The sequence below is a fragment of the Paenibacillus sp. J22P165 genome, assembly GCF_059692015.1.
The window spans coordinates 459997-517667 of record NZ_JCAUAP010000002.1 but is presented as its reverse complement, the minus strand read 5'-3'; the positions used below and the strand labels follow the sequence as shown (position 1 = coordinate 517667).

Below are 57671 nucleotides of genomic sequence, written 5' to 3'. Positions count from 1 at the left end.
GATTGTGACGAAAGCAGATGTGTTCTATACAGGGATTCATGGCATGTTTGTATATGGTTTGATTGCAACTTTAGTGGCATTTGCGGTGCCTCTAGCGATTCGTTCGGTACGTGAAGAGTCATTGTCGAGATAACACCGATTCACAGAAAGTCGTCCGATCAATTCGGGCGGCTTTTTTTACAATAATTAGACTAGCGTTGAGCCACATAAAAGAGTAACTACTCTCATTTCTAGGGTCGTCATCTGAGGTTTGTAAGGTTGTTGGCTTTGCTGTCTGGGCGCATAATGAAGAAGTAAGGAAGGAGGTCGCAATGGGGAAAATCATGACAAAGCCGCAGTCAACAGTGGGATCCAATCGGAGTCATCGGAGATCGTTAGGCCGCACGCTGTATTTGCAGAGATATTTATTAATCATGACAGTGCCCTTCATTATCTGGGCCTTGATCTTTGCTTATGGTCCGCTCTGGGGTTGGATCATGGCGTTTCAGAAGTATAAGCTGGGGTTAGGGGTTTGGCACAGTCCGTTCGTAGGGTTGGACAATTTCAAACAACTCTTTCAGGACAAGGAATTTTATTATGTACTTCGAAACACAATGGTCATGGCCATCATGAATTTGCTGACAGGTTTCGTTGGAGCTATCACCCTGGCCTTGTTATTAAATGAAGTTCGTGTAACCGCATTCAAGCGGACGATCCAAACAATTACGTACATCCCACACTTTGTTTCGTGGGTTGTCATTGCAAACATTATGCTGACCTTTTTATCACCAGATAGCGGTATGGTTAATACGTTTCTGATGAAGCTTGGGATCATCGATTCGCCGATTTATTTTATGGCGAACGAGGGACTGTTCTGGTACATTCAAACCGCAGCCAACCTGTGGAAGGAGTTAGGGTGGAGCACAATTATCTACTTAGCGGTGCTTGCGAGCTTGAACCCGGAGCATTATGAGGCTGCAGATGTCGATGGGGCTACTCGTTTTCAGAAAATGAGATATGTATCCCTGCCTGGCATTATGCCTACAGCATTCCTATTGCTGATCATCTCCCTTGGCTGGACGATTCAAGGTGGGTTTGAAGCTCAATACTTGCTCGGTAATCCGGTGGTCATCGACCGTTCAGAGGTCCTTGATTTATATGCACTACGCTATTCAACGGAAATTGGCGATTTCTCCTATGGTGTTGCCATTAGTATGTTCAAATCGGTCGTCGCCATTATTCTGGTCGTATCGGTAAACTTTCTGGCGAGGAAGACGGAGGGTAGTCGGTTGTTTTAGAAAAAAATGGTGCAAGTTGTTGATTTGTAAGGAGGTTGTTCATGCTTCGGCAACGTGCTTTCAGTGATTATGTCTTCTCGGTATGCAATTATGTATTTCTAGCAGCTCTTGGATTCTGTACGATTTTCCCTTTTATTCATCTGCTGGCGATTTCCTTTAATGAACCATTGGACTTGATAAAGGGAGGCGTGACTTGGTTTCCGCGAAAGTTCTCAACTTTTAATTACGAATACGTCTTCAGTAACAAAAATTTATACTTGGCTGTCGTTATCTCCATAACGAGGACGATAGTTGGCACCGTATTAGGCGTGGTTTGTACGGCGATGATCGCTTTCGCTCTTAGTCGTAAGGAATTCATCTTCCGCAAATCCTTTAACGTATTCTTCATCATCACTTTGTATGTGAATGGCGGATTGATTCCAACCTATTTGCTGATTAAGAATTTGGGTTTAATGAATCACTTCTGGGTGTACATTCTGCCAATTCTTGTAAGTGTCTATAATGTTATCATTATGCGAAGCTATTTCGAGCAACTGCCGGAGGGGGTTGTGGAATCTACGCGAATCGACGGGGCTAATGAATTTCAAACATTATTCCTTGTTATTATTCCGATCAGCTTACCTGTCATTGCAACGATTACACTGTTCATTGGGGTGCAGCATTGGAACTCTTGGTTTGATAATTACTTATACACGAGCCGAAATCAGGGGTTAAGTCTTTTACAATATGAACTCATGAAGGTATTATTGCAATCGGTTTCACAGTCAGCGACGACAAACGCACAGATGGGGGCTGATAACGTAGCGAAACTGAGTCCGCAATCGATTCGTGCAGCGTTAACCATTGTTGTCACTTTACCAATCCTATTCGTGTATCCCTTCCTGCAAAAGTATTTCGTTAAAGGAATAACCATCGCTGCGATTAAAGAATAACAGGGAGCAACACAAATAAAATATCAGACGGAAATGACATTCCCCAGATAGTTAACCAATTTAAAGTGAGAGGGTGTCCTATGATTAAAAAGAAAAGTGCCCGCCATTTCCTATTACTTACCGTGAGTTGTATGGCTGCAATTACATTCACTGGTTGCACGTCTTCCAATACGGATATAGAAACCGCAACGCCCAAGGCCACAACAGCGGAAAGCACAGCAGCGGCAACTGCCGCAGCCACACAGAAACCGAATGTAACCCCAGTTACCTTCTCCATGAGTACAGCGGACAACAAGATCTCATGGGATAACCCAGTTAGTAAGAAGCTTACGGAGAAAACAGGCGTTTCACTAAAATATGATTTAATCGTAGGCGATGAGAAACAGAAGTGGGACATTTGGTTGGCTGGCGGAGATTATCCGGATATTATTCCTTTGGACCCTGTGCATATCAAGAAATACAAAGATGCTGGCGCTATTATTCCATTAAACGATTTAATTGATAAATATGGCCCAAATATCAAAGCGAAGTATGGCGAGTATTATAATCTTTTGAAGTCTGAGGATGGCAAAATCGATTCGATATCCAGTGTGCTCCTGAACAAAGAAGCTTCACCCGATGCATCTCCGAACTTTATCATTCAATATGATGTGTTGAAAGAAGCAGGCTATCCGACAATTAAAACATTAGATCAGCTGTATGACATCATCAGTACGTATGTAAAAAATCATCCAAAAATTGATGGGAAAGAGACGATTGGCTATTCAGCGGCAATGGCCGATTGGATTATGGATGCACAATTCAACAACCCCATCACCTTCGCTGCTGGCTTACCAGATCATGGGAACTTCCGTATTGCTGCTGACGGTAAGGTGACGTATAATCCGCTTTCGGATGATGCCAAAACGTATGATCAATTTCTGAATAAATTGTACACGAATGGTCTGTTGGATAAGGAAACATTCTCATTGAACATGGATGGCATGCGAGCTAAAATGGCGCAAGGTCGCGTACTGGCTGCATTTGCACCGTCATGGGTGGTTGGCGATACAGAGAAATCGCTGCGAGCTGCGGGTAAACCTGAACGCGCTTACGCACATATTCCAGTTTATTTCAAAGAAGGAACGGTGGATCATAATAATACCATTACACCAACAGGCGGCGGTACTGGTCAGTGGGTAATTACCAAAAATGCTAAAAACCCTGAGCGTATCATTCAATTCATCGATTATCTGTTCTCGGATGAAGGGCAAATTTTGACACATTGGGGCATTGAGGGTTCAGATTATGAAGTAGTTAACGGCAAACGTCAAGAAACGAAGGACAAAATCGCCAAAGTGGCAGCGGATCCTGACTATGCGTATAAATCAGGACTGAAGAGTGTCAGCAGCGGTACTGCAGGAGATTGGTTCTCACTTGGCAATGGTACGAAGCTAGGAGATGGCGACTACGCGACGCCAGTTACAAGAGATTCCGTTGTTGCCAACTATGATGCGATGACGAAGGAAGTGTTAGCTAAATACGGGAAGAAAGTATGGGCTGACTTCCTGCCACCTGTTGAGAAAGTGCCAGGTTATTTATGGCAGCTTACTCCGCCAGATAGCACGAAAGTACCACAACAAAAAATCAGTGGAGATTGGCGTAAGTTAGTTCCAAAAGTTGTCATGTCCAAAGATGCGGCGGAGTTTGAAACGAACTGGCAGCTAATGAAAGATACGATTGCCAAAGATGGATTAGCTGCATATGAAGCTGATTTCACGAAATTATGGGCTGATTTTAATGCGGGCTATCAGAAGAAGTTAGGAAAATAATAAACGTAGGATCAAACGATGGAATACTCCTTATCTTGCTCTGAGATAGGGAGTTTCCTATGAGTTAAAGGGGAAGGCGGTGCCATATCGAATTATCATAGAAGGTGGGAATACCGACCTAATTGAGATACGTCGAGGGGATCAGAGACATGAAAATTCGCACCAAGCTTATCCTAACGCATTTACTTATCATGCTGGTTCTCCTGGGTTCCCTTACGTATGTACTTGTCAAACGCAGCAGTGATCTCGTATTTGACAATATTATTGAAAATGCCAACCTGTCACTGTCACAAGTCCGAGTTAACCTGGATCATAAATTAGGCTCTTACGAGGATATTGCCAATACGTTGTATTTAAATACGTCCTTACAAGCCATGCTTATGAAGCATTTTCCAGATTTACGGGATGCGTATGATGAATATTTTGCGAATTATGAGCCCTTGGATTCAGCGATGAAGATTACACAAAATGTGTCCCATCTCATCATTTATACAGATAATCCTTCGTTTGTATTTGCTAACTTTCATTTGATTGATAACGATATGAAGTCGAGCGATTGGTATAAGGCTGTTATCCAAAGTCCATTTGGTGCCTATTGGACGGCTTCTTATATGAATGAATTCCCTAAGGAACGCGTTTTCAGCCTACGCAAAAGATTGAATAAACAGGATCCGAATTCGCCGATCGTCGTATCGATTGAAGTTAATGTAAGTGTATTAAATGAGCTCATTCACGAAGAAAGTAAAGGGAAACGATTTATTTTCACGATGCCAGATGGTGTTGTTCTCATTGATAGTTCAACTACGAACCCGATAACACATCTAAATGAACTTTCTTTTGCTAAACAAATTCAAGCGTCGGCTGAGGGCAAACTTCAATATAAAGATGGCAAAGAGACTTATGAAGTTCTTTATCAAACGCTGAATACCCGTAATGTAGTCAAAGGGATGAAGGTTATTACACTTATTCCTGTTACAGAACTCATGCCGAAAATCGATCAACTGAAATCGTTATCCTTCGGGCTTTTTATAATGGCCTGCGTGATTTCGGCTGCATTAATATTCGCTTTTTCCCTTGGACTAACGCGTAGATTCACAGAGTTGTCTACCAAGATGAGACGCGTTCACAAAGATAATTTTCAAAGCTTCATTGATGTCAAAGGGAAAGATGAGGTGGCCCAGCTCGGTCAAATCTTTAACGTAATGGTCAAGCGATTAGGCCAACTCGTCAATGAACGTTACCAATCGGAAATTGATCGTCAGGAACAGGCGCTTCGCACGAAAGAAGTTGAGCTGTATGCCTTGCAGGCGCAGATAAAGCCGCATTTTCTATTTAATATTTTAAATACAATTCGCGGTAAGCTATTGATTGCAGGTGATCGAGAGAATGCGCAGGTTGTAGGAATGCTTGCGAAGTCGTTTCGGATGATGCTCAAGAGTGGCGGACAATCGATCCGATTAACCGAGGAAATTGAGTTTATTGAAATATATTTACAGCTGCAATCCTATCGCTATGTGGATAAATTTGTGTTTGATATTCAAATACCTGATGAAATGATGGGGATGATGATTCCGAAGCTATGCTTGCAGCCACTCGTAGAGAATGCGATTACGCACGGGATTGAGCTCAAAAAAGCTAGCTCCCAGCTATGGATTAAAGGCGAAATCATTCAGAGTAATATACATCTGACAGTTAGAGATGATGGTTTGGGCATATCAGCCCAGCGATTAGACGAAATCCATCGATGGTTGCAAGAAGATGGTACGCTTTCGCGTGATGCACATATCGGCTTACAGAATGTTCACCGGCGATTGCGGGATTTGTATGGGGAAGCGTATGGATTGCTTATTGAAAGTGAAGAGGGCCAGGGAACCAAGGTAACCATGATCATTCCAGAGCAGCCATTCCAAAGAGGTGATACCGATGTATGATGTATTAATTGTCGAAGATGAGCCGATTGCTCGCGCATCCTTAACGTATTTACTCGATTGGCAGTTATACGGATATGAGATCAAAGGGGAAGCCGAAGATGGCCAGCAAGCGCTAGAAATGATGAAGGCCCATTACTATTCGCTCGTCATTACGGATATTCGCATGCCGGTTATGGGCGGATTGCCGTTTATTCAAGAGCTGCGAAAGTTTTCTGATGCCGCCGTGGTTATTCTCACAGGCTATGATGACTTTGAGTACGCCAGACAAGGTTTGAAGCTTGGCGTTCAGGATTACTTGTTAAAGCCAGTGGATGAAGATGATCTAGTTGCTGTCTTGAACAAGGTTAAAGATAATTTAGATCTCAAATACAAGACGAGTAAACAATTGAATTTAGGTGTATCAGCTCTGAGGGATCAATTCTTCAAACGGTGGGTACATGGCCAAGTGAAGAGACTGGAATTCGAAGAGCAGACGAAGCTGTTGGGTATTCCTGAACAATGGCATTCTAGCTGCTGCTTGTTAGTAGAGATGGATTTCATCCATTCGCTTCATACCTACTTGACTGACCGAGAGATGGAACTGAAACGGTTCGCAATACGCAACATCATGGAAGAAATCTGCGGTGATGCTGGCTTTGTTTTTGAAGAGTCGGAGGAACGATATACGCTGTTAATCCTTCATTCTGAGGAAAGCCAGCCGGGTGAGGCTAACCCAACTTCGTTGGCGGAAAAGCTTGGCGCGTCTATCCAACAATTTGCCAAAGAAACAGTCAGTATCGGTGTTGGTCAACTCGTAACGACTTGGGAACGAGTAGCAGAGTCCTTTACATCCGCTGAATCAGCATTAGATGGGAAGTTTCTGAGCGGGCACAATACGATTTTAAGCAGTCCTGCCAAACCCATAGAAGATACGGATCAACCTCATTTGCGTCATTCCATGGAAGTTAATGTGATAGAAGCTATTAAAACTTTACAGTCGACTCAGGTGCAACAAGCTCTTGTGCAATTGAAAGAAGTGTTCAAATCTGGCCTCTTGTCAGCAAACGCTATTAAAGTAAATGTGTTAGAGATTCTTCTTCAGCTCTCTCATGTCGTCAAAGATGCCGGAGCAAACCAAACGCTCCTGTTCGATGATAAGCTAGGCGATTACGAGCTTGTCATGCGGAGTAAAACAAGTGATGATCTCTACCAATTCATTGCAGACAAGTGTATGGCTGTCCTAGAGCTCTTACATCGTATGAAAGGTCAACAGCCGAATAAAGTGTTTGATACCGTAAAAAGACTGGTTAAGGAACAGTTTCATACACAAATTAGCTTGCGAAGCGTCGCACAGCAGGTCTATATGAACCCGCATTATTTAGGGAAGCTGTTTAAAGCAAATGCGAATGTTTCTTTTAATGAATATATCTTGCAGCTACGTATGGAGAGAGCCAAAGAATTGTTACTCTTCACGGATAAAAAAGTATATGAAATTGCCCAAGAGGTTGGTTTCGGAGAGTTGGATTGGTTCTATAAACGGTTCAAAAACTATACGGGCGTCAGCGCTGGGGAATTCAGATCCTCAGTTTAGCAGATAGGAGGAGCAGGATGTATTTCGGTGTTTGTTATTATCCGGAGCATTGGCCGGAGGAGCGTTGGGAAACCGACGCGAAGATGATGCGAGAAGCGGGAATTAACATTGTTCGAATTGGTGAGTTCGCTTGGTCGCGCATGGAACGCTGGGAGGGTAGCTTCGATTTCACTTGGCTAGACCGGATAATCGGCATTTTGGCTGGGGAAGGCATTCAGGTTATTCTTGGCACGCCAACAGCAACGCCTCCGAAGTGGTTGATGGATCAACATCCCGATCTGTATATGCGTGACATGTATGGGGATATTCGTGGCTATGGGAATCGACGACATTATTGTTATAGCAATGACGATTATTTGCCTTATATCTCAACCATTGTGGGCAAAATGGCCGAGCGGTACGGCAACGATCCGCGTGTTGTCGCCTGGCAAATTGACAATGAATTCGGCTGTAATGAGACGACGCGCTGTTATTGTGATAACTGCAAAACCAAATTTCAGCAGTGGCTGAAGGACAAATATAAAAAAATTGACCATATGAATGCTTGCTGGGGGACTGTTTTTTGGAGTCAAACCTACAATGAGTGGGAACAGGTCATCGTACCAGCGTACACGGTGTTTCCGCTCCATAACCCAGGCTTGGTGCTGGATTATCGTCGATTTGCTTCAGATGCTGTCTGCCGGTTCCAGAAGTTTCAGGCGGATCTCATTCGGAAATATGCGCCGCAAGCGACAATTACGCACAATATGATGGGCGCATTTAATGAAATTGATTCATTCGATTTATCTGAGGATTTGGATATTGTTTCTTGGGATAATTATCCGAACTTAATGTTTACCAAAGAAGTCGATCCAGCGCTTGCGGCTATGCAGCATGATATGACGCGCGGTCTGAAGCGGACGAACTTCTGGGTTATGGAACACCAGAGCGGTCAACCTGGCGGAAACATCATGTTTCCAACGCCTAAACCGCAAGAATTGCGCAGATGGACGTACCAATCGATTGCTCATGGCGCAGATGGGATCTTGTACTTCCGTTGGAGAGGCTGCTTATTTGGCGCGGAGCAATATTGGCATGGTATTTTGGCACATGATGGGAAAGTGGGCAGGAAGTATCGTGAGGTGCAACAGGTCGGAGCCGAACTCACTAGAATTTGGCCAGTATTGCAAGGTTCAATGAACAAAGCTCAAGTAGCAATGATTCGCTCGTATGACAATGAGTGGGTGTTCGAGATTCAACCTCATATTATGGACTACACCTATATGGGGCATTTTACAAGTTATTATCACTATTTGTACGACAATCAGATCGCAACAGATATCCTTTCACCTGAAGCTGATTTTTTGGGATACCGAGTACTAATTCTCCCTAATTTCATCATGACGACCGATGAACTAGTGGCCAAAGTGTATGAATTTGTACATGCTGGCGGCATCGTAGTGTTGGATTATCGCGCTGGTGCCAAGGACTGGCACAATCGGATGGAAGCGCTCACACTTCCTGGGAAGTTCTCAGACTTACTCGGGATCAGCGTAGAAGAATATGGGGTTCTAGGGAAGGAAGAGTATCGTCGGATTAACCTGCAGGGCAGTGAAGAGGACTATCAAGGGGGAACTTGGTTCGATGTTATTGAACTGCATGGGGCACAAGCTCTAGCTACCTTCAGTGAAGATTATTTTGTAGGTTGTCCAGCCGTGACTATGAATGCTTATGGTAAAGGAAAGGCGTACTACATGGGTACGGAACTAGATGCCAAGCTTCGAGATGAAATTTTCAGTGCGATATGTCGAGAAGCTGAGCTGGCCATCTCAGGTGATGGCATCGTAACGGACTCACCTCGCGTTGAGATCGTATCAAGATTCAAAGGTGAGCAGGCGTATACATTTGTTATCAATCATTCGGTAGAGCATGTTCATGTACAGATCCCTACTCCCATGTATGATCTGTTATCCGAGAAGGAGCTTCACGGGAAAACGGAGCTTGGTGGAAATGGAGTCATGATTTTGTGTGGAGCTGAGTCTAATCGCAGTGCTACATTGGAGGGATAAAAGTTATGGAAATAGGAGTGGCTTATTACCCTGAGCATGAGAAATCGGAGCAATGGCCGATTGATTATAAGAAGCTTCAAGATGCAGGTATTCCAAGTATTCGGATTGCCGAATTTGCTTGGTCAACACTGGAACCCGAAGATGGCTTATATAACTGGGCTTGGCTGGACGAGTCAATAGAGCTTGCTGCTAAATTCGGAATAGGGGTTGTACTCTGTACACCCACGGCTTGTCCGCCGATTTGGTTAGTTGAAAGATATCCAGATGTGCTGCCTATGCATAAAAGTGGTAAAACGGTCGGCTTCGGTGCTAGGCAACATCGTTCGTACTATTCACCTAACTATTTGATCTATTCTGAGCGAATAGTTAAAAAAATGGCTGAACGTTATGGACAACATCCGAATGTGATAGCATGGCAGTTGGATAATGAATTTGGCGGTGAAACCAAATATGATTACGGAGATTGTGCGAAGCAAGCATTCCAGCAGTATTTGGCTGATAAATACGGGACGATCTTGCAATTAAACAAGGCTTGGGGGACGGTGTTCTGGTCCCAACACTATCAGACCTGGGCGCAAATCCCGCTGCCAGCCCCGATTCAAAGCGATGTGATGATGTGGCCACATCCCAGCCTTGAGCTGGAATTTGCGAGATTCTCATCGCAAGGGTTGGTGCAATTTGCACGCATGCAGGAGCGTGTGCTTCGCCCGTATATCGGAGATCGCCCGATTACTACGAATGGGTTCATGTTTTGTTGGGGAGATAATATCAACTGGGTCGACATGTTCGCTACGCTAGATGTTGTAGGCATGGATATATATAGTGATAAACCGCACGAAATCGCCTTCTATTCGGATGCATGCCGCAGTGTACTTAATAAGCCGTTCTGGATGATGGAGTACGGCGCGGGTGCTGCTCAGTTGGAGCGGGATATGCGAATTATTGAGGAGCGGGGGTGTGAGCGGTTTTTTCTATTCAAAATGAAGCCTTTTCCCTGGGGGCAAGAACAAGGGAGAGGCGGCAAAGAATTGCTCACCATGACAGGTGAACCTACGTACAATTACAGCGTCCTTCAACGCTATACGGAGGCAGCTACGACGAAAGTCGAAGCTGAGATTCAAACCGCGGCCACTGTCGGACTGTACTATCACTTTGACAGCTCATGGAGTTATCAGATCTCCGTTTCGGATCGGCTGCCTTTTGCCAATTATGTCGTCGACAATGTCTACCGACCGCTATACGAGCTGAATAAGCAGGTGGATGTGGTATATACGCCAAGACAGATTAAGGCCTATGATATGCTGATTCTGCCGCTTCATATTATGTACGAAGCGGAGCTGGAAGAGGCGTTGATTGCTTATGTGCACAATGGTGGCAAGTTAGTCGTTACAACCGATTTATTCCGCAAAAACGGTTCGAATGTCTTTTTAACTGAAGTACCTAAGCTGTTTAGCGTACTTTTCGATTGGCAGGCGAATAATTTTGTCACCGATGTCATGGACATTAGCCAATCGATCGTGCTTGAACATGAGACGGGGAAAGGGAAATCATGGCTTATCGCTAGAGGCAGCTCGCCGGAAGAGTGGCGTGAAGTGATTGAGCGTATTAGCGCCATTTGACCTAAGTTGACAGCCTGCACGCATTAGTAGAATATTAGAGATATACGAATATAGAAAGAAGTGAGTGTACGTGCTGTTAAATGTGAAGTCCCGTCTGCATGAGGGAGATATTCAACAATTACTTGGCTATAGTGTGTTTCCAGATCCTGAAAGTCTGCAAGAAGCCCTCAGTCAATATGAAAATAATGAAAACACATGGTTATTTGCCTATGAGTCGGAGGGTTTGCCTGTCGGCATTATCGGCTTCGAATTGAATGAGAAGCAAGAAATGACACTTCGTCATCTCGCTGTTGAACCTGAGAGCAGAGGAGAAGGCTTTGGACGCGGGATGTTGCTTGAAATTATTGATGATATGCAGCCAGTTCGGATAACGGTGGAAACCGATGAAGAGGCTGTGCAATTTTATCGCAACGTTGGATTCGTGATTCGTAGTCTAGGTGAGAAATATCCGGGTGTAGAGCGGTTTCTGTGCACGTACGAGGTTGAAGAAGACGAAGACGAGTAATAAAAGGTGAGTTAACGATAAATCCCGAGGAACTGCTACTTGCAGCTGCTCGGGATTTTTTTGCGATAAGGAAGATAAGTGCTTACATGCGGGATTTTACTGTTCTTGCATATTCAGAGGGACTCATTAGGGTTGCTTTCTTAAAAGCTTTGGAAAAATAATGCACAGAACTGAAGCCAAGTTGTCTGGAAATCTCAGTGAAGTTATAGGTCTCCTCACGTATCATAATTTTGGCTTGATCGATTTTCAATTTAGCAAAATACTCCATGAGGGTATAGTTCGTATGTTTTTTAAAAAGGCCTTTAAGCTGTGTTTTGCCGACACAGAACACTTGGCTGATTTCATTTAAGGTAAGATGAGCATCAATATGGTCTTCCATATAGCTCATGACTTTACTGGTTAAATCGTGAATCGACTTCTCCTTAGCGACTGTGGAGAGAGACGTTTCCGCTTCCGGTGAAGCTGATTTACGCAGCAAACGTAACAACAGAATTTCCAAGTAGCTTTGCATCATCTGCTCACAGCCAACAGGTGCATCTAACCTCCTCACAAGAGGATGACCGAAGGGGAACTCGAAGGCTTGTTGTCCTTCACGAACGATTTGGGCGAGTAAATTACGCTCTTCATCTTCAAGATGCAGCACCTTACGCTCAAAAAACTGCATCGCTTTCGAATGGCAATCGAATGTCATGACAATTAAATTAGGAGCTTTTCCTTTGGTTGCATAAAAACTATGAAATTCATTGGGCTTATGAAAGATGATAGAGCCCTGTTTAAGTAAATAGCGATCATCATCCGCATGTACCTCGACTTCTCCGCGATCGACATAGAGAAATTCCCAGAAATCATGCTTCTCGCCATCGAACACAAAATCCTTCCCATACTCAAAGTAGTGCATGGTAATGACTTTTTGGATAACGATACTCATCTTCAAATGCGTCCGATGATACTCGGTCGTGTTCGTTTCACTTATCGTCATGGGAGTCACTCCTGATTGGTCGTTGCAAAGCCTATGTATCTATCATAGCACAGTCGAAAAAACAAAAAAATCGGCTTTCAGGACAAAGAAAAGGGAAGTAACATCTTTTATAATCAGGATAGCGTTAAGTTCGAGGGGGAGCTAACATGAAGATAGGTGTAATTGGGTATGGCCTTAGAATTAGTAGTGTAATTAAAGAAGTAATGAAGGCAGATGCGGACTGCCAAATTGCGGCAATTGTAGACATACGGAAAGATGCGGTTAAAGCTCAACTGGATGAGAAAGGTTGGCATCACATTCATTATTATGATACGCCAGAGCAAATGTTGGCAGATGAGCAGCTTGATGGTGTCATGATTGGCACGCGCTGTAATTTGCATACAACGATGGGGTTGAAGGTACTGCAGCATGGTCTTCCGCTCTATATCGAAAAGCCGGTGTCAACTAACTACGAGAATCTTCTTCGTTTAAAACAAGGATATGAGGCATCCACGTCACCTGTCGTAGTATCTTTTCCATTACGAGTGACATCTCTTGTAGAGCTAGTTAAAGAAATCGTGCAATCAGGTAAGATCGGTACGGTTGAACATGTTCAAGCGATTAATAACGTGCCCTATGGGCGTGTCTATTTCCAAAGCTGGTATCGTAATGAGGAAGAAACCGGGGGGCTCTTTCTACAAAAAGCGACTCACGATTTCGATTATATCCAAGCGGTTCTGGGGCAAACGCCGATATCTGTGTGTGCGATGACTTCAAAGCAAATTTTCAAAGGAAACAAATCTGCTGGGCTCAAATGTGTAGATTGTGAAGACAATCGCACCTGCTTGGAGAGTACGGTTGGAACAGAGGAAGAGCTGGATCCAACTTGGCAATATTGCTGTTATGCGGAAGACACAGGCAATGAAGATTCAGGTAGTGCACTGTTCCGTTATGAAAGCGGTATGCATATGTCGTATTCGCAAAACTTTTTTATTCGCAAAGGCGCTGCTGCGCGTGGCGCGAGATTCATGGGATATAAAGGGACTGTTGACTTCGATTTCTATACAGGTCAAGTCAAGGTTTATATGCACCATACAGCGCGAGTTGAAACGTATGACCTTGCCGCTGGCAGCAACCATTTTGGCGGTGATGCGAAGCTGGCACGTAATTTTACAGAAGTTATGAAAAAGAAAGCGAACTCCCTCTCAACGCTGGATGATGGTCTGATGAGTGCCCTCATGTGTATGAAAGCGCAGGATTCTGCTCAAACGGGGACTTTCCAATCTCTAAAATGGGAATAAGGAATAGGTTCACAACGAATATTGGAGGCATGTAAACAATGGGCAAAAAGGTAACCTTTCAAACCATAAGCTTGAGTTCGTTATCCAAGGTTTTTGCAGATGAAGCTCCGAGCGAAGCAGCACTTAGACAGGCAACGGCACTGAAAGGAGAAACCTTCGCTTTTCAAATTGCATACACGTCAGATCACTTATTGAAAAACATTAGTGTTGAAGTTACTTCGACACTTGGGCTTCCTTTTACAACACGCGCTGTGGGTCTCGTGCCATCTGAAATGCCTTGTTACGCTGACCATGATTCCCATGTGATGCGGACAACACCTGGTTTGTACCCGGACCCTTTGTACCCACTTGAAGCAAAGTCTGTGACGTCCCTTCCTGGTCAGTGGAGAGCCGTTTGGATTCATGTTGATGTGGATGCAACTACACGAGCTGGAACCTATAAAGTGAATGTAAGTTTTCTGTCTCAAGAAGGGGAACAGCTTGGTGAGGAAGTGTTGGAGCTTACTATACTTGAAGCGACGCTGCCGAAACAAAAGCTGATTCATACAGAATGGTTTCACGTAGATTGCCTTGCGACACACTACAAGGTCCCAGTATTTAGTGAGGAGCATTGGCAGCTCATCGGGCAGTTCATCGAAACAGCTGTCAAGCATGGCATTAACATGATACTGACTCCGATTTTTACACCGCCATTGGATACCGTAGTAGGTGGGGAACGACCGACCGTGCAGCTGATTGGTGTGAAAGTTGTGGAGGGGAGTATCGATAGCAAGACCACGTATGCCTTTGAGTACGCCAATCTCGAGCGTTGGGTTGCCCTTTGCCAGAGCAAAGGGGTTGAATATTTCGAGTTCTCACACTTATTTACGCAGTGGGGGGCTAAGCATACGCCGAAAATTGTGGCAACACTGAACGGGGAAGAGCAGCGTATTTTCGGTTGGGAAACGGATGCCACTGGGGAAGCCTATGTGAATTTTTTAGAGCAGCTCATTCCTGATCTAGATCGCGTAATCCAAAAACTTGGCATCGCTGCCTGCAGTTACTTTCATGTATCAGATGAGCCTACGGAGGCGCATTTGGAAACATACAAGAAAGCAAGTGATCTTGTTCGGAAGCTTCTGCCTCCTGAATATCCGATTATCGATGCCTTGACGGAGATCTCTTTCTATGAGCGAGGCATCGTTCAGAAACCGATTCCCTCGAATGATCATATTGAGCCTTTCTTAAAAGCAGGGGTCCCTGATTTATGGACATATTATTGCTGTGTACAATACAAAGAAGTGTCCAATCGTTTTTTTAACATGCCTTCCGCACGTAACCGAATCATCGGTCTGCAGCTGTATAAGTTCGGTATTCAAGGATTTCTGCATTGGGGATACAATTTCTATTATTCGCAATATGCCATTAAACCGTTGAATCCCTTTCAAGTAACGGATGCTTTACATGCGTTTCCTTCGGGCGATAGCTTCCTTGTTTATCCTGGTGAAACGGGACCCATGGAGTCGATTCGGATGGAAGTATTCTTTGAAGCGCTGCAGGATTTAAGGGCGTTACAATTGCTGGAGACGTTGATTGGCAAAGAGCGCACGATTGCCCTCATAGAAGAAGGCTTGACTGAGCCGATCACGTTTTCTGTTTATCCCCGCAGTACGGCATGGATGCTCGAGGTGAGGGAGCGGATTAATCAGGCGATTATAAAGCATAGTGGAGAAGTGAATTAAAAAGGGAAGACTGTCGGAGGGGTACTTTTAGCCTGCTTTGACAGTCTTTTTTTTGCGTGGCAATGTGCTGAGCTCTTTATTTTTTCTTGGTTTAGTCAAGTTCCTCGTGCTGACGCATATACTGTGTTAGATTCTTATCTTTATGCTTGTTCATAATGTCATGTGATGCTCTGAAAGCGATTACTCATCGACATTTACGTGACAAATTTCACAATGATGACAAGCTGTGACAAGCGAGTTGTCAAAAAATGCAAGCCAGTTCCCCGTAGAAATAGGAGGGTGCAGAGATGCTGCATATTGTCGTTTGTATTAAACAAGTTCCGGATTCTAGAGAAATTCGCATTGATCCCAAAAATAATACGCTCATTCGTCAAGGTGTTCCCAGCATTGTGAATTTCTATGATATGCATGGCTTGGAAGAGGCGTTGCGTATTAAAGATGAACAAGGTGCGCGCATCACGGTAGTGACCATGGGACCGCCACCTGCTGAGAAAGGGCTTAAGGAATGCATATCGCTAGGCGCAGATGATGCGGTATTGGTAACTGACCGTGGTTTTGCCGGGGCGGACACGCTGGCTACCTCCTACGTCGTTGCACGAACCATTCGCAAAATTGCGGAAACATGGGGACCCGTGGATATCGTTTTTTGCGGCAAGCAAACCTTAGATGGCGATACAGGACAAGTCGGTCCAGGCGTAGCCTGTCGATTAGATTTGGAACAGCTAACCTATGTGAACAAAGTTGTAAAAGTAGATGAAGCCAATCGAAAAGTACGCGTACACCGACTATTGGAGGACGGCATCGAAGTGGTTGAGACAAGCATGCCTGTCCTAATTACTGCGTTGAAGGAACTAAATAAAGTGAGACGTGCTTCTCTACCTGGCATGATTCGAGCGGCTAGATATAAGCCTACCGTTTGGACAACGGCAGATTTTCCAGATCTGGAGCGGGCAAAGATTGGACTGAAAGGCTCGCCAACGATTGTTGCTAAAACTTGGGTACCGGAAATTAAAGCTGTAAAAACAAATATGATTACTTTTGATAGCCCAGAGATGGGCTCAGTTCAGCTAGCCGATCAGCTATTAACGAAGGACATGCAGACCTTGTTGGAGTGGACTTGATCGATAGGAACGGAGGATAACACGATGGCAAAAGAAACAGAACAGATAGATCCGACGATGCCGGACTGGTCGGCATATCGTGGGGTGTTGATCGTTGTTGAGCAGCGCGAGGGCATCGCGAAAAAGGTATCCTGGCAGCTGCTAGGCGAAGGCAAGAAGCTGGCAGCCAAGCTGGAAGCGCCGCTCATGGCGCTCGTCATCGGCGAGAATGTTGCCCATCTCGCCGATGAAGCCGTGGCCTACGGCGCGGATCGGGTTTACCTTTGCGAAGCCCCGGAGCTTCGCGATTACAGGACCCGGCCATACAGCCGGGTCTGCTTGAAGCTGATCGAGGATGCGAAGCCCGAGATCGTGCTGTTCGGCGCGACAGCGACGGGCCGTGACCTGGCAGGTGCGATCGCTACGCACCTGCCGACGGGGCTGACCGCCGACACGACGCAGCTCGACGTGGAGCCGCCCCCGTCACGGCTGCTGCTGGCCAGCCGCCCGGCTTTCTCCGAGAAGATGATGGCCACCATCCTCTGCAAGCAGTACCGGCCGCAAATGGCCACAGCGCGAGCCGGCGTGTTTCAGGCGCTGCCGAAGGACGCAGCGCGCCAAGGCGAAATCGTGCGCATTGAAGCCACGATGCGCGAGGAAGAGATTGACGCGCAGGTGCTCGATTTCCTGCGCGAAACAGGCAAGCTGAATCTCGAGGACTGCGAGATTATCGTAGCGGGTGGCCGCGGATTAGGCGGGCCCGATGCTTTCAAGCTGCTCGGCGAGCTTGCGGATGCGCTCGGCGGTGTCGTTGGCGCGTCCCGCGCTGCGGTTGATGCTGGCTGGATCAGCCATGAGCATCAAGTGGGGCAGACGGGCGCCACGGTGCGTCCGAAGCTCTACTTCGCCATCGGCATCTCTGGCGCCGTACAGCACACAGTCGGCATGAGCCATGCCGATGTCGTTGTCGCGATCAACAAGGATGAGAAGGCGCCAATTTTCCAATTTGCCCATTATGGCCTTGTTGGCGATCTGTTCAAAATCGTTCCAGCCATAACAGAGGAATTCAAGAAACGCCGCACACTTTTCGGCATTCACCCGTCATCCACCACCCAAACACAGACGGGGGCAAGCGAAGCACGGGAGAGGAGTGAAGCGAAATGAACGAAAAATTCGACGCCATCGTCGTTGGCGGAGGTCCTGCCGGAGCTGCTGCTGCCTTAACCATGGCCCGAGCAGGCTTATCGGTTGTGTTGCTCGAGAGGGGCGAGTTTCCTGGCGCCAAAAACATTTTCGGAGGCGTCCTCTATCGCAAACAGATCGAAGAGCTGGTACCAGAGTTTTGGACGGAAAAAAACTTTCCCATGGAACGCTACATTGTTGAACAGCGGATCTGGATGATGGGCAAAGAGTCTATGGTTACCTTCGGTCATCGTAATGAAGCCTACAAGGAGCCGTTTAACTGCTTCACTGGCTTGCGGGTTAAATTCGATCAATGGTTCGCTGAAAAAGCGGTAGCCGCGGGCGCGATTCCAATTTACGAAACCGTGGCACTGGATGTTATTCGTGAAGGCAATAAAGTTGTTGGTGTGCGAACAGACCGTGATGACGGCGATTTGTACGCGGACGTTGTCGTCATTGCAGATGGGGTAAATTCCTTGCTCGGCAAAGCGATGGGCATTCATAAGGAATGGATGCCGGATGAGGTGTCTTTAGCAGTTAAAGAGGTCATAGCGCTGCCCCGGGAAAAAATCGAGGACCGCTTTGGACTCGAGGGTGATGAGGGTGTCACTATTGAATTTATGGGTGAAACCTCGCTCGGCATGGCGGGAATGGGCTTCTTATATACGAATAAAGAAACGATCTCGTTAGGGGTCGGTGTGATGGTAAATCATTTGCGTGATAAAAAGGTAAAGCCCTACGCCGTACTCGATGCCGTCAAACAGCATCCGATGATTCGTAAGCTGATTCAAGGCGGAGAGACCAAAGAATACTCCGGTCATCTGATTCCAGAGGGTGGTTTTCACTCGATTCCAACCTTATCGGGAGATGGCTGGTGCGTGTGTGGTGATGCTGCGCAACTAATTAACTTTGTCCACCGGGAGGGGACGAATCTCGCGATGACCTCGGGGCGACTAGCTGGAGAAGCTATTATCGAAGCGAAGGCGCGTGGAGATTTTACAGCTCCAACCATGCATCTTTATGATAATAAGATCAAAGAATCCTTTGTTCACAAGGATCTGCAAAAGTACAAAGGCATGCATCAATTCCTGAAGGAACAGGATCCTGAGCTCTTATTTGATAGGTTGCCTCGTGCCGTAAATGAAGCAGCGTATAACATGTTCCTCGTGGACGGAATAACGAAAGCCGAGAAACAAAAAATGGCCATGAAGCTCATCAAAAATGCCGCAGGCGGCACAGTGAACTTGATGAAGCTAGGCTACAAGGGATGGAGGGCGATGAACGGATGAGCCAAAGCGATATCTCAGATAAACTGTTTACCATTCGTTACAAATGCGATGATAAATCCCATCTCGTGATCAAAGACAAACAAACCTGTTTAAACTGTGTTACCAAAGATTGCAACTATTTCTGTCCTTCCGATGTCTATGAGTGGGAAAAGAAACTTAAAATTACCACGGTTGCTTTTGAAAATTGCATTGAGTGCGGAACGTGCCGCATTGCGTGTCCTTCGTACAATATAGACTGGGTGTACCCGAAGGGCGGACATGGCATGACGTATAAATACGGCTAAGTTAGACGTGCGAAAATGGACCTTGACTGAGTAGAGTCAAGGTTCTATTTTTTGCGGAAAAACGACATTCCTCCATATGTAGGTGTAGTTTCTCCATAGTTTTGTTTCTCTCAGGATACGATAATAGACGGTAGGAGGGATTATTAATGACCATTTCATTTGAAGCAGCACAAGGGATATTTCATTTAAACAATTCGTATATGAGCTATGTAATTCAACTGATTAACAATTCCTATCCAGCCCATGTTTACTGGGGCCGCCCTATTCGATCGGGTCAACTTGGTAGCGTGATTCAATATAAGGAACGTGCTTCTTTCAGTCCGAATCCCGTAAAAGAGAATAGAAAAATCTCATTCGATACTTTACCTCAGGAGTATCCAGCGTATGGGACAAGCGACTTCCGCGAGCCAGCTTATCAAGTGGCGCTACCTAATGGCTCGACGATTACTGAGCTTATTTACGACAAGCATCGCATCGTGCAAGGAAAGCCAGCGTTAGAAGGGTTGCCTTCAACTTATGTAGAAGATGAACATGAAGCGGAAACGTTAGAAATTGAGCTTATTGACAAAGTAGCAGGCTTGCGCGCAATTCTGTCCTACACGATTTTTGCCAATCATGCGGCAATCACACGTTCCGTCCGTTTCGTAAACGAGGGCACAGCTGATCTCAGGTTGCTGCGTGCATTAAGTATGAGCGTGGACTATTCTCATGCTGATTGGGATCTACTGCAGCTATCAGGGAGTTGGGCACGTGAGCGTCATATCGAAAAGAGAGCTTTGGCTCCGGGTAAATTGACCGTCGAAAGCAGGCGTGGATCAAGCAGTCATTCGCATAACCCGTTTGTCGCTTTGCTTGCCAAGGATGCCAATGAAGACTATGGCGATGTGTATGGCTTTAATCTCGTCTATAGCGGTAACTTTGCGGCTTACGCGGAAGTGGACCCTTTTGCAACGGCACGTGTCTCCATTGGAATCAACCCGTTTGATTTCAGCTGGCTGCTAGAGCCAGGACAACACTTCCAAACACCTGAGGCTGTAATGGTTTACTCTGCTCAGGGGATTGGTGAGATGTCGAGATCCTATCATCGCCTGTATCGTACACGACTTTGCCGCGGTGAGTTCCGTGATCAAGTACGCCCAGTCCTGGTTAATAACTGGGAGGCGACATATTTTGATTTTAACGCGGATAAAATTGAGAGCATCGCTCGTGCAGGTAAAGACCTTGGGATTGAGCTTTTCGTACTTGATGATGGTTGGTTTGGCAAAAGAAATGATGATACGACTTCACTTGGGGATTGGGTAGTTGATAAGGCCAAGCTCCCAGGCGGTCTTGAAGATTTGGTAGAGCGAGTTAATAAGCTTGGCCTTGAATTTGGACTATGGTTTGAGCCTGAAATGGTATCGCCAGAGAGCGATTTATACCGTAAACATCCTGATTGGTGTTTACATGTACCGGATCGTCGACGCACTGAAGGTCGTGGGCAGCTCATACTTGATTTTTCACGTGAGGATGTATGTGAGGGCGTGACGTCCATGCTGCGCAACATATTAAGCAGTGCTCCGATTACGTATGTCAAATGGGATATGAATCGCAATATGACTGAAATTGGCTCAGCCGCATTACCACCTGAACGCCAACGAGAAACAGCACATCGGTATATGCTAGGTCTATATCGCGTAATGGAAGCTATCACTACCGAATATCCGCATATCTTGTTTGAGAGCTGCTCAGGCGGCGGCGGTCGTTTCGATCCTGGTATGTTGCATTACATGCCGCAAACTTGGACGAGCGATAACACCGATGCTGTGTGCCGTTTGAAAATTCAATACGGAACTAGCATCGTGTACCCGGTTAGCTCCATGGGCTCGCATGTATCTGCCGTGCCGAATCATCAAGTTCATCGCATGACGTCCCTGGAAACTCGCGGTCATGTAGCCATGTCTGGTAACTTCGGCTATGAGCTTGACCTAACGAAGTTCACTGATGAAGAGAAAGAACTTGTCAAACGACAAGTTGCCGACTACAAACAAATCCGGCCTCTTGTCCAATTTGGCGATATGTATCGCCTATTGAGCCCGTTCGAGGGGAACGACACCGCGTGGATGATTGTCTCCGAGGACAAGACACAAGCCATGGTCGTTTTCGTCCGTGTGCTTGCAGAGCCGTATGCGCCGCTGAAAACTTTGCGGCTCAAAGGACTCAACCCTGCCTTCGATTATCATATCAAAGGCTCGGAAGGGCTGTTCCCCGGCGATCATTTGCTGTATGCCGGTCTGCCTGTCGCTGGTTTACATGGCGACTTTCAAAGCAAAATCTGGCTGCTTGAGGCGAAGCAGCAGTAAACATAGTTACCCATTTTCCATGTTTGGGAAATGGGTTTTTATTTTACAAGAATGGTTGTGCGGGGGCAGGGCACATTTCAGCAAAACTAATTTTCTGTGGTATCTACAACACCTTTAAACAGAGTAGTAACTTAGTCGGTTGGGAGTTGAGAGGATTGTGTTATTAAAAGAGAGAAGTGAGTAGTGAGAATTGAGAATTGAGAATTGAGTAATTAGTGGGAGCGTTGAGTGATAGGTGATAAGTGATGAGAAGTAAGAAGTAAGAAGTAAGAAGTAAGAAGTAAGATGTAAGAAGTAAGAAGTTAGTAGTTAGTAGTTAGTAGTTATATAAGCTAAGAAGCAGGTCTTAGCGTTAATGTTTATCCTTGCAGATACCACAGAAAAATCCTTTCAACGAGATAGGCGAGTGTAACAAGTGCTTGATTCTGCTCAATTCTCAGCAAATGAGATTCTTTTTTTTGGAATTTTGCGATATGATAGAGAAATTCATACCAATATTTGTTCAAGAGAAAGGAGACGATTCAAGCATGCTGCAGAGACCGAGTCATGACGAATATTCATCCTATTATACGGGGTATATTGGATTGGTACCCGATGGTGATTATGTATCCATTTTGAACAGTCAAGAAAAAGCTCTTGTAACGCTATTTTCACAATTAACAGAGGAACAAGCCTTATCTCGGTATGCCCCTGGCAAATGGAGTTTGAAGGAGGTTCTGGCTCATATCTCGGATACGGAACGCATCATGAGTTACAGGTTATTACGCATTGCCCGCGGGGATACAACGGATTTACCAGGATTTGATCAGGATATTTTCATTGCGAATACAACTTTTGATGAAGTGGATTTAGTGGATCTTGTAAAGGAGTTCCAAGCGGTACGACAGGCTACGTTAGCCCTTTTGCCTACGATCACTGAATCAGCTTGGACTCGTCGTGGAACAGCGAATACGTTCGCTATTTCTGCCCGTGCAATCGCATATGTCATTGCAGGACATGCGCAGCATCATCTTCATGTTGTAGAGAAAAATTACTTGTAAAACAGAAAAAAGCCTGAAATCCACAACTTAGGGATTTCAGGCTTTTCGATTAGTACAGGGATAGTGCCAGCGAGTCACGTTCATTCAAGGAATGAAGGATCGCTTCGCACCCAACAATCTCGATACTGATGATTGAATCCAGACATTTCTTGAGTGTTGCTCTACCTTTGGTTACTTTGGCCTCAAGTGCTGACTTCAGTAAATTGAACTTCTTTTTATTTTTCTCATCGGAGTATACGGGCACAGGTTTGTTATGAATCGTTATAAACATTTTCATGAGTTCCACCATCCTAAGAATTGGATATAGTACTAGCATATCGGATTATTATTAATAGAACCTTAAAATAGTTTTACAATTTTAAGACAAATAAGAGATTGCTATGTATTTCGTATATAGATAATACGATTTAGCGGCTGAAATTGTTTCATACATTGGTCAGGAATATTGAATATTGTGTGAATTTAATCAAATAATCTGTATTAGGTATGTTGCATATTTTGTCGATAGGCTTTGGGGGATGTCCCGAAGCGTTGCTTAAAAGCACGATGAAAGTATGGATAGGAGCCAAAGCCGCAGCTTAGAGCAATTTGTTCTAAGGACATGGAACTATCATGCATGCGCTCCACGGCACTAGATAAGCGTACTTCTGTTGCGTACTGGATCATCGTTTTACCAAAATATTCTTTGAACAAATGAACAGCTCGGGAGATACTAAGTCCAACATGGTCTGCAACATCTTCGATTTTGAATACAGCGGTGGCATGTGCCTCAATAAATCGTTTCATGCGAGTGCCTGTAAAAGGACGTCCTTGCACAGTCTCTGTTGCAGCGCGTTCGAGATATAGGCATAAGGCTTGAAGTAAATAGCCGCTTAACTCGGGATTTTCGTCTTCCATTCTGCGCTTTTCTAGGGTTAATTGCCGCCAAAGGGAGATTAATCTGGGATCGATGTCAATGCGCATGCAGGTTGGTTTGTTATTGCGTTTCCACCAATCGTCAATCCATTTCCCTTTACAAAACAAGTAGTAGTCACCGCTGGCAATTTTATCTTCATTCGGGGTTAGTTGATTACCGATACGCAGCTCGTAGGGATCACCTGGTTTAAATAGCAGTAAGTGGCCAGCTTCTATCGTGATCATTCTGCCGTCGACAAGTGCTTCGCTGGTACCTTCTGTTTGTAATCGAAAAAGATAAGACGGAAGTCCAGATTTGGTACTCACATAAAACGGGTCCATGTGAAAAGAATACCCACAAACTAATAGTTCAGCATTCATGTAGTTTCGCCTTTCGTAGCCAAATAAGAGATGTTTTAATTATATCGTGAATGGTCATAATAGGCTAATCTCGCTATACTTAGGGCAAGGTTATTATTATCGATTTCACTATGAGAAAAGAGGAGAACAAATGGGACGTTTAGGAATTGGTCTTCAATTGTACACATTGAGAGATGATATGGCACGTGATATGGAAGGTACACTACGCCATGTTGCGAAGTTAGGATATGAAGGCGTTGAGTTTGCTGGCTATTATGATATGCCTGCTGATCAGCTTAAGGGTCTTCTTGATGAGCTTGGACTGAAAGCTTTCGGAAGCCATGTTAGCTTGCAAAGATTCCGTGATAATTTCCAAGGTGAGATCGATTATTTGAAAACAATCGGTGCGACATACGCAATCTGCCCTTATGTTGGTGCGGAAGAGCGTGAATCCGTGGAACAATGGAAAGCATTGATTGCTGAATGCCAGGCACTTGCTGTTGAGACGCAAAAACAAGGCTTGCAGTTCCTTTATCACAACCACGATTTCGAATTCCATTACAAAGTGGATAATGAGTTTGTTTTTGATGCGATGTATGCAAATAATGATGCTATTAAAGTTGAAATGGACGTATGTTGGGTTCAATTCGCAGGACAAGATCCACTTGCCTACATTGCCAAATATGCAGGACGTCTGCCTTTGGTGCATTTCAAAGATTTTACGAAAGATGCTGATGGTAAACTCGTTACTTTGGAATTGGGCTTAGGCGATGTTCCGTTAGATAAAGTTATCGTCGCAGCTGAACAAGCTGGTGTCGAGTGGCTAGTCGTTGAACAAGACAATTGCCAAAAAGCACCTTTAACTAGTATTGAAAACAGCTTTAACTGGGTTAAAGAGCATTACTTAAACGTTCATAACTAATTTATTAACCAAATTATTAACTAATTTATTCTTATAATTCGAAGGAGTTTTCATCTAATGGGTAAAATTAAAGTAGCCGTCATTGGCTGTGGTTCCATTTCCAAACACAGACACATCCCGGAATACGCATCAAATCCTAATGTTGAGCTAGTTGCTTTCGTAGATCCGATTATCGAGAGAGCGGAACACTACGCACAACTGCATGGCGGCAAAGCATATAGCAACTATGTTGAAATGTTAAAAGCAGAGAAAGTTGACGCAGTTAGCGTATGTACACCAAACTACCTTCACGCTGAAATGACCATTGCCGCGGCTAACGCAGGCGCACATGTGCTTGTCGAGAAGCCAATGGCAACAACGGCTGAAGAAGCTGAAGCGATGATTGCAGCTGCGAAGAAAAATGGCGTTTTCTTGATGGTTGGTCACAACCAACGTTTAATGCCTCCGCACGTAAAAGCGAAAGAAATTTTGGAATCAGGTAAACTTGGGAAAGTTCTTACATTCCGTACATCTTTCGGTCATCCAGGTCCTGAAGGCTGGAGCATTGACGGTCGTGAAAGCTGGTTCTTCCGCAAGGAAGAAGCAATTATGGGCGCAATGGGTGATTTAGGCGTACACAAGTCCGATCTTATCCGTTGGTTGCTTGATGATGAAGTTGCTCAAGTTGCAGCTTTCGTTGGTACGCTTCACAAAGAGGGTACAGACGTTGATGATAATGCTACTTGTTTGCTTCGTATGAAAAGCGGAGCTACGGGTTCCCTAGTAGCAAGCTGGACTTACTACAAAGGTCAAGACAACTCCACAGTTCTATGGTGTGAGAATGGTGTTATCAAAATTGATACAGACCCTAACGATCAAGTGATCGTTGAGCTTCGTAATGGTACGGTTGAACGTTACAAAGTAGGTCAAGTAGCAACGAATGAGAAACAAACATCTAGCGGAGTTGTTTCTGAGTTCATTACTAGCATTCAAGATAACAAACCACCACGTATTTCCGGTGAAGAGGGCTACCAAGCGTTGAAAGTAATTCTTGCCGCGTTTGAATCCGAAGCTACTGGTAAAATCATTAATCTATAATTGATAGGATAGATAAAGAAGCTCATCCCGAAAAGGATGGGCTTTTTTACGTGCTGCCAGACTGTCCGTAGGCAGAAAACAACCCCTTATCCTCGAGTTGAGAATAAGGGGCTGTTTACAAGTGAATTAACGTCCACCGATATCAATCGAAACGGAGTTTGACTTGCCTACAATGGTTTCTTTGGAATCTTTCACATGTACTTGAATGTCCCAAAGGCCTGTTTTGAGTAGAGTTCCTTCAACCACTGCTGTAGCAGTGTGCTCATCTTTCCAAGTCGTAGGTAATGCTTTCCCATTTAAGGTCACATATCCGAGTGGGGGAAGGTTATTTCCCGAAACCGTAAGTGTAATAGATGAACGACCAGAAATATCTTGTGAGTCAGCTTCTACTTTTTCTAAGCTAATTGGTCCGAATCCGAGCATGTACTTAGGATCAATAATCGGTGTTAAATAATTTTTGTAAGCATGACGATCCCCGAAAAGAATATCATATTGCAAGGTTTCGTAGTCTTTCAAATCATCTTCCTTAATGTTCATTTCAGCAAAATGATCTTTAGGAGGAATGACCGGATACTTTTTAGCTAATTCCGTTAAGAAGTTCGTGTAATAATTGCCTTGCTGCTTAGATAGGCCGATCAAATAAGGCCCTAAGAAGGAAGGACTAATATTTAGGTTATCTTTGCTTCCATGGTCAAAGTTATTCCATACGACAAGCGGGACACTATACATCTTTTTCAAGAAATCAGGGTCATCTTTGCCGCTGATATATTTGGTATCAATATACGTAGCATAATCATCTCCAAGCGCTGGAAGATGGTCTCCCCAGAAAGCAATAATCGTTGGCTCGCCTTTTTTCTCGTAATATTCTACTAATTCCTTCAACATATTATCAGATCCATTAATACCTTGGGCAAGCGTTTCAAGCATGCCGACTGAAGAAGCGGAGAAGTTGCCCGTTACGTTAAATTCATTTTTCGGGAATTTGCCAGGGTAGAAATGAAAATGATTTTCCATGGTATTCGCAAACACAAAATCAGATCCTGCGCTTTGCTCAGTTGCATGAATAATGTTAGCGGCTACCTCGCTATCCGCGATATATGGACCGGAATAGGTTGGTTTAAAATACTCAATCGGGATATATTTGGAGAAGCCGAAATCTTGATAAATTTTATTACTATTGAAGTACCAGTTATAAAATGGACTAATCGCTGTTGAAGTATAGCCCTGACGTGCGTAAATACTGGCTAATGAATCCACTTCATTAGAAATATATTGATTATAAGCAATGGATCCTTGCGGTAAGAAACGCATAGAGTTACCTGTGAGTACTTCGAACTCCACATTGGCTGTACCACCGCCATATTGTGGTGAAAGCATAGTTCCACTCGTTCCGGTTCTCTGAAGTTTATGGAAGAATGGAATTGGATCTCTATCGAATTTGACACCAGGAATAATGGTCGGATCCCAGAAAGCTTCACTCAAAATGACAATGACATTCGGTTTAATCGGCGGTGTATGGTCACCAGCTTTAATTGGCGGCGTGGGAGATGCATTCACGATGGCATCAACCGCTTTATCGTCATAGCCTTCTCGGCTATCTGAGAACATAGCTTTGGTGTTCAAAACAGTTGCCAATGCATAACCGTTTGTTTTGGTGTTTTGCACTTGATTCCAGACAGCAGCTTCAATGCCGAACCACTTCTGAACTGGGAGCGGCAGATCTGTGTAGACTGCCAAAAACATAAGTAAACCTATGCCAGCAAGAATTCCTCGTTCTTTTAAGGCGACTTTTTTAATAAACATGGTTGTACGGTAGAGAATGAAGTAACTACCTACAAGAAACAGGAGAATGACAGATAATACATTAAATGTCAAAATGTTGGATAAGTATTTCACCATATCGGAAGCTTCGCCTGCTACAACTAAGTCCCAAGGCGTTAAAGGTACGCCCAATATTTTGAGCTTAACCCCGCTAATGAGCGCAAGGATGATAAGAAACCCCGAAATCACCCAGTAGGCTATTTTCGTTCGCCCAATAATTGCAATGAATAACAAGAGAAGACTTACCACAATCCATTCATTGAAAAGAAGCTCGAGAACGTGTTTATAACTCCATGTCATCATTTCAATATAATTTCCGCGGCTCAAAATTTCCATAATCAGTACAGGGATTACTGCAAGCAGTAAGAGTGGCAGTCTCGGCCGAATAACCAATAGTAAACGTTCAATGTTTTGTTTCATAGATTCTCCTGTACAAATATAAGTTAAAAGTCCTTGAACATCTGATATTATATCATGCATTTCGACATTATTCGATGGTATCTCTATGAAAATTAGATAGATTGCAGGAAAAAGGTGGTTATATCAAGAATACTTATAAGGAATAAACAAGGCAGGAGGGGACTCGATTATGGCAACAAAAGAACAAATGCAACTAAAGAGAGAAGCCGTTATGCAGCTTCAACATCGTAAAATGACAAAAAGTGCGTTTTTTCGCCGTGGGTTGTTCTTATTCATTGGTGCGGTTTTAATGTCTGTTGGATTAGAAATCTTCTTAGTACCTAATCGGATTATTGATGGGGGCATTACAGGGATTTCGATCATCTTATCTTATTTGACGCAAGTGCCGATCGGTTTGTTCTTGTTATTATTAAATATTCCTTTCTTATTCGTTGGTTATAAATTGATTGGTAAAACGTTTGCTTTATCTACACTCTTCGCTATTCTAGTCATGTCAATAGGCACTGCCTTGCTGCATCCCGTAAAGGAGCTTACCAACGATCCGTTGTTAGCCGCGGTGTTCGGTGGCATTATCCTAGGTATTGGTGTGGGAATGGTTATCCGTTTTGGGGGATCGTTAGATGGCACTGAAATCGTAGCGATCCTAGTCTCGAAAAAGATTCCATTCTCGGTTGGCGAGATTGTTATGTTTTTTAACTTATTCATTCTTGGTAGTGCAGGGTTTGTCTACACGTGGGATCGTGCCATGTACTCATTGATTGCTTATTTCATTGCTTACAAAATGATTGATGTTACGATCGAAGGCTTCGACGAGTCGAAGTCCGTATGGATTATTAGCGACAGCTTTAGAGAAATTGGTGAAGCCATTTTGGATCGTTTGGGCCGTGGTGTTACCTACTTAGAAGGAGAAGGAGGTTTCTCCGGCGACAATAAGAAGGTAATCTTCTGTGTGATTACGCGATTAGAAGAAGCCAAGCTGAAATCCATTGTGGATGGACTGGATCCCAAAGCCTTTCTCGCGGTTGGCAATATCCATGATGTTAAAGGCGGAAGATTTAAGAAGCGAGATATCCACTAGAGAGAAGTGGGATTTCCATTCTTCACTTTCTATTCTTTATCTTTATTAGATGGACCACGCTCAAAAAAACCTAGATTTCTTAATTGCTGAGCGGCATCCTTGCTGCTCGGACTCCCCAGCTTTTTCAAAATATGCCCCACATGGATTTTTACCGTTCGTAATGAAATAAAAAACCGATTGGCAATCTCCGTTTGGGTATGTCCTTGGTCAATCATATCAAGCACTTGAAGCTCGGTTGGGGTAATCAGATCACGGACTTCTTTGATCTTGAATTGCTGCTCCAGCCGCTTCAGTCTGCGGAACTCCTCACGCATCTGTTCTGCTACTGCTGCATTTATTGTGGATTGGCGTGCATGTGCTGCCCGAATGATAGCTGGGAGCTCCTCGAATCGTGACTTGATTTGATAGTCGATGGCCCCGGCTTGGAAGGATCGGAAGATGAAATCTTTCTCCTCCATCGAGGTCAACATAATAACCTTTGCTCCCCAAGACAAAAAGGCTTGCTCCGCCAATCCGATACCTGCAGGTTCATTTTGAAGCATAATATCCATGAGTACGACATCTGCAGAAGGTGCGGATTGATGAAATAAGGATTGTGCTTCCGCAGCAGTAGATCGGCTCTCTACAACGGTTAAATCCCCTTGTCGATTCAAATAATCAGTAAGCCCGCGCAGCCAATCCAGATCATCCTCAACAATCAGTATACGAATCGCTTCCATTTGAAATCTTCCCCTCACTAATACTTTATCTCTGTCCAGGAAACGTTAGGTAGACACTTGTGCCTTTACCAGGTTCGCTGCTAATTTCCAAGCTTCCTCCGTGTTTTTTCATAACACTGTAGCAGTAAGCAAGCCCCAGACCAAAGTTGTTCCGTTTGCCGCTTTTGGTGGTGAAGAATGGTTCCACAGCTTGTTTGAGCACAGTTTTTTCCATACCGAACCCCGTGTCTTTGATTTCGAGAACGATATTTTTTTTATTCATAAAAGCTTTAATCGATAGTTGTCCGCCAGTCTCCATCGCTTCAATCGCATTCATCAGGATGTTCGTTAAGGTTTCTGCAACTTGTATCTGATCAAGGCGAAGTTCAAGATTATCAGGCAGATCTAGCTGAACTTGAATCTTTCCTAAGTAGCCTTCAAGAGGCTCCATGACCTCAATAATCAGTTGGCGTACATCCACTTGTGAAACGTGCAGAGGAAGCTCTTGCGTCTGTTCATGCACCCGACTAATCATATCTTGAATGTGTCTAGATGCGTTCATTACAACGTGTATATCTTGAATAAGTTCGGTTTGCCCAGTTTCAACGGCGTGATGTTTCATTTTTTCTAAAAATAGCCGCATTTTCCCTACATCATTTTTGATCGCATGATTAAGAATAGCTGTACCTGACGTGATGGCGCGGAGGGTGGAATCTAGCTTACGACGTTCAATAAGCAGTCGAATTCCGAGGAATCCGTATTTGAAAAAGGTGAATACAAAGAATGGCACAACAAACGCTAAAATCCACACGTGATAAATCCACAAACGATAGAAACCAAAGCTAGGCATGACATAGTTGAGAACGCCGACACAAAGTATTGGCGGAAGCAAGGCAAGGCAGGTGAACAAATGTGTCCTTTTCATCGCTGGCAGATGCTCTTTTTTGAGGACAATCAGCAAAGAACCAATTAGGATATAGGGGAATGCCCAAATTGCCACGACGCGGAAATCGATTGGCATTTCTTCGGTGTAACCAGGTAGTAAAATCAAACAAGCTATTGGTGGTATAAGCAATCCCAGCGGCAACCAAGTGCGCAAGAGAGGCTTTTGCCAAGTGGAGTGATACGCTAAAGCAAGCATCGCAAAAGAATAAGGCAAGCCATAATAGGAAAGCAACGAGCAGTAACTCATAACTCGATAAAAGAACGCGCTAAGTGATGGATTGGGTGCTGTATGTTGGAAATAAGGAATGATATCTGCAGAAATGACGGCAGCTAATGCACCCGATCCGCCAGTAAATGCAACTGCGCTCATCCATCGCATGGTGCGCGAAGTGGGATCCACGATCAGCAAGCCTGATGCAATGAACCAAAGAGCAAATAAGACAAAAAGCATGTGTTCCTCCGTCTTAGCTTCATTTTGATAGTCCTATTGTGGCATGGCGTAATCGTTTGCACAAGAGTTTCCTTTGAAGTAAATGGGAGGATTTGGAGGTGATTTCACGAATAGAAAATCAATGAGAGGAGTGAAGACCTATCGAAATGAAGAAGCGAAAGTCGTTTCCCATCCTTCACATTGTGGGGAAAGTTCTATTAACCCTGATTTTCATCATTGTCATAACTGTCATACTATCTATAGCTGCTGCTGTTATTGCTGTCCGCTTAAATCCGGATCTCATTATCAGTATGGAGGCTGTCACTAGCGATCCCTTTTTTATTAAGGGCTCATTATGGGCTCAGATTGGAGGTTTTGTAAGCGGGGTTTATTTTTCATTCTATCTCTTTGAGAAGAAAAAAGGATGGTCATTAGGCCTGCATACCGAGCAATTTGGCCGCCGTTTAAGTGAAGGCTTCGTTTGGGGAGTTGCTCTGATTACCATTAGCAGCATGGGGATATGGTTGTTCGGTGGCATTCGAGTCGTGAGCATGGATTGGAGCTTGACGAAGGCGTACGCGATTGGCGGAAGCTTTTTACTTTTTATTGGCGTGGCGCTTAATGAGGAGCTTTTTGCACGTGGTTATTTACAAGGGATTGTGAAACATCGCTTTGGTCCAAAAGTTGCAGTTGGGGCATCAACGATTGTATTTGCATTGCTGCATAGTTTTAATCCAGGGATGTGGAGTACCCCATTTCCATTTATCAATATCTTGTTAGCTGGTCTTTTGATGGGCTTATGCCGTGAGTTTACGGGTAGTTTATGGATGCCAATAGGACTGCATTTAGCATGGAATTTCATGCAAGGCTGCGTTTTTGGATTTGACGTTTCAGGCATTCCCATGACGTCGTTCATAACGACAGAAACCGAAGGTGCTCTGGTTGTATCTGGTGGAGCTTTTGGGGCAGAGGGAAGTCTAATAACGAGCGTTATTCTTGTACTTGGCATCATAATGATTTATAACTATTATCAAACCCATATTCGGTTTAATGAAAGAGTTCAAATCAGTAAACATCACAATATGCCATAAGGGGGATTTACCATTGAGTCAGTATGAACTTTTACATAGTGAGTGGGAAGGGGAGTCGACGCTCAAGCTCGTCGACCATCAAGCGGAGGCCGTGGCCGAGATTATTCCGGCCGTCGGCTTGCACCTGTTCCGCTTCGACGTGCGGAACGAGAGCTACATCGCGAAGCCCGACGACTTGTCGGAGCTTCGCGTCAATTCTTCGCGCTACGGCGTGCCCATTCTGTTCCCGCCGGGGCGCGTCAACAACGCGGCATTCACCTTCGGTGGCCGCGAATACCGGCTCCCGATGAACAGGGAGCCTCATCACGCCCACGGCCAGCTGCGCGAGCGGCCGTGGAAGGTCGTCGCCAGCGGCGCGGACGCGGCTGGCGGGGCTTATGCCTCCGCGGAGTTTGATATCGCGGAGACACCGGACATGCTGGCGTATTTCCCACACGCCGCATGCTTCCGCTTTACGTACCGTCTGAAGGACGGTACGCTGTCGCTCAGCGGTGAAATCGCCAACCGTGGCGGCGAGTCGATGCCGCTGTCTCTTGGCTTTCACCCGTACTTCGCGTTCGCGGAGGGCGAAGCAGACCGCGTGCGGGTAACCATTCCCGCGGCAGCAGAATGGCCGCTTACCTCGGGTGGGTTCGCGGCAGGTGTACCCGTGCCCACAGCGCTCACAGCGGCCTTGCAGAAGGGCGAGACGGTATCAGCGCTGCCTGATTATCCGGGAGGCTCGCAGATGCTTAGCATCGCGCCTGGACCTCAAGTGTGCGAGATCACTTACGAGGCACGAGGGACGAAGCTTATTTTCGAGATGGGAGATAAATTCCCGATTCACGTCCTATTCACTGCGCCGTGGACCAACGCAGTTTCACTGGAACCATATACAAGCATCATGAACGTGTTCAATGAAACATTCCCAGCTGAACTATCAGGTGCTCAAGAACTTCAGCCTGGAGCAACTTTCACTTTTAATTGGGCCATTCAAGTTCAGAAGAAATAAGTCACCAAGGCTCATAACCAAATCCCGGGGACGAATAGCCTTGATAAGCATGCTGATGCAATTGCTTAATAAGCCCTTCCATTTGAGCAGATTTCACTAGAGCACCTCTTCTGCTCGTGTTATAAAGATTTTGGTCCAACACACCTTGTAGTAAATGAATATGATTTCCGTTTGCTAATGCAATAGGTGGCCCTGTAAAGCCGTAGAATGCATGGTAATGCCCGTACTTGATGCCAGAAATACCTTGGTATTGATGAACGTGCTGATCGAAAGACGTACCGTTCACGTTGAAGGTGTACAGCCGCAAAAGATGGTGGTGACCCAAGTCTTCTGAAGTCATCGTCGTGAAGAAATGAACATGAGCAGGTGGAATGATCATCACTGCACAAAAGCCCCCTAAGCGTAGGATATCCTTCATCCTATTCATAGGGGGCTTTTGTCATGACGATGGGAGTGGATATAGATTGGATTGACCAATCTTCATCTTTTTATCATCGTATACACGTACTTCAACTTGATGTGGTTTACCTGATTCTAGAGCAGGATTCGTTGTTAGATCAACATAAAGCGTATCTTTGCCATCAAAATTTGAGTTCATTTCTGTCCCGTCAATATACACATTACAAGACGAAAAGAAGGGAGAACCTGTCACCAGAATTTTATTCTCAGCCTTCGAGACCTTTGAAATCACAGGATCACCATACCCAAGCGCATAAGCAGGCTGAACGATCGTGTCCTTGTAGCCTTTAGCTTCATAGCCATAACGACCTCCAAAGAGGTTATCATACTGCAGCTTCTGGTAACCTTCGAGATCACTTTCTTGAATATGAGATGTCGACCACATGTCTTGCGGTGGAATAACAGGGATCTTCTGGGATAGCTCATACAAATAATCTGTATAATAGCTGCCCTTTACACCTGCTAAATGCAGCAGCATCGGTCCCAAAAAAGAGGGGCTTGATTTCAAATTCAACTTCTCTTGATCAGATGGTACAAAATTATTCCAAATCACAAACGGCGTGTAATGCGTCTTCGTATACAGATCAGGATCATTAGGTAGCACGTATTTGGCATCGCGGTAAACTTTATAATCTTCCTCGAAAAATGGAAAGTGGTCTCCGAAAAATAAAATGATCGTTGGCTCTGACTTTTTCGAATAATAATCAACCAGAGATTGCAGAGCTTGATCAGTTGCAGTGATGCCTTGTGCATAAGTTTCTAGAATACTCTTCGATTCTGCCGAAATATCTCCCGTAACCTGAATCGTATTCTTGCTGAACTTTCCAGGGGGATAAGGGTGGTGATTCTCCATTGTGTTTGCAAAAATGAAATCTGGCCCAGTACTTTTTTCAGTTTCCTCAATAATTTTGTTCACAACGGCATGATCCGCATAATTCGGTCCTGAGAAATCATTAGGGAAATACTCACTCGAAATAAATCTCGAAAACCCGAAATGCTTATATACCTTTCTACTATCGAAAAAATAGCTAAAGAATGGGTTTATCGCTGTTGCTGTATAGCCTTGCCTTGTAGTAATGCTCGCCAAGGAATCTACACCGTGATTCATATATTCGATATAGGGAATGATCTTATCCGGTGATTTTCCGAAAAATCGCATTGAATTCCCCGAGAGCACCTCAAATTCGACATTAGCAGTACTCCCACCAAATTGTGGAGATAACATTTGCCCGCCAGTAAATTTTTTCTGAAGCTCATGCAAATGTGGAATCGGATCGCGGCTGAAGGATACGTTTTTCATCGTCGTTGGGTCGAAAAAAGATTCTCCCAACAAGACAATAATATTCGGTTTTTTATCACTCGCAGCTGGTTTGTCTGGGATCTGATCTAAAAGGGCAGTGACCGCTTTTTTACTGTAGCCTTCAGGCTTCTTCACATTTAGAAAGTTAAGCATCTGGACCGATGAGTACAGATAGCCATTCTCGTCATACGTAATCGTTTGATCCCAAGGTACCGTGTACACCCCATAAAGTTTTGCAAACGAAATGGGTTTATCCATATACAAACTGGTCGCCATTACAAGCGCGATTACACCGTATACACAGCGTTCAATCCAATTAAATCGAATCGTATGCTTACGTAAAACGAGATGAAACAAAATTCCGACTACCATAATAAATAGCAACGTATAGCCAATAATCCGGTTATTTAAATAACCACTCAAAAACTTCTTATACTCCATAAGCTGATTATTAAAATAAAGATCCCATGGATAATAAGGCGAACCAATTGCCTTTAACTTACTGCCGCTTATCGCACCGAGAGGCAATAAAACAGCACTCAAGAGCCAGAACGAGAGCCGAGTGCGCCCCGTCACCGCAATAAGTAACAAAAACAAAGCCCCAACAACAAAATAAGCAAGCACCATAGCAAAAGGATAAGTAGCAATCCAATGATGCAGCTCTTTGTAGGAGCCCCTTTCCAAAAATTCAACCATAATCATCAAAATGAAAGGAAGAATTACAATCATTATGCGAGTAGGCACCTGCTTAAGCACCTTAAGTAAAGTAGACATCCGTAAAACTCCTTTGATTAGCTTATAAAAACCCGACTCTCCTAATGGAGATGCCGGGCGATATGCAATCTTCGATCATGCTTCGTTCTTGCTTTCAGCACTAATTTGTTCCAAAGCTTGAAGAAACGTTGCTGCTGGTTGGGCACCGGTTAACGCATATTTACGGTTAATAACGAAGAAGGGAACACCTGTTACTCCAGCCTGACTGGCAAAATCAATGTCATCTTCAACCTCTTCCAAACCTTCCTTGGCGTTTAAACGGGCGCGTGTTTGCTCGGGATTCATCCCCAACCGACCAGCTGCTTCAATAAGAAATGACACATCACCAATATCGTTCCCATCTTCAAAATAAGCTTTGAACAAATCGTCAACAAGCTGTTTTTTAACTTCGTTTGGTGCAATTGCGATAAGCTGATGCGCTTTTAAAGTGTTCGGCATTTTTGCGACCTTCGAAAAATCAAAATGTAAACCCGATGCTTGTCCAGCTTGCGTTACTTGTTGAAGCATCGCTTGCAGTTTATCTTCATCCGCACGAAACTTAGTACGCATGAGCGTCTCAAAATCCACACCTTCTGCCGGTGTTGAAGGATCAAGTTGATAAGCACGATAATGAATTTCAACAGGTTCAGCAGTGAAGTTTTGTAGAGCATCCATCAAATTCTTCTTCCCAATGCGACACCAAGGACACACTAAGTCTTGAAATATCTCAATTCTCATCTCGAATAAACTCCTTCAATTCAAAATAAAAGTAAATAATGTCCAAATTGCTCAATTCATCTCCATTCAACATTATAACCTAAACCTGATTAATGTCACTACGAGCGGTCCTCACTTCGAATCCCACCAACCCTTGGCAGGCTTCGTTAGCTCAACGACTTGATCTATTCAAATCCTCAATATTTACCATAATATCCCACTGTGGATAATGTTCTTCTTGGAAACCTTCATTCTGTGACATCTGCAAGTCAACGAGGTTAGAAATTGTTATATATATTTTTTGATGTGTGTTGAGAAATTTTGACAATTTAGTTCTAGATAACTAGAGAACCGACTTGTATATGTCACAGATTTTGATTCAGAAAGTAATAGCGGCTCTGAAAGAATATGGATATAAATTCTAAAAATAACAACAATTAGTTTACATTAGAACCTATGTTTGGTAAAATATAAATACAGAACATAAGTTCTAATTGAGGGGTGAAGAAATGAAATTTGAATCCATCGCAAATGAGGCATCAGCTTGTCATACGGAAGTACAATGTGAAGAGCTGCTCATGAAAATACGATGGTCAGATGGATTTCACTGCCCGCGGTGCGATCACCATGAAGCTTTTCAAATCCAAACACGCAGATTATTAGAGTGCAAAGAATGCAGAATGCAAATTTCGATTACAGCAGGCACGATTATGCATAAATCTAAATTACCCTTGTTAACGTGGTTCAGAGCAATTCAGATGCTGTTTGAACTTGGAGCGGAAGTAACGGCGTATGGTCTATCAGCAACTTTACAAATTAACTATAGAAGTGCGAAGCTGTTGCTCCAGAAGATTTCTTATGCGCTCCAAGTTGAGGAAAATCGATTACTGGCTTTTCGTAAGCTAAAAGCTGCCCGATCTGAAGCGGTGAAGCCTGAGATTTCTGTTCCGAACGTTAAAGTTAATATACGGGATCAGTTTGAGTTCACAACTTATATAGCTTCTAGAATATCTGAACTAAATAGGAAGTTAGTATTGAAGACCTTGGTGTCGATTCATTTGTATACTACGTTTTTGAAGTGTTTTCAGTTATGAAGGAATAAGTGAGAGCTGCATTTGACGTGTTTCCTGTTTTCAGGCAAGATAGTAGAGAGAGTAACTATTTTACTTAAGAATTAGGAGATTACAGATGAAGCGGGTACTTCTTGCACCCATCCATTTTTATCGTAAGTTTATTTCCCCACTGAAGCCTCCTACATGTCGATTTTATCCAACGTGTTCACAATATGCGCTTGAGGCAATTGAAGTACACGGCCCAATAAAAGGTTCTTGGTTATCCGCAAAACGAATTTGCAAATGCCATCCTTTTCATCCAGGTGGTGTGGACCATGTGCCTGTGAAGAAGATAAATTAATTTAGAGAAATCTGTCCGCTTGACATGCGACTCTTTTTTTCGATATATTGTGCTTAAAGATGCTAAATATTTTTGATTTCGATGAACGGATAAGTACAATCAGATGCCTATGAACAGAGAGCCGGGTGAGGTGAAAGCCGGTATAGGAACATGTTTGGAATATGGTCCCGGAGAATAGACCTTCGAGCTACTTGGCACAGGTGTGTGTTGTACATGTCACACCAATGATGCGGAGAGTAAGCTGGTCTCGTGTCCCAGCGTTAATGGGCAAGTCGTAATAGACTTACTGAGCCCCGAGCTTGTGAAAGGCGGGGGAACCTGGGTGGTACCGCGTGAGTTCAACTCTCGTCCCAAGATGGATGAGGGTTTTTTGTGTTTTCTATTAATAGTTATGGAGGAATGAATCATGTCTGAACAATCCAAAACGTTTTACATTACCACGCCGATTTATTACCCGAGTGATAAGCTGCACATCGGGCATGCGTATTCGACGGTTGCTGGTGATGCAATGGCTCGATACAAACGCTTGCAAGGTTATGATGTTAGGTATTTGACTGGTACGGATGAGCATGGACAAAAAATTGAACGTAAAGCACAAGAAAAAGGTACAACGCCACAAGCTTTTGTTGATAATATCGTGTCCGGCATTAAAGAGCTATGGGCGAAACTTGATATTTCCTATGATGATTTTATTCGTACAACGGAAGATCGTCATAAAGATGCAGTTGCTAAGATCTTTCAAAGGTTACTGGATCAAGGGGATATTTACTTAGGGGAGTATGAAGGTTGGTATTGTATCCCGGATGAGTCTTTTTTCCTTGAGAGTAAGTTAGTCGATGGAAAATGTCCGGATTGTGGGCGTCCTGTAGAGAAGATGAAGGAGCAAACGTATTTCTTCCGGATGAGCAAGTATGCAGATAGACTCGTTCAGTATTACGAAGAAAACCCTGATTTCATTCAACCGGAATCACGGAAGAATGAAATGCTCAATAACTTTATTAAGCCAGGTTTAGAGGATTTGGCTGTTTCACGAACGACGTTTGATTGGGGGATTAAGGTTCCTGGTGATCCGAAGCATGTCATTTACGTTTGGATCGATGCACTTTCCAATTATATTACTGCACTTGGCTATGGTTCAGATGATGAGTCGATCTTTAAAACATACTGGCCGGCAGATGTTCACTTGATGAGTAAAGAAATTGTTCGTTTCCATACAATTTATTGGCCAATTATGTTGATGGCGTTAGATTTGCCATTACCTAAAAAGGTGTTTGCGCATGGGTGGCTGCTCATGAAGGATGGCAAAATGTCCAAATCCAAAGGTAATGTTGTAGATCCTGTAACACTTATTGACCGTTATGGTTTGGATGCGCTTCGCTATTACCTGATGAGAGAAGTTCCATTTGGAGCTGACGGTACGTTTACGCCAGAGAGTTTCGTGGAACGTGTGAATCATGATCTGGCTAATGATTTAGGGAATTTGTTGAATCGTACGATTGTGATGATCGATAAGTATTTTGCAGGTAACATCCCAGCGTATGTCCCTGGAGCTACTGAGTTTGATGAAAGTCTTCTGGAGACGGTTCGTACGACAGTAGCGAAGTACAAAGAATCGATGGAGAAAATGGAGTTCTCCATCGCGCTTTCCGCGGTGTGGCAATTGATCAGCCGCACGAATAAATATATCGACGAAACGCAGCCGTGGTCGATGGTGAAAGATGAAGCCAAGCGCGAGACGCTAGGCTCCGTCATGTATGTGCTGGCTGAATCTCAGCGCATCTCGTCCGTTCTTCTTCGTCCATTCTTGACGAAGACGCCTGAACTGATCTGGGCGCAGCTTGGCCTAGCTAGCGAGGATTTACCGCGCTTGACTGCGTGGGAGAGCGTTCAGTCCTTTGGGCATCTCCCTACAGGCACCAAGGTGCAAAAGGGAGAGCCCATGTTCCCAAGACTCGACGTAGCGGCAGAAGTCGCCTACATCGTCGAGGCAATGGGCGGCGGTGCTGCTGAAAGCACCGAGGAGCCTAAAGCGCCAGCAGCTGCCGCGGCTGCTGCTAGTGCAACTGTGCCCGCGCCGGAGCCCAAAGAAGAAATCGGCATCGACGATTTCGCCAAGGTGGAGCTGCGCGTTGCACAAGTGATTTCGGCGGAGCCTGTGAAAGGCGCCGACAAGCTTCTCAAGCTGCAGCTCGATCTCGGCTACGAGCAGCGCCAAGTCGTTTCCGGCATCGCGAAGTTCTACTCGCCGGAAGATCTTGCTGGACGCAAAGTTATTTGCGTCACGAACTTGAAGCCCGCCAAGCTGCGCGGCGAGCTGTCGCAAGGGATGATTCTCGCCGCTTCACATGGCGATCAGCTTACGCTTGCGACCGTTCCGGATTCCATGCCGAACGGTGCAATCGTCAAATAATAGCCTCAACACATAAGAATGACCCTTTCCCTTCATTTTAGGGAAGGGGTCTTTTGTAGTTGAGGGTATTTTTATAAACTAAGGGCAAACTAAAGGAAACTAACCCACGGAGTGAATGAGATGCTTATACGACGTATAGGAAAAGGGATAACTTTAGCAATATTGATCATCACTTTGACTGCTTGTTCGTTATTCGGTGGAGGCGAGAAGAAAAAGGAAGAAGAGAAGAAAGAAGCTGAAGCTAAAAGTAAAGAAAGTGTGATTGACCAAGAACTGCAAAAACAGTATCAAATGTTCAATGAAGTGGTTGAATACCAAAAAGCGCAAGATGCGAAACTTATAAAGGAATCGGAAGAGCGTTATAAAAAGTTAAAAGAAGAATCAGACAAACCAACAAAGGGTAGCAGTGAGGAAAAACAGAAGGCTAAGGAAGCTAAAACTGGGCAAGAGGGTTCGGAAGATTCAGACGCAAAAGATGATTCTCAAGGTTCCGATGGCGCTAGTGATACAGGGGATTCTGCAGGCTCAGAAGAGGAATAAAACTCGCTATGACACTTATAAAATCAGAAAGAAATTAGAAATGGCCATGCTGTGAACAATGCAGCAGGCTTTTTTGACTTTCCTTTCTAGATATATTGACTTAGAGAAACTCACCTCGTATAATCAAAACGTTAATAAAAAAAATTACGATTTAGAGCGGGTGTTATAATCATGAAAAAACATGCAAAGCATTTTGTCTACATAGTTTTATTGTTGATCGTTGCTTGTTGCATCGCGGGCTGTGGCAGCTCGAAAGCGGGATTAGTAGAAGGTAAAGTGAACGTGGTAACTAGTTTTTATCCCTTATATGATTTCACGAAGCAAATTGGCGGCGATTATGTCAATGTTATTAATCTTGTCCCTGCTGGGGTTGAACCGCATGATTGGTCTCCTAAAAGCAGAGATATCAAAAATATGTCGGGCGCTCAAATCTTTGTCTACCAAGGTGCAGGTTTTGAAGGTTGGGTGAAAGATTTTCTTGGAAGCCTTTCAAGTCAAGCGACAGTTCGTGTCGTGGAAGCGAGTCAAGGTGCTAATTTGATCACTACGGATGATAATAAAAAAGAATTTGATCCACATGCCTGGTTAAGCCCGTTAAATGCACAGAAAATGGCTAATAATATTAAAACAGCTTTAATTGAAGCGGACCCTGCGCACAAAGAAGCGTATGAGAAAAACTATCAGGCTTATAGCGCTAAACTATCAGAATTAGATGGAAGATTCAAAAAGGAACTTTCTCAAACGGCTAAAAAAGAAATTGCTGTATCTCACCATGCTTTTGCATATCTATGTAGAGACTACGGCTTGACTCAAATGTCTATCATGGGTTTATCGCCAGAGGCTGAGCCAACGGCACAGGATCTAAAGCAAATCAATGCCTTTATTAGAGATCATAATCTCAAGTATATTTTCTTCGAAGAGCTCGTATCGGATAAGTTGGCAAAGACGTTAGCAAAAGACGCAAAGGTCGGTACGTTAGTACTTAATCCGCTTGAGGGTCTTACGAAAGAACAGCAGGAAGCGGGAGAAGATTATATCTCGATTATGGACAAAAATTTGAAAAATCTAGTCCTCGCTTTACAATAACAAAGGTAGTCAGGAGTAATCAGATGGAGATTAAGAAAAACATGTTATGCCATCAGAAAATAGTCTCAATTGACCAAATTTCATTTTCATACGAAAATAAGACCGTAATTAATAACCTTCAGTTTGATGTGTTTGAACGTGATTTTGTAGGTGTAATTGGTTCTAACGGCGCTGGTAAAACGACGCTTCTGAAAATGCTAGTTGGCTTGTTGAAACCAACAAGTGGTGAAATTCGATTGTTCGATCGCCCCTTGAATCAATTCAAGGATTGGGAGCGGATCGGTTACGTTCCACAAAAGAATGCCTTTAATCCATTATTCCCTGCGACTGTGAGGGAAGTTGTGCTTTCAGGCATGTATACTAAGAAGAACGTGTATCGCCGATTATCCAAAGCTGATCAGCAAAAAGCAGAAGATGCCATGTTGGCCATGCGCATCGAGGATTTAGCAGACCGCCGAATAGGTCAACTTTCCGGAGGTCAGCAGCAGCGAGCATTTTTAGCCCGGGCTATTGTGAATAATCCTGAACTGCTCATTCTTGATGAGCCTACGGTAGGTATAGATGCCGAAACGCAGATCGGTTTCTTTAGAATGATTAAGCATATGCATCAACATCATCATATGACCTTCATAATGGTATCTCATGATATGGACATGATTCAGTCTTATCTGGGAACAGAGCCCCAACAACTAAGCGGAGGCATCAAGTTTTATGTGAAACATACCCATGATCCCGAGGATTGCCGTGAGACGAATTTAACGCATTCACTCGGCCAGATTCGAGAGATGATCGGAGTTCAGTAAGGAGCGGACAATTTGGACATATTTACAGAGTATTTCTTTCAACGCGCATTAATTGGTGGGATATTGATCGGGCTAACAGCGCCATTAATGGGCGTTTTTCTTGTTCTAAGACGGTTATCTATGATTGGGGACACGCTAGCACATGTTTCAATCGCTGGTGTAGCACTAGGCTTTTTAATCAATGTGTACCCTTTAGGGGTAGGGCTTGTCTTTGCTCTACTTGCCTCATTTGCTATTGAGCGGCTGCGTAAAGCCTATAAAACCTATGCAGAGCTTTCCATAGCCATTATTATGTCTGGCGGCGTTGCGCTTGCTACGCTTCTTTTTACCTTAGGCAAAGGCTTTAATATGAATGTAATGAGCTACTTGTTCGGCAGTATCTACACGCTTGATTCCACGGATTTATGGGTGGTGTTAGTGGTATGTGTGCTGGTTATCGGTGTCATTGCTTTTCATTTCAAAGAGTTTTTCTTGATGTTTTTTGACGAGGATGCTGCCAGTGTAAGTGGACTTCCTTTGAAGTTTTATAATATGATGATTACGATGCTGACGGCGCTTGTTATTTCTGTTGCGATCAAAATTGTAGGAGCATTATTAGTATCTTCTTTGTTAACGATACCGGTTGCATGCAGCTTATTACTTGCTCGTAGTTTCAAACATTCCGTTTTCTTAGCGATTTTGTTCTCTGAAATTGCCGTAATCGTTGGTCTAGTTGTAGCTGGGGTATGGGATCTAGCACCAGGAGGGACGGTTGTACTGAGCCTCATCGCTATTTTAATAGGGATTATCTTAAAAAGAGGATTGAGGATATAAAGCATGGATTCCGTAAATGTATGGATCGCCCTTTGGGCGGGAATAGCTTCTTTCATTTCACCTTGTTGCTTGCCGTTATACCCATCGTTCTTATCCTACATAACAGGTATTTCTGTCAGTGAACTGAAGTCAGGGAGAACAACTGCACAAGTTAGACGTCAAACGATGCTTCACACGTTAAGCTTTATTGTGGGGTTCTCTATCATTTTTTACGCACTAGGGTTAACTGCAGGCTTTGTTGGAAGCTTCTTTATTGATTATCGCGACTTGCTTCGCCAAATTGCTGCCCTATTAATATTTGTAATGGGACTTTTTTTACTCGGAATTTTTCAACCGCAATGGTTAATGAAAGAACGCAAGTTGTCGATTAAATTTCGTCCAGCCGGTTATGTGGGCTCAGTCTTTGTAGGAATGGGCTTTGCTGCCGGCTGGTCACCTTGCGTTGGTCCAATTCTTTCAGCTATTCTTGCTTTAGCGGCAACAGAACCAGGAACGTGGCTTCAATTAACGACAGCCTATTCACTCGGATTTGCAATTCCTTTCTTCGTTCTTTCCTTTTTCATCGGTTCAACCAAATGGATTCTTCGTTACTCTAACTTGCTGATGAAAATCGGTGGCGGGTTGATGATCGTCATCGCCATTCTTCTTTATAGCGGTAAAATGACACAAATTACACTTTGGTTGAATTCCATAACACCGGATTTCTTGAAATTTTAAGAAGTCAAGAAGTCAGGTGAAATATTCAATTTTCGCTTGAGGGAATTTTTCGAATATTTGTTCCGTGATAAATTCTCTCAACGCGATAGCTTGTTCATCTTTGTATACATATTTACCTTTTCCATATTTACCCCATTTGTATTTTCGTTTCTCTTCATCCATTTCTAGCTTCGTCTTCGGGTAACGCTTCTCGATAATATTCTTCGCTGTTTTCGTAAATCGATGCTGAATCATTTCGAAAGTAAGATCCACCGTAGCTTCTGCTGGAAGTGTATTATGCAGTTTTTCAAGCAACGTAGCGTATCCGTTTTCCCAGCCTTCATGCCAAATGATTGGAGCAATGATGAAACCAAGCGGATATCCAGCCTTGGCTACTTTGCCTGCCGCTTCAATTCTCTCATGAAATCGAGAAGTGCCGGGCTCGAAGTTTTTAATGACATAGTCGGCATTTACACTAAAGCGAAAACGGGTATGCTTGTTATGCTTGGCATCCAATAAAGGCTCAACATGATGATACTTTGTGACAAACCGCAGACGACCGTGCTCTTGTTCACCCATAAACTCGATCAACTGTTTAAGCGATCCGGAGATATGTTCAAGTCCTACAGGGTCCGAGGTGCACGCGGCTTCGAAACGTGTGATTTCCGGCGCCCGTTCCTCAATATAGCGCTTAGCTGCTCCGAGGATATCGTCGATATTCACGTAGACACGGATATAGGGTTTTGCCCCCATCGTGGTTTGCAAATAGCAATAATGACAATGTCCCATACAGCCTGTAGCAATGGGTATCGCATATTCAGCGGAAGGTTTTGATGTCTCGAATTTTAATGTTTTTCGGATACCGACGACTAAAGTTCGCTTAGCAATCCGGTATTTATCTAATTCAGTTTCGCCGGGCAAATCACGGATTTGATTATGGGAAGTCGTCATATGAATCTCAAGGCCTTCTTGCTTAGCCCATTCATAAATCTGCTTACCTTTGGGATAATTCATGGCATCTGGTTCAAAATAAACAAGCTCCGGTACGAAAATAGTCGTACTCGGTTGAGGTCTGGTAAGCAATTCTGTAGACATAAGACCCTCCTTCATATGGCTGGATAACAAACTATTATTTTAGTGTGCCAAAGAGAAGTGCAAAGGAAACATGGGAGATTTGACCGCATCTGGGTAGATGGATTATGATAGGAAAGCAGTATGGCTTGAGAAATACGCACAGCAGGGGGAAATATAGCAATGGCTACGCCAAGTATGGAAGATTATTTGGAGAGAATATACAAGCTTATCGATGAGAAAGGTTACGCTCGTGTTTCCGACATTGCTGAAGGGCTTGAAGTGCACCCCTCCTCCGTGACTAAAATGATTCAAAAATTAGATAAAGATAATTACTTAATCTATGAAAAGTATCGCGGCCTCATCCTTACGCCAAAAGGGAAGAAGATGGGCAAGCGTTTGATGGATCGACATGAGCTGTTGGAAAATTTTCTTACAACAATTGGTGTCCATGAGGACAATATATATAAGGATGTCGAAGGTATTGAGCACCACTTGAGCTGGGATTCAATTACTTGCATTGAAACCTTATTGGAATACTTCCGTAGAGATCCAAGTCGCGCGGATGAACTTATGAATGTTCGAAAAGAATTAGAGGCTGAGAATTAGGCAGGGTCCGTTTACGGGCTCTGTCTTTTTTTGCGCATAGAAACAAACTGCTCCTGCATACATACCTAAGAAGCCCTATGAATGAGAGTTAGGGGAGGATGCAGCGGATGAAGATTAACGGTGTGTTTGAAGGTGGTGGTGTCAAAGGGATTGCTTTGGCCGGAGGTGTTAGTGCAGCCAACGAGCAAGGATATACCTTTCATGAAGTAGCCGGTACAAGCTCTGGTTCGATTGTGGCCGCATTTTTGGCGGCAGGATACACGGGCGAAGAGATGAGGGAGTTGATCCTACGAGCACCTTTTAAATCGTTTATGCAGCGCTCACCTATATTCAATACGAAGATAATCGGCCCTGCGGCACGTTTGTTGATCAAAAAAGGTCTCTATTCTGGTGAAGCCCTGGAACACTGGGTAAATCAACAACTAGCGGCGAAAGGTATTCGCACTTTTGGAGATCTGGCACCTAATCAGCTCCGGATTATTGCTTCTGATATTACACAAGGCAAGCTATTAGTGCTGCCTAATGATATTGCCCAATACGGCATCGAGCCTGGCAAACTATCGGTTGCCAAAGCAGTTAGAATGAGCACGAGCATTCCATATTTCTTCGATCCTGTTCGAATTCGCCGGAATATAAAAAGCTCCGAGAAGGCTAAGCCTTTCTCAGAGCAGTTTAATTATATCGTGGATGGCGGCTTGCTAAGCAACTTTCCGTTGTGGGTGTTCGATAAGCAAATGTCTACCACAAAGCTGGTACCCGTCATTGGCTTCCAACTTGTTGGGAAGAGCGATACACCTACGCATACGATCCGAGGACCGATTACAATGTTAGAGGCACTATTCAGTACCATGCTGAGCGCGCATGATGAACGCTACATTGAGCAGAAGAATCGCTTCCGTACTGTCAAAATTCCAACGTTAGGTGTTGGTAACACGCAGTTTAACATTTCAAAAGAGTTAAGCATGTCGCTGTATGAATCGGGTTACCTAGCAGCTAACGCCTACTTCAAAGGCTGGTCAGCCAGCAACTATGAAGAAAATTATGCAAAGTTTGTCATGCGTCCGCCACTGAAAAAAACTTGATTTTAGTGATATTTTGGAAAATCATCCTTATCGGCATCTTTCGTACCATTGATGACCCTGAATTTCGCGTTTTTTGTTTTGCCTTTATCAGCCCCACGTGGCATGGATGGTTTCTTCCAGCGGGAAGGTGGGAATTTGTACAGTAGAAAAATCGCCCCAAGCACAAGAATAGGAATGAATAATACACGCAGACTAACGATTAAGCCTATGGCAATCAGAATTCCTATGGCAATCTCAATCGGGGAAAACTTTCTTCTCATGCCCGTCCCTCCATAATTCGTTTTTCCGCTTCTAGCATGCGGTTAAATGATGCAATGGACACCTCAACTTGACTGTCTTCAGGCTCTTTGGTTGTAAGCAATTGAAGCCAAAGGCCAGGATAGCCTAAATAGCGAAGAACAGGAACTTCACGTAGTGAATTTGTGAAACGCAATACTTCATAAGAAACACCAATAACCAATGGTAACAAGATCAAACGTTGAACAATGCGTTCAACTAATCCGTCGTAGTGTAGGAACGAGTAAATCACAACACCGATCAAAACGGTGAAAACGATAAAGCTGCTGCCGCATCGGTAATGAAGTGTGTTAAATTTTTGAACATTGCTGACGGTTAATTCCATGCCAGCTTCATAAGCGCTGATGACTTTATGTTCTGCGCCATGATATTGGAACAATCTCCGAATCATAGGTGTAAGTGAGATGAAGTAAATGTATCCCACCAACAAAATAATTTTGATTACACCTTCTATAAGATTATGAAGAATTTGATTGCTAAATACGTTTTGAAACAAAAACTGTTCAATAATAGCCGGAACTAACGTGAAAATAAATTTTCCGAACAGAAAAGATAGGACACCAACGACGGCTACGCCTAAAAACATAGATATGTTAGAGAAGATGCCTGATTTCTCTTCCTTCTTTGTCGCTTCAGAATCACCTTCTTGTTCGGCGAATGACTCAGCCGAGAAATTCAGATGCTGCGCACCTTTGGCACTGGACTCAACGATACCTACAATCCCTCGTATAAAAGGAATTTTCTTAAGTGCTTGAACCCATGGAATCACTTTCTTAGGTACTTCTAGAAAATCAAGAGAACCGTCCTTTTTGCGCACAGCTGTTACATGCACATTTCTTCCTGCGAACATGACGCCCTCGATGACGGCTTGTCCTCCGTATATACTGTTTTGTTCTGCCACAAGATTCACCTTCTCATCTTTCTCGAATTCAGTTACTCACTTTCTTATTGTAACGGATTCAGGTGTTGAATGCTACCGATAGCGACAGAACATACTATGATTGCCAATGATAAGACAAGCCGTATCGGTAGAGAAAGGAAGATCGCAGATGAGCAGTGCGCATACCGTGGAGAAAAAGCAGACAAATCGCTGGGTATTTGTGTTATATATCGGTTTTTTTGCTGGGCTAATTTGGGGTGCTCTCAAAATTGTCGAAAATTATTTTAAGTTTACAACGATAGGTATTGGTTTTCTTGTTGAACCTTTTTTCAAACATGATTTCTTTAACACTTGGATGGGATTGTTTACGGGGTGGTTAGCGTTTGCGCTATTTTCGATAGTCGCGGCCTTCCTATTTATGGTGACTATGTGGAAACTGCGAAGTCCTTTTTGGGGAATAGGCTATGGGGCACTCTGGTGGGCGATTATTTATTTAATCGTAGGTCCTATTACAGGCATGGTGTTTTGGATAACAGAGTTAGATCTAAATACAATCATAAGTGAGGTTTGTTTATTTCTTGTATGGGGGATGTTTATTGGGTATTCCATTGCTATTGAATATACAAGCGCTAGATCTTCAGAGGCTATACCCAAGACATGAAACTTATGGTAAAATATCAAAGGTTAATTAGCTGAAGCTGGCTAATTGTCAATGACGATTGTTGCGGGAGGATTTCCAATTGAAAAGGATTCTAGTTTTGAATGGTCCGAATTTGAATATGCTTGGCATACGTGAACCTGGCGTATATGGAACGGTAACACTTTCCTCAATCATCGAGGGTTTGCATGAGCTTGGAACAGAGCTTTCACTTGAATTGGAGAGTTTCCAATCTAACCATGAAGGCGAGATTATTGATAAAATTCATGAAGCGTACGGTACGAAGGATGGCATACTTATTAATCCGGGTGCCTTCACTCATTACAGCTATGCAATCCGTGATGCTTTATCTACAGTTCAATTGCCAACGGTAGAGGTTCATATTTCGAATATTCATAAACGTGAAGAATTTCGTCATCATTCGGTCATCGCACCCGTTGTGATTGGTCAAATTTGTGGATTTGGCGCTGACAGTTATGCGCTTGGCCTACGAGCTTTACTACCCCATCTGTAAGCATTTGCTTACAAAGATCGTTTTGCTCTAGCAAAACTTTAAGAAGGAATGGTGATTTGGATGCAGGAGAAACGTATTGAACGTCTTCGCGAGGTTATGCAACAGCAGGATTTACCGGCACTACTCATCACGAACGCATATAACCGTACATATGTATCTGGTTTCACAGGCTCATCTGGCTATGTACTTATAACGTTAGACCGTGCCATTTTATTAACAGATTTCCGTTATATGACACAAGCGCCGCAGCAAGCCAAACTGTTTGAAGTGGTTGAACATAAAGCAAAGGCGATCGAGACAGTTACTGAACTCTTGCAGAAGCAAGGTATCACGAAATTAGGTTTCGAACAAAGCGATGTGTCTTACGGTGATTTCTTGAACTATCAACAAGGTCTGCCAGGCATCGAGTTTGTTCCAACGTCCCGTCTTGTTGAATTGATTCGTATGGTGAAGGATGAAGCTGAGCTGCAAGTGATGCAAGAAGCGGCAGATTTGGCCGATCAAACCTTTTCACATATCCTTAACTTTATTAAACCAGGTGTCAAAGAGTTAGACATCGCGCTTGAAATTGAAGTGTTTATTCGCAAAAATGGAGGAACCTCAACTTCTTTCGAGACGATTGTGGCGTCAGGCGAACGTTCTGCATTACCGCATGGTAAAGCAAGTGATCGTATTCTCCAAATAAACGAATTTGTCAAATTGGATTTTGGAGCGTATTATAAAGGTTATTGCTCTGACATCACAAGAACGGTTATGCTAGGGAAGCCGACAGACAAGCACAGAGAAATTTACAATGTTGTCTTAGAAGCACAATTGCACTGCTTGGCTAACCTCAAACCGGGAATTACTGGCAGAGAAGGCGATGCTTTCGCACGTGATGTGATCGTGAAGCACGGCTATGGTGATTATTTCGGTCACGGGACCGGGCATGGGTTGGGGATGGAGGTTCACGAATCTCCTCGCGTGTCGAAAACCGAAGATACGATTTTAACTCCTGGTATGGTTGTTACCGTTGAGCCTGGTATTTATCTCCCTGATTTTGGCGGAGTTCGAATTGAGGATGACGTAGTAATTACTGAGACCGGCATTAAAATACTTACACATTCTACCAAAGATTTTCTTATCATTGACTAGCGGAGGGATTTACAAGTGATATCAGTAAACGATTTTAAAACAGGTCTTACGATTGAAGTTGAGCATGATATTTTTACAGTTCTAGATTTCCAACACGTTAAACCAGGTAAAGGTGCAGCATTCGTGCGCTCCAAGCTGAAAAACCTACGCAACGGCAACACCGTTGAACGTACATTCCGCGCTGGTGAGAACGTTGGACGTGCTCACATTGAGAACCGTGAAATGCAATACTTGTACGCAGCTGGCGACGAGTACACGTTCATGGATACGGAGACTTACGATCAGATTTCCCTTGCCCATGAGCAATTGAAATGGGAATTGAACTTCCTGAAAGAAAACATGAACATCAAAATCATGAGCTATCAAGGTGAAATTCTAGGGATTAACCTTCCGAAGAGCGTTGACTTGAAAGTTGTTGAAACAGATGCAAGCGTCAAAGGAAACACAGCACAAGGTGCTTTGAAAAATGCGAAAGTGGAAACAGGTCTTAATGTGATGGTGCCGCTGTTCATTAACGAAGGCGATGTTCTTTCCGTTGATACAGATGACGGTAAATACCTTTCCCGCGCGAGCAACTAATCATTAATGAACAAAGCCTTTCTGACTCGTATGAGTTCGAAAGGCTTTTTTTCTTTTCTTACCACAGTCCGCCAATTATATGCTATAATATTGAATTGTTATGCACTAGTATGTGTTAGGAGTGGGTCAGCTTTGTCTCTTATAGTGATGAAATTTGGCGGTAGCTCTGTCGGTGATGCGGAGCGAATGAAACGAGTTGCAAAAAGAATCGTAGAGCGTAAACAAGCTGGACACAGCTGTGTTGTTGTCGTATCTGCGATGGGAGATACAACGGATGATTTAATCGACTTGTCCAAGCAAATTTACGATGGAGCCCCTCCGGCTCGTGAAATGGATATGTTGTTGACGACGGGCGAACAAGTTTCCGTAGCGCTTTTATCAATGGCCATACATAATCTCGGTGAACAAGCGGTTTCGTACACCGGATGGCAAAGTGGCATTTATACAGAGCCTGTTCATGGTAAAGCGAGAATTACCGATATTCAACCTCATCGCGTATTGAATGCGATTGAGCAGGGGAATGTCGTCATCGTAGCTGGTTTCCAAGGAATGACCGAAGCTGGTGAAATTACGACACTTGGCCGCGGCGGATCGGATACAACAGCAGTTGCTCTTGCCGCAGCGATTAAAGCAGATCTTTGTGAAATTTATACCGATGTTGATGGCATTTATTCTACGGATCCTCGTATAGTCAAAGTAGCCAGAAAGCTTGCTGAAATTTCCTATGATGAGATGTTGGAGCTTGCCAACCTAGGAGCTGCAGTTCTTCATCCTCGTGCAGTTGAATATGCAAAAAATTACAACGTGACCCTCGTGGTACGTTCAAGCTTTAATTACAATGAAGGCACCAATGTGAAGGAGGAAGCAGTGATGGAGCAAGGAATCGTCGTTCGTGGCATCGCTTATGACAAAAATGTAGCAAGAATTAGTATTCTGGGTGTTCCTGAAAAGCCAGGCCAACTTGCGAAGGTTTTCCTAGCACTTGCTGAAGTGCAAATTGACGTTGACATCATCGTTCAAAGCGGTGTAATTAACGGATCTGCAGACTTCTCTTTCACAACGAACTTAGCGGATCGTGAGAAAGCTCTTGACGTTCTCGAGCAACTTCGCGCTGAAGTTGGTTACCGTGAAGTAACTTCCGAAGTTGATCTTGTCAAAGTATCGATTGTTGGTGCAGGCATGGTAAGTTCACCAGGTGTTGCTGCAACCATGTTCAAAGTCATTTCCGATCTTGGAATTACCATTTCTTTGGTAAGTACATCTGAGATTAAAATGTCATGTGTGATCGATAATTCGAAATTAACAGATGTGATTCGTGCGCTTCACACGGCGTACGGGTTAGATACAGCAGAGCAAGCTTTCGTTGGTGGTCCAGAAGATCGTAGATAACTTTGACATCTACTGGAGCTTGTCCGCTATAAAATAAGCAAGCTTCATTAAAAATGCCGTTATTCCGGCAGCCATTAGTGGACCTACCGGAATGCCGCGCATAAATAAGATGCCAAATATAGAACCAAGGACAAGACCCACAATTAATTGTGGGTCTACTTTTAGTAACTCCAAACCTTTACCGTTCATATAAGTCGCAATCGCGCCTCCAAGCAGGGCGATGATTCCTGGCCAAGTCGTAAAGACGGAGAGAATATCTTTCATTGAGATACGATCACTGGCAAAAGGAACCAACACACCGATTGTCAGGAACAGCAAGCCAAGTTCCAGTCCTTTGCGCTCCATGGTTGGGAAGTAGCGCTGAAGACCAATTAGTTTAACGGCAAGTAAAAGACAAGCCGCGGTTGTGATAATTGGCGAGCGACCTATCAGACCTATGATTATAAGAATCACCAATAGCAAATCACCGTTCATAAACAAAACCCCTCGTCGTCTTCAGTGTCGTCAATTTAGTTTATGAAGGGGGCTTGTATTTAGAACGAATGGGTAGTCTATCGTTGATAGAGCACCATTAGATCATGTTCAAGAACGGGCACACAATCCGTGATATTGACTTTGGCACAAAGTTCGACGTCCGCGAGGAAGCCGGACTTTTTCATTTTTTTACCATTCATGCAGGCGAGCAAGGTTTCCAATAATCGCTCTTTAGCTTCAAGATAACAGCCGCGCATCGCTAAGCCAAAATCATTCGTCATCATCTGATTCTCACCAAGTAAAGATGCGATTTCATCTAAGATGAGACCGGCACAGAGGCCGTCCTCCAAAGAGAATACATCCTGCGTACCCGCGCAGACGATCACGGTGTCCCTTTTCAGGTCGATGGCTGCCTCAGCAGTAGCTTTACCATTGATTAAAGCTCCAGCCAGCACACGATCGGCTTTCGTCGCTTTTTGGATCCCCCTTGTGCCATTTGTGGTCGTCAAAATGATACGCTTGCCCTGTACGGCTTCCCGTGTATATTCCAGCGGCGAATTGCCAAAATCGAACCCTGGAATTTTCTTGCAATAACGTTCTCCGCCAAGTAAATCGCCCTCTCGAGCTAATTCCTTCGCTTTCATTACCGTATCAACAGGGACTACGCCCTTGCAGCCATTCATCAGTGCGGTGATGATTGTGCTTGTCGCACGTAAGACATCGACGACAATGACGGTTTTATGGAGAAACTCGTCACTTCTTGCTTCGCAGATAGATGCGATCACCTCGATATGCATGTGTTAATCCTTTCTGGTACCTAAGAACAACGTGTCAGAACGCAGTCCTCTCCTCAAAGCTTCTAACGCGATGACTTCATCAGGGGATATATTGCCCAAGTGAATATCAGGACCGAGTGAGTTAATCAGGTGAACTTGTTGCGTTTTTAGTGGCGCCTCCCACAAGAGCAGATCCCCTGAAATAGATGTAAGCACACGATGCAGCTCTTCATCTTTACATTTCCCCTGCCCATCAAAAATGCCAACCCCCATACCCGATTCACGCGCTTCAATCGTTACAAGGGAAGCACCTAATTCCGTATCGATGAGAACAGTCTCAATTAATTCAGATAATTCAATGGACGAGCCCCAACCTTTTTTTCCATACTCCGTAATGACTTCCAATCCTTCGTCTAATCCTCGGATAATCAGCTCATTTCGCGTTCTACGATCCATTTGAATGGTACCGTCAGATATTTCAACGCTATTAAAGCCGAGCGCACGTATCATGCCAAAAAAAGAATCTACCGCGTCCTGGCGCACGGCCACTTCCAGAAAAGTACCCCCCGGATAAATAAGGATGTTATTCTCTTTTGCCAGGTTTATTTTGCTTCGCAGCACAGCTTGTGGATAGAGCGGTGATGTACCGAAACCAAGCTTGATCATATCGACATGTGCATGAGAGGTTTGAAGTAAATCCTGATAGGCAAGCATGCCGAGCCCTTTATCCATCACCATCGTTTTCCCCAACGTTCTTGGTTTCAGTTGCCTTCTTCCTGTAGGGTCGGCTAGAACGGGGTTCCATTTTAATTGAGAGGTCACTTCCATCGGTATTTCTCCTCACTGTCCTTCGAAGGATCAATTATGTGTACAGCATATGCATGAGCGCAAATGGAGGTGCCCAGCATGCCTAAAATGAGACGAGCTCGCATAAGGTAGGGAAAAAGGAGGTGTATCCATTCATGAATAAGATCGTACTTACGATGGCTTCCTTACGTATGATGTCGGGGAGTATCGAAATTATTGCAGCTATTCTTATGCTCCGGCTAGCTACGATTGAGAAAGCGCTGCTGGTGAATTCGGCTCTAGCACTAGTAGGTCCTCTAGTACTATTAACTACCACAACAATTGGATTAGTAGGCATAGCTGAAAAACTATCATATGGAAAGATGTTATGGATCATTGCAGGTGTCAGTTGTCTGTTTATTGGGATTATTAAAAAGTAATCGGTCATATTTCTTTCTAGTAAGCATAGAAATAAATATAGAAGACTGGACAACTTGGAGGGCTGTCTCCCCATGCTAGCGAGTATTTCACACTTGTTGCCACAGAACATCCGATTAATGCTTAGCGAACTCCCGCCGAACGTACAAGCTAGCGTAGAAGAAATCAGGGTGAGAGAGTTGCGTCCCCTTGAAATCAGCTGGGCTGACCGTTATGCCTTCGTAAGCGAGCGTGGGCAAATGATCACGCAGGAAGCATTGGCTTACAAACCAACGAGGCAAGATTGCCTAACCTTGCTGGAGATGCTGACGAATCATTCACTCTACACCTTTGAAGAAGAACTGCGAAGAGGATATATCACCGTTTCAGGCGGTCATCGAGTTGGACTGGCTGGGCGAACGATTCTTGACCAAGGTCAGGTGAAGCAAATCCGAGATGTCAGTTCCTTTAACATTCGAATCGCGCGCGAGATTCAAGGTGTCGGTCAGGAGATCTTACCGCAACTGGTTGATCAGAGCATGGGTAACATTCATCACACCCTGATCATCTCACCGCCGCAACAAGGCAAAACCACATTACTTCGTGATTTGGCTAGACTGATAAGCCGGGGTGAATGGGGAGCTAGAAACAGCTCGCTATCTGGTAAAAAAGTAGGAATCGTTGATGAACGCTCCGAGCTCGCTGCTTGTGTCAAAGGAGTGCCGAGATTCGATTTAGGTCCTCGCACAGATGTGTTAGACGGTTGTCCGAAGGCGGAAGGCATGATGATGATGATTCGATCCTTATCACCCGAAGTCCTCATCGTGGATGAGATTGGTCGATCTGAGGATGCTGATGCGATTCATGAAGCCCTACACACGGGGATTCGTGTTCTAGCAACCGCACATGGCGCCAACTATGAGGATGTCCGTAGACGCCCCGTACTTCGCCAATTGATGGAGGAAGGCGTGTTTATGAAATATGTGATCCTCCAGAGAAGAAGAGGTGGTTCAGCTTCCTTTCGGATTCTGGATCAACAAGGTAAGGCAATGGGGGATGGATGACGAAAGCAAAGGACGATGGAGATGCTGAAATTTGTTGGTGGAGTTCTAATCTTTAGTGCAGCTTCCATGTATGGCTTTCTGCAGGCTGCCCATTATGTAAGACGTCCCAAGCAAATTCGCGCTCTTATCGGAGCACTTGGCCGAATGGAAACGGAAATTGCTTACGCGCTTACGCCGCTCCCAGAAGCGTTTGCTTCCTTAAGCAAGCAAGTAGCTGATCCGCTTTCTACCTTATTCCGTTTAATGTCGGAACGGTTATTAAGAAGTGATGGTGAGTCGACCAAAGATTTGTGGCAAAAGACGGTGAAGGAAGTCTGGGCGAGAACCTCCATGCGACAAGCAGAACAAGAAGTTATTCTTCAACTGGGGCCAGTGCTGGGGCTTTCAGATCGTAGTGACCAAATCAAGCACTTGCGACTAGCGATCAGCCAACTTCAATCAGAAGAATCGGACGCCAGAGATGAGCAGCAACGCTACGAGAAAATGTGGAAAAGCCTAGGTGTCCTAATTGGCGCTTTAGTCGTGATTTTAATGTATTAGTAGGGTCATTTATCCGTGCATGACAAGTTCCTTGAAGGCGGAGTGAGGTGCCAGGAATGAATGTAGATGTGAATGCCATTTTCCAAATCGCCGGCATCGGAATCATCATTGCTATGATTCATTCGGTGTTGAAGCAAATGGGAAAAGAGGATATGGCACACTGGGTCACGGTCATTGGCTTCGTGGTCGTGCTTTTTATGGTCGTCAGTATGTTGGATAACTTGTTTAAAGAAATTAAAACTATTTTCCTATTCCAATGAGGTGGTCTGATGGAAATCATCCAAATCGTAGGACTAGGACTCATCGTTACGATATTGACACTTATTATCAAGGAACAGAAACCGATGTTTGCCTTTTTGTTAGCCGCCTTTACTGGCATTGTGATTTTCTTGTTCTTAATAGGCAAAATTTCAGCGGTTATCCAAGTCCTTGAGGATATAGCAGTGAAGTCGAACGTGAACATCGTTTTCCTCAAAACGATACTGAAGATAATAGGCGTTGCTTATATCGCCGAATTCGGCGCACAGATCGTTCGAGATGCGGGTCAAGATTCCATCGCCTCCAAAATTGAGCTATCAGGTAAAGTGCTCATCATGGTCATGGCCATTCCCATCATAACAGTGATCATCGAGACAGTAGTTAAACTGCTCCCTGCTTAGAAGATTCACCTAAGGAGTGACACGCATGCCCCTACTTTATTCGCACCAGAAGCTGAACAACCGGTGGATCTTATTGTTTATTTTATCAATGGGCCTCTGGCTCGGATTGTCAGGT

The 57671-nt window shown here is 44.1% G+C and carries 58 protein-coding genes (2 of these 58 only partly in view); 43 read left to right on the top strand and 15 right to left on the bottom strand.

Going from position 1 to position 57671, the window contains the following annotated elements; all coding sequences use genetic code 11:
• The 9 genes from AC58QM_RS06580 to AC58QM_RS06540 form a co-directional block, all read left to right on the top strand.
• A protein-coding gene (locus AC58QM_RS06580) for an MFS transporter (RefSeq protein ID WP_497282374.1) crosses the window boundary here: on the top strand, positions 1 to 133 show its 3' portion. 1193 nt of this gene lie to the left of the window's left edge; the window shows 133 of its 1326 coding nt (coding positions 1194-1326); its start codon lies off the left edge, out of view; its stop codon occupies positions 131 to 133.
• Between the two features lie 178 nt (positions 134 to 311).
• Entirely contained in the window at positions 312 to 1277 is a 966-nt protein-coding gene (locus tag AC58QM_RS06575) for an ABC transporter permease (RefSeq protein WP_497282372.1), read from the top strand.
• A 41-nt stretch (positions 1278 to 1318) separates the two neighbouring features.
• A complete protein-coding gene (locus tag AC58QM_RS06570) occupies positions 1319 to 2209 on the top strand; it encodes a carbohydrate ABC transporter permease (RefSeq protein WP_497282370.1) in 891 nt (296 codons plus the stop codon).
• A gap of 80 nt (positions 2210 to 2289) precedes the next feature.
• A complete protein-coding gene (locus AC58QM_RS06565; RefSeq protein WP_497282368.1) occupies positions 2290 to 4020 on the top strand; it encodes an extracellular solute-binding protein in 1731 nt (576 codons plus the stop codon).
• A 149-nt stretch (positions 4021 to 4169) separates the two neighbouring features.
• A complete protein-coding gene (locus AC58QM_RS06560; protein WP_497282366.1) occupies positions 4170 to 5951 on the top strand; it encodes a sensor histidine kinase in 1782 nt (593 codons plus the stop codon).
• Positions 5944 to 7521 carry a response regulator gene (locus AC58QM_RS06555; RefSeq protein WP_497282364.1) on the top strand — a complete coding sequence of 526 codons (1578 nt, stop codon included), beginning with the start codon at positions 5944 to 5946 and terminating at the stop codon, positions 7519 to 7521. Before AC58QM_RS06560 ends, AC58QM_RS06555 begins: the two co-directional genes overlap by 8 nt.
• A gap of 17 nt (positions 7522 to 7538) precedes the next feature.
• Entirely contained in the window at positions 7539 to 9569 is a 2031-nt protein-coding gene (locus AC58QM_RS06550; protein ID WP_497282363.1) for a beta-galactosidase, read from the top strand.
• Between the two features lie 5 nt (positions 9570 to 9574).
• On the top strand, positions 9575 to 11188 hold the full coding sequence (locus AC58QM_RS06545) for a beta-galactosidase (RefSeq protein WP_497282361.1): 1614 nt from the start codon (positions 9575 to 9577) through the stop codon (positions 11186 to 11188).
• A 70-nt stretch (positions 11189 to 11258) separates the two neighbouring features.
• Positions 11259 to 11693 carry a GNAT family N-acetyltransferase gene (locus AC58QM_RS06540; protein WP_497282360.1) on the top strand — a complete coding sequence of 145 codons (435 nt, stop codon included), beginning with the start codon at positions 11259 to 11261 and terminating at the stop codon, positions 11691 to 11693.
• Positions 11694 to 11775: 82 nt separating this feature from the next.
• Here the strand turns inward: AC58QM_RS06540 and AC58QM_RS06535 are convergent, their stop codons facing one another.
• Positions 11776 to 12672: an AraC family transcriptional regulator gene (locus AC58QM_RS06535; protein ID WP_497282358.1), complete on the bottom strand. Its 897-nt coding sequence runs from the start codon at positions 12670 to 12672 to the stop codon at positions 11776 to 11778.
• Between the two features lie 146 nt (positions 12673 to 12818).
• On the opposite strand from AC58QM_RS06535, the gene AC58QM_RS06530 reads away from it, so the two are divergent.
• The 8 genes from AC58QM_RS06530 (at position 12819) to AC58QM_RS06495 (ending at position 22910) form a co-directional block, all read left to right on the top strand.
• The gene (locus tag AC58QM_RS06530) at positions 12819 to 13952 is read left to right on the top strand and encodes a Gfo/Idh/MocA family protein (protein WP_497282356.1); all 1134 of its coding nucleotides are present in this window, start codon (positions 12819 to 12821) and stop codon (positions 13950 to 13952) included.
• A 38-nt stretch (positions 13953 to 13990) separates the two neighbouring features.
• Positions 13991 to 15673: a DUF4091 domain-containing protein gene (locus tag AC58QM_RS06525; protein ID WP_497282354.1), complete on the top strand. Its 1683-nt coding sequence runs from the start codon at positions 13991 to 13993 to the stop codon at positions 15671 to 15673.
• Between the two features lie 287 nt (positions 15674 to 15960).
• On the top strand, positions 15961 to 16794 hold the full coding sequence (locus tag AC58QM_RS06520; RefSeq protein ID WP_497282352.1) for an electron transfer flavoprotein subunit beta/FixA family protein: 834 nt from the start codon (positions 15961 to 15963) through the stop codon (positions 16792 to 16794).
• A 24-nt stretch (positions 16795 to 16818) separates the two neighbouring features.
• A complete protein-coding gene (locus tag AC58QM_RS06515; RefSeq protein WP_497282350.1) occupies positions 16819 to 17937 on the top strand; it encodes an electron transfer flavoprotein subunit alpha/FixB family protein in 1119 nt (372 codons plus the stop codon).
• The gene (locus AC58QM_RS06510) at positions 17934 to 19244 is read left to right on the top strand and encodes an FAD-dependent oxidoreductase (RefSeq protein WP_497282349.1); all 1311 of its coding nucleotides are present in this window, start codon (positions 17934 to 17936) and stop codon (positions 19242 to 19244) included. Before AC58QM_RS06515 ends, AC58QM_RS06510 begins: the two co-directional genes overlap by 4 nt.
• Complete coding sequence (locus AC58QM_RS06505; RefSeq protein ID WP_028554142.1) at positions 19241 to 19528, top strand: ferredoxin family protein; 288 nt, start codon at positions 19241 to 19243, stop codon at positions 19526 to 19528. Before AC58QM_RS06510 ends, AC58QM_RS06505 begins: the two co-directional genes overlap by 4 nt.
• 146 nt (positions 19529 to 19674) lie before the next feature.
• Positions 19675 to 21870: an alpha-galactosidase gene (locus tag AC58QM_RS06500; protein ID WP_497282347.1), complete on the top strand. Its 2196-nt coding sequence runs from the start codon at positions 19675 to 19677 to the stop codon at positions 21868 to 21870.
• A gap of 527 nt (positions 21871 to 22397) precedes the next feature.
• The gene (locus AC58QM_RS06495; protein WP_497282345.1) at positions 22398 to 22910 is read left to right on the top strand and encodes a DinB family protein; all 513 of its coding nucleotides are present in this window, start codon (positions 22398 to 22400) and stop codon (positions 22908 to 22910) included.
• A gap of 49 nt (positions 22911 to 22959) precedes the next feature.
• Here AC58QM_RS06495 and AC58QM_RS06490 read toward each other — a convergent pair whose 3' ends face one another.
• Both AC58QM_RS06490 and AC58QM_RS06485 read right to left on the bottom strand, forming a co-directional pair.
• The gene (locus tag AC58QM_RS06490; RefSeq protein ID WP_028554145.1) at positions 22960 to 23187 is read right to left on the bottom strand and encodes a hypothetical protein; all 228 of its coding nucleotides are present in this window, start codon (positions 23185 to 23187) and stop codon (positions 22960 to 22962) included.
• 203 nt (positions 23188 to 23390) lie between these two features.
• On the bottom strand, positions 23391 to 24185 hold the full coding sequence (locus tag AC58QM_RS06485) for an AraC family transcriptional regulator (RefSeq protein ID WP_497282343.1): 795 nt from the start codon (positions 24183 to 24185) through the stop codon (positions 23391 to 23393).
• Between the two features lie 130 nt (positions 24186 to 24315).
• Between AC58QM_RS06485 and AC58QM_RS06480 the strand changes: the two genes are divergently transcribed.
• Together AC58QM_RS06480 and AC58QM_RS06475 are read left to right on the top strand one after the other, a co-directional pair.
• Entirely contained in the window at positions 24316 to 25086 is a 771-nt protein-coding gene (locus AC58QM_RS06480) for a sugar phosphate isomerase/epimerase family protein (RefSeq protein ID WP_497282341.1), read from the top strand.
• A gap of 57 nt (positions 25087 to 25143) precedes the next feature.
• Positions 25144 to 26163: a Gfo/Idh/MocA family protein gene (locus tag AC58QM_RS06475; protein ID WP_497282339.1), complete on the top strand. Its 1020-nt coding sequence runs from the start codon at positions 25144 to 25146 to the stop codon at positions 26161 to 26163.
• Positions 26164 to 26289: 126 nt separating this feature from the next.
• Here AC58QM_RS06475 and AC58QM_RS06470 read toward each other — a convergent pair whose 3' ends face one another.
• Complete coding sequence (locus tag AC58QM_RS06470) at positions 26290 to 28404, bottom strand: LTA synthase family protein (protein ID WP_497282337.1); 2115 nt, start codon at positions 28402 to 28404, stop codon at positions 26290 to 26292.
• Positions 28405 to 28615: 211 nt separating this feature from the next.
• On the opposite strand from AC58QM_RS06470, the gene AC58QM_RS06465 reads away from it, so the two are divergent.
• Positions 28616 to 29482 carry a YitT family protein gene (locus tag AC58QM_RS06465; protein ID WP_497282779.1) on the top strand — a complete coding sequence of 289 codons (867 nt, stop codon included), beginning with the start codon at positions 28616 to 28618 and terminating at the stop codon, positions 29480 to 29482.
• A gap of 29 nt (positions 29483 to 29511) precedes the next feature.
• Here AC58QM_RS06465 and AC58QM_RS06460 read toward each other — a convergent pair whose 3' ends face one another.
• Together AC58QM_RS06460 and AC58QM_RS06455 are read right to left on the bottom strand one after the other, a co-directional pair.
• The gene (locus AC58QM_RS06460) at positions 29512 to 30201 is read right to left on the bottom strand and encodes a response regulator transcription factor (protein WP_497282335.1); all 690 of its coding nucleotides are present in this window, start codon (positions 30199 to 30201) and stop codon (positions 29512 to 29514) included.
• 25 nt (positions 30202 to 30226) lie between these two features.
• Positions 30227 to 31576, bottom strand: coding sequence for a sensor histidine kinase (locus AC58QM_RS06455; protein ID WP_497282333.1), 1350 nt, complete (start codon positions 31574 to 31576; stop codon positions 30227 to 30229).
• A gap of 146 nt (positions 31577 to 31722) precedes the next feature.
• On the opposite strand from AC58QM_RS06455, the gene AC58QM_RS06450 reads away from it, so the two are divergent.
• A complete protein-coding gene (locus tag AC58QM_RS06450) occupies positions 31723 to 32646 on the top strand; it encodes a CPBP family intramembrane glutamic endopeptidase (RefSeq protein ID WP_497282331.1) in 924 nt (307 codons plus the stop codon).
• Between the two features lie 13 nt (positions 32647 to 32659).
• A complete protein-coding gene (locus AC58QM_RS06445; RefSeq protein ID WP_497282330.1) occupies positions 32660 to 33637 on the top strand; it encodes an aldose 1-epimerase in 978 nt (325 codons plus the stop codon).
• Position 33638: 1 nt separating this feature from the next.
• Here the strand turns inward: AC58QM_RS06445 and AC58QM_RS06440 are convergent, their stop codons facing one another.
• The 3 genes from AC58QM_RS06440 to AC58QM_RS06430 all read right to left on the bottom strand — a co-directional run bounded on the left by AC58QM_RS06440 (position 33639) and on the right by AC58QM_RS06430 (position 36887).
• Positions 33639 to 34016: a YmaF family protein gene (locus tag AC58QM_RS06440; protein ID WP_497282777.1), complete on the bottom strand. Its 378-nt coding sequence runs from the start codon at positions 34014 to 34016 to the stop codon at positions 33639 to 33641.
• Positions 34017 to 34076: 60 nt separating this feature from the next.
• Entirely contained in the window at positions 34077 to 36170 is a 2094-nt protein-coding gene (locus AC58QM_RS06435; protein ID WP_497282329.1) for an LTA synthase family protein, read from the bottom strand.
• A gap of 75 nt (positions 36171 to 36245) precedes the next feature.
• Positions 36246 to 36887, bottom strand: a complete 642-nt coding sequence (locus AC58QM_RS06430; RefSeq protein ID WP_497282327.1) for a DsbA family oxidoreductase — start codon at positions 36885 to 36887, stop codon at positions 36246 to 36248.
• A 488-nt stretch (positions 36888 to 37375) separates the two neighbouring features.
• Here AC58QM_RS06430 and AC58QM_RS06425 point away from each other — a divergent pair, with 488 nt between their 5' ends.
• From AC58QM_RS06425 to AC58QM_RS06390, 8 genes are all read left to right on the top strand, one after another.
• Entirely contained in the window at positions 37376 to 37960 is a 585-nt protein-coding gene (locus tag AC58QM_RS06425; RefSeq protein WP_497282325.1) for a transposase, read from the top strand.
• Between the two features lie 94 nt (positions 37961 to 38054).
• Complete coding sequence (gene yidD / locus AC58QM_RS06420) at positions 38055 to 38279, top strand: membrane protein insertion efficiency factor YidD (protein ID WP_497282323.1); 225 nt, start codon at positions 38055 to 38057, stop codon at positions 38277 to 38279.
• 406 nt (positions 38280 to 38685) lie between these two features.
• Positions 38686 to 40689, top strand: a complete 2004-nt coding sequence (gene metG / locus AC58QM_RS06415) for a methionine--tRNA ligase (RefSeq protein ID WP_497282321.1) — start codon at positions 38686 to 38688, stop codon at positions 40687 to 40689.
• 120 nt (positions 40690 to 40809) lie between these two features.
• Complete coding sequence (locus tag AC58QM_RS06410) at positions 40810 to 41229, top strand: hypothetical protein (RefSeq protein ID WP_497282319.1); 420 nt, start codon at positions 40810 to 40812, stop codon at positions 41227 to 41229.
• Positions 41230 to 41400: 171 nt separating this feature from the next.
• Positions 41401 to 42315, top strand: coding sequence for a metal ABC transporter substrate-binding protein (locus tag AC58QM_RS06405; protein ID WP_497282318.1), 915 nt, complete (start codon positions 41401 to 41403; stop codon positions 42313 to 42315).
• 23 nt (positions 42316 to 42338) lie between these two features.
• Complete coding sequence (locus tag AC58QM_RS06400; protein WP_497282316.1) at positions 42339 to 43118, top strand: metal ABC transporter ATP-binding protein; 780 nt, start codon at positions 42339 to 42341, stop codon at positions 43116 to 43118.
• 12 nt (positions 43119 to 43130) lie between these two features.
• Positions 43131 to 43931: a metal ABC transporter permease gene (locus tag AC58QM_RS06395; RefSeq protein WP_310223227.1), complete on the top strand. Its 801-nt coding sequence runs from the start codon at positions 43131 to 43133 to the stop codon at positions 43929 to 43931.
• 3 nt (positions 43932 to 43934) lie between these two features.
• Entirely contained in the window at positions 43935 to 44648 is a 714-nt protein-coding gene (locus AC58QM_RS06390; protein WP_497282313.1) for a cytochrome c biogenesis CcdA family protein, read from the top strand.
• A 12-nt stretch (positions 44649 to 44660) separates the two neighbouring features.
• Here the strand turns inward: AC58QM_RS06390 and splB are convergent, their stop codons facing one another.
• On the bottom strand, positions 44661 to 45722 hold the full coding sequence (splB, locus tag AC58QM_RS06385) for a spore photoproduct lyase (RefSeq protein WP_497282312.1): 1062 nt from the start codon (positions 45720 to 45722) through the stop codon (positions 44661 to 44663).
• A gap of 159 nt (positions 45723 to 45881) precedes the next feature.
• On the opposite strand from splB, the gene mntR reads away from it, so the two are divergent.
• Together mntR and AC58QM_RS06375 are read left to right on the top strand one after the other, a co-directional pair.
• Positions 45882 to 46307: a transcriptional regulator MntR gene (gene mntR, locus AC58QM_RS06380; protein ID WP_056614749.1), complete on the top strand. Its 426-nt coding sequence runs from the start codon at positions 45882 to 45884 to the stop codon at positions 46305 to 46307.
• Between the two features lie 107 nt (positions 46308 to 46414).
• Complete coding sequence (locus AC58QM_RS06375) at positions 46415 to 47389, top strand: patatin-like phospholipase family protein (protein ID WP_497282310.1); 975 nt, start codon at positions 46415 to 46417, stop codon at positions 47387 to 47389.
• Positions 47390 to 47391: 2 nt separating this feature from the next.
• Here AC58QM_RS06375 and AC58QM_RS06370 read toward each other — a convergent pair whose 3' ends face one another.
• Both AC58QM_RS06370 and AC58QM_RS06365 read right to left on the bottom strand, forming a co-directional pair.
• The gene (locus AC58QM_RS06370) at positions 47392 to 47649 is read right to left on the bottom strand and encodes a hypothetical protein (protein WP_497282309.1); all 258 of its coding nucleotides are present in this window, start codon (positions 47647 to 47649) and stop codon (positions 47392 to 47394) included.
• Positions 47646 to 48536, bottom strand: coding sequence for a DUF1385 domain-containing protein (locus tag AC58QM_RS06365; RefSeq protein ID WP_497282776.1), 891 nt, complete (start codon positions 48534 to 48536; stop codon positions 47646 to 47648). Before AC58QM_RS06365 ends, AC58QM_RS06370 begins: the two co-directional genes overlap by 4 nt.
• Positions 48537 to 48735: 199 nt before the next feature.
• On the opposite strand from AC58QM_RS06365, the gene AC58QM_RS06360 reads away from it, so the two are divergent.
• The 5 genes from AC58QM_RS06360 to AC58QM_RS06340 all read left to right on the top strand — a co-directional run bounded on the left by AC58QM_RS06360 (position 48736) and on the right by AC58QM_RS06340 (position 52840).
• Positions 48736 to 49227, top strand: coding sequence for a YqhR family membrane protein (locus tag AC58QM_RS06360; RefSeq protein ID WP_497282307.1), 492 nt, complete (start codon positions 48736 to 48738; stop codon positions 49225 to 49227).
• A gap of 79 nt (positions 49228 to 49306) precedes the next feature.
• On the top strand, positions 49307 to 49738 hold the full coding sequence (gene aroQ, locus AC58QM_RS06355) for a type II 3-dehydroquinate dehydratase (protein ID WP_310223238.1): 432 nt from the start codon (positions 49307 to 49309) through the stop codon (positions 49736 to 49738).
• A 60-nt stretch (positions 49739 to 49798) separates the two neighbouring features.
• Positions 49799 to 50872, top strand: a complete 1074-nt coding sequence (locus tag AC58QM_RS06350; RefSeq protein WP_497282306.1) for a M24 family metallopeptidase — start codon at positions 49799 to 49801, stop codon at positions 50870 to 50872.
• Between the two features lie 15 nt (positions 50873 to 50887).
• Positions 50888 to 51451, top strand: coding sequence for an elongation factor P (efp, locus tag AC58QM_RS06345; protein WP_171630165.1), 564 nt, complete (start codon positions 50888 to 50890; stop codon positions 51449 to 51451).
• A gap of 132 nt (positions 51452 to 51583) precedes the next feature.
• Complete coding sequence (locus tag AC58QM_RS06340; RefSeq protein WP_497282305.1) at positions 51584 to 52840, top strand: aspartate kinase; 1257 nt, start codon at positions 51584 to 51586, stop codon at positions 52838 to 52840.
• Positions 52841 to 52849: 9 nt separating this feature from the next.
• Here AC58QM_RS06340 and AC58QM_RS06335 read toward each other — a convergent pair whose 3' ends face one another.
• The 3 genes from AC58QM_RS06335 to comA form a co-directional block, all read right to left on the bottom strand.
• Complete coding sequence (locus AC58QM_RS06335; protein WP_497282303.1) at positions 52850 to 53314, bottom strand: DUF441 domain-containing protein; 465 nt, start codon at positions 53312 to 53314, stop codon at positions 52850 to 52852.
• A gap of 77 nt (positions 53315 to 53391) precedes the next feature.
• Complete coding sequence (locus AC58QM_RS06330; protein WP_497282301.1) at positions 53392 to 54111, bottom strand: 2-phosphosulfolactate phosphatase; 720 nt, start codon at positions 54109 to 54111, stop codon at positions 53392 to 53394.
• 3 nt (positions 54112 to 54114) lie between these two features.
• Positions 54115 to 54918 carry a phosphosulfolactate synthase gene (gene comA, locus AC58QM_RS06325; protein ID WP_497282299.1) on the bottom strand — a complete coding sequence of 268 codons (804 nt, stop codon included), beginning with the start codon at positions 54916 to 54918 and terminating at the stop codon, positions 54115 to 54117.
• Positions 54919 to 55052: 134 nt separating this feature from the next.
• Between comA and AC58QM_RS06320 the strand changes: the two genes are divergently transcribed.
• The 6 genes from AC58QM_RS06320 to spoIIIAE all read left to right on the top strand — a co-directional run.
• On the top strand, positions 55053 to 55316 hold the full coding sequence (locus AC58QM_RS06320) for a YqhV family protein (protein ID WP_497282297.1): 264 nt from the start codon (positions 55053 to 55055) through the stop codon (positions 55314 to 55316).
• 72 nt (positions 55317 to 55388) lie between these two features.
• Positions 55389 to 56357, top strand: a complete 969-nt coding sequence (spoIIIAA, locus tag AC58QM_RS06315; protein ID WP_497282295.1) for a stage III sporulation protein AA — start codon at positions 55389 to 55391, stop codon at positions 56355 to 56357.
• A 21-nt stretch (positions 56358 to 56378) separates the two neighbouring features.
• On the top strand, positions 56379 to 56897 hold the full coding sequence (gene spoIIIAB / locus AC58QM_RS06310) for a stage III sporulation protein SpoIIIAB (RefSeq protein ID WP_497282293.1): 519 nt from the start codon (positions 56379 to 56381) through the stop codon (positions 56895 to 56897).
• Between the two features lie 56 nt (positions 56898 to 56953).
• Entirely contained in the window at positions 56954 to 57157 is a 204-nt protein-coding gene (gene spoIIIAC / locus AC58QM_RS06305; RefSeq protein ID WP_056614718.1) for a stage III sporulation protein AC, read from the top strand.
• A 9-nt stretch (positions 57158 to 57166) separates the two neighbouring features.
• The gene (spoIIIAD, locus tag AC58QM_RS06300; RefSeq protein ID WP_310223261.1) at positions 57167 to 57556 is read left to right on the top strand and encodes a stage III sporulation protein AD; all 390 of its coding nucleotides are present in this window, start codon (positions 57167 to 57169) and stop codon (positions 57554 to 57556) included.
• A gap of 25 nt (positions 57557 to 57581) precedes the next feature.
• Positions 57582 to 57671, top strand: the beginning of a protein-coding gene (spoIIIAE, locus tag AC58QM_RS06295) for a stage III sporulation protein AE (protein WP_497282291.1). 1110 nt of this gene lie beyond the right edge of the window; only the first 90 of its 1200 coding nucleotides appear in the window; the start codon lies at positions 57582 to 57584; its stop codon lies off the right edge, out of view.

What these genes read in the sequence shown, in the direction of transcription:
- AC58QM_RS06575 (WP_497282372.1), top strand. Translation starts at nt 312, where the DNA reads ATGGGGAAAATCATGACAAAGCCGCAGTCAACAGTGGGATCCAATCGG.
- AC58QM_RS06570 (WP_497282370.1), top strand. Translation starts at nt 1,319, where the DNA reads ATGCTTCGGCAACGTGCTTTCAGTGATTATGTCTTCTCGGTATGCAAT.
- AC58QM_RS06565 (WP_497282368.1), top strand. Translation starts at nt 2,290, where the DNA reads ATGATTAAAAAGAAAAGTGCCCGCCATTTCCTATTACTTACCGTGAGT.
- AC58QM_RS06560 (WP_497282366.1), top strand. Translation starts at nt 4,170, where the DNA reads ATGAAAATTCGCACCAAGCTTATCCTAACGCATTTACTTATCATGCTG.
- AC58QM_RS06555 (WP_497282364.1), top strand. Translation starts at nt 5,944, where the DNA reads ATGTATGATGTATTAATTGTCGAAGATGAGCCGATTGCTCGCGCATCC.
- AC58QM_RS06550 (WP_497282363.1), top strand. Translation starts at nt 7,539, where the DNA reads ATGTATTTCGGTGTTTGTTATTATCCGGAGCATTGGCCGGAGGAGCGT.
- AC58QM_RS06545 (WP_497282361.1), top strand. Translation starts at nt 9,575, where the DNA reads ATGGAAATAGGAGTGGCTTATTACCCTGAGCATGAGAAATCGGAGCAA.
- AC58QM_RS06535 (WP_497282358.1), bottom strand. Translation starts at nt 12,672, where the DNA reads ATGACGATAAGTGAAACGAACACGACCGAGTATCATCGGACGCATTTG.
- AC58QM_RS06530 (WP_497282356.1), top strand. Translation starts at nt 12,819, where the DNA reads ATGAAGATAGGTGTAATTGGGTATGGCCTTAGAATTAGTAGTGTAATT.
- AC58QM_RS06525 (WP_497282354.1), top strand. Translation starts at nt 13,991, where the DNA reads ATGGGCAAAAAGGTAACCTTTCAAACCATAAGCTTGAGTTCGTTATCC.
- AC58QM_RS06520 (WP_497282352.1), top strand. Translation starts at nt 15,961, where the DNA reads ATGCTGCATATTGTCGTTTGTATTAAACAAGTTCCGGATTCTAGAGAA.
- AC58QM_RS06515 (WP_497282350.1), top strand. Translation starts at nt 16,819, where the DNA reads ATGGCAAAAGAAACAGAACAGATAGATCCGACGATGCCGGACTGGTCG.
- AC58QM_RS06510 (WP_497282349.1), top strand. Translation starts at nt 17,934, where the DNA reads ATGAACGAAAAATTCGACGCCATCGTCGTTGGCGGAGGTCCTGCCGGA.
- AC58QM_RS06505 (WP_028554142.1), top strand. Translation starts at nt 19,241, where the DNA reads ATGAGCCAAAGCGATATCTCAGATAAACTGTTTACCATTCGTTACAAA.
- AC58QM_RS06500 (WP_497282347.1), top strand. Translation starts at nt 19,675, where the DNA reads ATGACCATTTCATTTGAAGCAGCACAAGGGATATTTCATTTAAACAAT.
- AC58QM_RS06495 (WP_497282345.1), top strand. Translation starts at nt 22,398, where the DNA reads ATGCTGCAGAGACCGAGTCATGACGAATATTCATCCTATTATACGGGG.
- AC58QM_RS06490 (WP_028554145.1), bottom strand. Translation starts at nt 23,187, where the DNA reads ATGAAAATGTTTATAACGATTCATAACAAACCTGTGCCCGTATACTCC.
- AC58QM_RS06485 (WP_497282343.1), bottom strand. Translation starts at nt 24,185, where the DNA reads ATGAATGCTGAACTATTAGTTTGTGGGTATTCTTTTCACATGGACCCG.
- AC58QM_RS06480 (WP_497282341.1), top strand. Translation starts at nt 24,316, where the DNA reads ATGGGACGTTTAGGAATTGGTCTTCAATTGTACACATTGAGAGATGAT.
- AC58QM_RS06475 (WP_497282339.1), top strand. Translation starts at nt 25,144, where the DNA reads ATGGGTAAAATTAAAGTAGCCGTCATTGGCTGTGGTTCCATTTCCAAA.
- AC58QM_RS06470 (WP_497282337.1), bottom strand. Translation starts at nt 28,404, where the DNA reads ATGAAACAAAACATTGAACGTTTACTATTGGTTATTCGGCCGAGACTG.
- AC58QM_RS06465 (WP_497282779.1), top strand. Translation starts at nt 28,616, where the DNA reads ATGCAGCTTCAACATCGTAAAATGACAAAAAGTGCGTTTTTTCGCCGT.
- AC58QM_RS06460 (WP_497282335.1), bottom strand. Translation starts at nt 30,201, where the DNA reads ATGGAAGCGATTCGTATACTGATTGTTGAGGATGATCTGGATTGGCTG.
- AC58QM_RS06455 (WP_497282333.1), bottom strand. Translation starts at nt 31,576, where the DNA reads ATGCTTTTTGTCTTATTTGCTCTTTGGTTCATTGCATCAGGCTTGCTG.
- AC58QM_RS06450 (WP_497282331.1), top strand. Translation starts at nt 31,723, where the DNA reads ATGAAGAAGCGAAAGTCGTTTCCCATCCTTCACATTGTGGGGAAAGTT.
- AC58QM_RS06440 (WP_497282777.1), bottom strand. Translation starts at nt 34,016, where the DNA reads ATGATCATTCCACCTGCTCATGTTCATTTCTTCACGACGATGACTTCA.
- AC58QM_RS06435 (WP_497282329.1), bottom strand. Translation starts at nt 36,170, where the DNA reads ATGTCTACTTTACTTAAGGTGCTTAAGCAGGTGCCTACTCGCATAATG.
- AC58QM_RS06430 (WP_497282327.1), bottom strand. Translation starts at nt 36,887, where the DNA reads ATGAGAATTGAGATATTTCAAGACTTAGTGTGTCCTTGGTGTCGCATT.
- AC58QM_RS06425 (WP_497282325.1), top strand. Translation starts at nt 37,376, where the DNA reads ATGAAATTTGAATCCATCGCAAATGAGGCATCAGCTTGTCATACGGAA.
- yidD (WP_497282323.1), top strand. Translation starts at nt 38,055, where the DNA reads ATGAAGCGGGTACTTCTTGCACCCATCCATTTTTATCGTAAGTTTATT.
- metG (WP_497282321.1), top strand. Translation starts at nt 38,686, where the DNA reads ATGTCTGAACAATCCAAAACGTTTTACATTACCACGCCGATTTATTAC.
- AC58QM_RS06410 (WP_497282319.1), top strand. Translation starts at nt 40,810, where the DNA reads ATGCTTATACGACGTATAGGAAAAGGGATAACTTTAGCAATATTGATC.
- AC58QM_RS06405 (WP_497282318.1), top strand. Translation starts at nt 41,401, where the DNA reads ATGAAAAAACATGCAAAGCATTTTGTCTACATAGTTTTATTGTTGATC.
- AC58QM_RS06400 (WP_497282316.1), top strand. Translation starts at nt 42,339, where the DNA reads ATGGAGATTAAGAAAAACATGTTATGCCATCAGAAAATAGTCTCAATT.
- AC58QM_RS06390 (WP_497282313.1), top strand. Translation starts at nt 43,935, where the DNA reads ATGGATTCCGTAAATGTATGGATCGCCCTTTGGGCGGGAATAGCTTCT.
- splB (WP_497282312.1), bottom strand. Translation starts at nt 45,722, where the DNA reads ATGTCTACAGAATTGCTTACCAGACCTCAACCGAGTACGACTATTTTC.
- mntR (WP_056614749.1), top strand. Translation starts at nt 45,882, where the DNA reads ATGGCTACGCCAAGTATGGAAGATTATTTGGAGAGAATATACAAGCTT.
- AC58QM_RS06375 (WP_497282310.1), top strand. Translation starts at nt 46,415, where the DNA reads ATGAAGATTAACGGTGTGTTTGAAGGTGGTGGTGTCAAAGGGATTGCT.
- AC58QM_RS06370 (WP_497282309.1), bottom strand. Translation starts at nt 47,649, where the DNA reads ATGAGAAGAAAGTTTTCCCCGATTGAGATTGCCATAGGAATTCTGATT.
- AC58QM_RS06365 (WP_497282776.1), bottom strand. Translation starts at nt 48,536, where the DNA reads ATGTTCGCAGGAAGAAATGTGCATGTAACAGCTGTGCGCAAAAAGGAC.
- AC58QM_RS06360 (WP_497282307.1), top strand. Translation starts at nt 48,736, where the DNA reads ATGAGCAGTGCGCATACCGTGGAGAAAAAGCAGACAAATCGCTGGGTA.
- AC58QM_RS06350 (WP_497282306.1), top strand. Translation starts at nt 49,799, where the DNA reads ATGCAGGAGAAACGTATTGAACGTCTTCGCGAGGTTATGCAACAGCAG.
- AC58QM_RS06335 (WP_497282303.1), bottom strand. Translation starts at nt 53,314, where the DNA reads ATGAACGGTGATTTGCTATTGGTGATTCTTATAATCATAGGTCTGATA.
- AC58QM_RS06330 (WP_497282301.1), bottom strand. Translation starts at nt 54,111, where the DNA reads ATGCATATCGAGGTGATCGCATCTATCTGCGAAGCAAGAAGTGACGAG.
- comA (WP_497282299.1), bottom strand. Translation starts at nt 54,918, where the DNA reads ATGGAAGTGACCTCTCAATTAAAATGGAACCCCGTTCTAGCCGACCCT.
- AC58QM_RS06320 (WP_497282297.1), top strand. Translation starts at nt 55,053, where the DNA reads ATGAATAAGATCGTACTTACGATGGCTTCCTTACGTATGATGTCGGGG.
- spoIIIAA (WP_497282295.1), top strand. Translation starts at nt 55,389, where the DNA reads ATGCTAGCGAGTATTTCACACTTGTTGCCACAGAACATCCGATTAATG.
- spoIIIAB (WP_497282293.1), top strand. Translation starts at nt 56,379, where the DNA reads ATGCTGAAATTTGTTGGTGGAGTTCTAATCTTTAGTGCAGCTTCCATG.
- spoIIIAC (WP_056614718.1), top strand. Translation starts at nt 56,954, where the DNA reads ATGAATGTAGATGTGAATGCCATTTTCCAAATCGCCGGCATCGGAATC.
- spoIIIAD (WP_310223261.1), top strand. Translation starts at nt 57,167, where the DNA reads ATGGAAATCATCCAAATCGTAGGACTAGGACTCATCGTTACGATATTG.